The organism is Streptococcus sp. FSL W7-1342 (assembly GCF_037966635.1).
In the GTDB taxonomy this organism is placed as follows: Bacteria; Bacillota; Bacilli; order Lactobacillales; family Streptococcaceae; genus Streptococcus; species Streptococcus salivarius_D.
Map to the genome: position 1 here is coordinate 460321 of NZ_CP150200.1, position 57671 is coordinate 517991.

Here is a 57671-nt window from a genome sequence, read left to right on the forward strand (position 1 = left end):
ATGATAACTCGTATAAAGTTATCATGTTTTTTATGTTTCCCTCTACTTTTCCTAACAAAATTACGAATAAATAAGTATGGCTTGCTTCGGCTTTCGATTATGACAAAAATCGGACAGTTTATGATTTAAGTGGGAACAAGCCAAATAAATTTGGTATACTAATGGGTAAGTGAGAAATATTTAGTAATATTCTGTAAAGTACTTGTAATATTTGTCACCGAGTGTTACAATCAACCTGTAACATCAATTCGATAGAGAGAATAATTGATATGAAACGAGAAAAATTTTTACACGAACAACAACGTTTTTCCATTCGTAAATATTCATTTGGGGCAGCATCAGTTCTTTTAGGAGCTAGTTTGGTCTTTGCGGGGCAAGCTTTGGCTGATGAGCATCATGAGGTTTCAACACCTTCAGATGCTTCTTTGCGTGCTATCTCAGATAGTGATGCTGTGACAGCAGCTGATATTTTCAGTGGTGTAGCAACAGATGGGGCAGCGTCAAGTGAGAAAGCTAGCCAAGTCTCAACAACTAGTCAAACCGCCAGTGAAACTGCCACTAGCGAGGCTACGAGTGAAGTGAGTGCTAGTACCTCACAAGTAGCAGATAAAACTTCTGAATCAACAGTTGCCAGCTCAGAAGCCACAAGCGGTACAAATACTTCGTCTGAAACAGCTACTAACTTTGATGTATCTGCCTTAACGAGAGCAGCTGTCAATACTAGTTTGGTGAGCCAACCGGCTACAACTACAGCAAGCGACCTCCCAAGCCAAGGAACTTATGTCTACAAGGAACGTACAGAGGTTAAGAATCAACCTAAGGTTTCTGCCAAGGCTGAATTTTATGTAAATCCAGGGGATAGCGTCTTTTACGATCAAGTCGTGACAGCTGATGGTTACCAATGGATTAGCTACAAATCATACTCTGGTGTGCGTCGTTATGCTCCAGTGAAACCAGTGGCAGCTGGTAGTGGTAACGGTAATAGTGGTAATGGGGATGGCAAACCTTCTAATGGCGCTCAAGCCACAACAGGTGCTTTGAATATCCCAGCGACAGGAACTTACTACTTTACACGTGACACAAATATTAAGAAGGAACCAAAAGCAGATCTCAAACCTACTTTTGTTTTCGGCAAGGGTGACCATGTCATCTATGATAAAGTTTTGACAGCTGATAATCACCAATGGATTTCTTACCTTGGTTATGACTATGTTCGCTATTATGCCGATATTGCGACTTTGACACCAGCCAAAGCTGAAATACCAACTGTTAAACCAACAGAAACTAATCAAGCAAAACCAGAAACTACTGGTGCTGAAAAGCTTCCAGCAAGTGGTACTTATAATGTGACACGTAGCTTGAATGTTAAAAACGAACCTAAGGCTTCTGCAGATACACTTTACACCTTGGAAAAAGGCTACAAAGTGAACTATGACAAGGTATTGACTGCGGATAACCACCAATGGATTTCTTACATTAGTTACAGTGGTACACGTCGTTATGTGGATATTGCGGCTTTGAAAACGACTGAGTCTAAACCGGTGGCTCCTAAAGATGGGGTTAAACCTGCTCCAAAACCTGAACTTACGCCAGAGAAAACTACTGATAATTCAGAAGTGACAGAAGTACTTGAAATCCCAGACAAAGGGACTTATCACTTTAAGAAAACTGCTAATGTGAAATCTGAACCTAAAGTTTCCTCTAAGACTGAATTTACTTTCGAAGATGGTGATTCCTTGTCATATGATAAGGTTATGTTGGCAGATGGTCACCAATGGATTTCTTACAAGAGTTTTAGTGGTGCTCGTCGCTATGTTGATATTGCTAAAGTAGAGGTTAGTCAAGACAAAGCTGGTACTACAACAAGCGAGTCAGATCTTAAACCAAACCAACCGGTTGCTTCAGAGAATGTTAAACCAGTAGATAATAAGCCTATGGAAACCAAACCAGTCGATAAACCGGCTGAAAAACCAGCAGTGACAGGAGCTGATAAACTTCCTTCAAGTGGGCGTTACAACTTTACTAAGACTGTAGATGTTAAGGACGAACCAAAGGTGTCAGCCAAGACTGAGTTTGTTTTTATGAATGGCGATTCTGTCTTTTATGATAAGGTTTTGACAGCGGACAATCATCAATGGATTTCTTATGTCAGCTACAGTGGTAAACGTCGTTATGTTGATGTTGCGACTGTGAAAGTAACAACAAACAAGCCAGTTGAGTCTAAACCGACTGAAAATAAACTTACCGGTAAGCTTAACATTGAAAATATGACTGAAAATGGCTTTGATGTGGTTATTACTGAGGTTTCAGGTGCTGGTAAGGCTATCCAGGAAGTACTTGTTCCTGTCTGGTCTGACAAAGACGGTCAAGACGACCTCAAATGGCCATCTGCAAGTAAACAAGCAGATGGTAGCTACAAGACACATGTATCTATCAGCGATCACAAGAATAATCGTGGTGATTACACTGTCCACCTCTACTATAAGATTGATGGTAAACTTCAAGGTGTTGGTGGCACTCATACCAGTGTTCCAGTTCTTCAAGATCTTAGCCACCAATTGACCAATAACGGTTCTTACTACAGTGTTCGTGGTAAATACGATGATATTATCATTGTCAATAAAAAACATGGTCTTTCTAAGGACTATAACCCAGGTGAGAATCCTACAGCTAAGGCGGCTTTTGTTCGTCTTCGTGACGATATGATTAACCAAGGTTTGAATGTTGGACGTTCATACAGTGGTTTCCGTTCTTATGACTATCAAAAGACTCTTTACGATAACTATGTTAGCCGTGATGGTCAGGCAGCTGCGGACCGTTACTCAGCTCGTCCTGGATATAGTGAACATCAAACTGGTTTGGTCTTTGATTTGACCGATAAATCTGGTAATTTGCTTGAAGATTCACGTGCTAGCCAATGGCTTAAAGACAATGCACATAACTATGGCTTTATCGTGCGTTTCCAAGCAGGTAAGGAAGCTTCAACTGGCTACATGCCAGAAGCATGGCACATCCGCTATGTGGGTAAAGAAGCTAAAGACATCCACGATTCAGGTTTGAGTTTGGAAGAATACTTCGGTATCGAAGGTGGCGATTATGCTGCTAGCAGCAAACCTGCTGAAAGTAAATCAGCCACTACAGGTGCTATCAACCTTCCAGCGACAGGAACTTATACCTTTACAGGTCGTGCGTCAATCAAGGCGGAAGCTAAGGTTTCAAGCCCAGAGTTGGCCTACTATGACAAAGGTATGAGTGTAAACTATGATAAGGTTGTCACAGCTGATGGTCGTCAATGGCTTTCATATGTAACAGCAAGTGGTAACCGTCGTTATGTTGATATTGCAGCGGCCAAGGCAGAAGCTAAGCCAGAAACAAAACCAGTTGCGAAACCAGCGAATAACCCAAGTCTCCCAGAATCAGGCACTTATACTTTCACAGGTCGTGCGTCAATTAAGGCAGAAGCTAAGGTTTCAAGTCCAGAGTTGGCCTACTATGACAAAGGTATGAGTGTTAACTACGATAAGGTTCTCACAGCCGATGGCCGTCAATGGCTTTCATACGTGACAGCAAGTGGTAACCGTCGTTATGTTGATATTGCAGTAGCTAAGACAGAAGTAAGTCAACCAGCCGCAAAACCAAGTCTCCCAGAATCAGGTCGTTATACCTTCACAGGTCGTGCGTCAATCAAGGCAGAAGCTAAGGTTTCAAGTCCAGAGTTAGCCTACTATGACAAGGGCATGAGTGTTAACTATGACAAAGTTTTGACAGCCGATGGCCACACATGGCTTTCATATGTGGCAGCGAGTGGCAACCGTCGTTATGTTGATATTGCTTAATGAAGTAATGAATCAGGTTGGACAATGTGTCCAGCCTTTTTTGATAGCCTTTCTTTATCATGAGATTGAATTTTTCAATTTTTGTGACGTCTTTTGGAGTGCTATAATGGTTAATATAGAATCGAGGTTACTATGAAAATTGCATTGGTACAGATGGATGTTGCTCACGGAAAGCCTGTGGAAAATAAAAAGCACGTGAAAGAGATGTTGGAGAGGGCACTTAGCGAAAAGCCTGACGTCATTGTGCTACCTGAAATGTGGAATACTGGCTATGCTTTAGATGAACTGGATGGGCTTGCAGATAAGGAAGGTTTGGACTCTCAAGAAATCTTGTCTCATTTTGCTAGGAAACATGCTGTGGCTATTATCGGAGGGTCCGTTGCTATTGAGAAGGACGGCAAATTCTACAACACGACCTACGTCTACAATAAGTCTGGGGACCTAATCAATACCTATAGCAAGGTCCATCTCTTTGGCCTCATGGCAGAGGACCAGTATATGTCTGCAGGGTCTTCGGAGTCTGTATTTGAGCTTGATGGTGTGACAGCTACTAGTGTCATTTGTTATGATATTCGTTTTCCTGAATGGGTGCGAACACAGATGGCACAAGGAGCCAAGGTACTTTTTGTGGTAGCGCAGTGGCCAGAACCTCGTGTGCAACAATGGGAGATTTTGTTAAAGGCGCGTGCGGTTGAAAATCAAGCTTTTGTAGTTGCGGTTAATCGTGTCGGAACAGGACCAGACGATGTCTTTTCAGGGCATTCTATGGTTATCGATCCACTTGGAAATGTGGTCTTGCAATCCAAGGAGCATGAGGAGGGCATTTTTACGGCCGATATTAATCTTGAAGAGGTAGATAAGGTTCGAGGTCAGATTCCTGTTTTTGAGGATCGTCGCACGGACTTGTATCATTAAGGAGCGTTTATGTTATTTGAAGAATCGGACTTATTGAAGGCATTGCCAGAACAGTTTTTTGCAGGTTTGGTTGCTAAGGTTAATGCCAAGGTGGCGGAAGGAGCAGATGTGATCAATCTTGGTCAGGGCAATCCCGACCAACCGACTTATGACCATATTGTTGAGGCGCTGTGCCTTTCAGCGAAAAATCCTGCTAGCCATAAGTATTCACAGTTTCGAGGCAATCGTCCTTTTAAGGAAGCAGCTACTAGTTTTTACAAGAAACATTATGGGGTTGATTTGGATTCGGAGCGTGAGATTTGTGTCATGGGTGGAGCTAAAATTGGACTAGTGGAATTGCCCCTAGCTTTGATGAATCCTGGAGACCTCCTGCTCTTGCCTGACCCAGGATATCCTGATTATTTATCAGGAGTGAGTCTAGGACGTGTAGCCTATGAGACCTTTCCTTTGACGGCTGAAAATGATTTCTTGCCAGATTTGGATGCCATTCCTGAAGAGACAGCTCGTCGTGCTAAGTTTATCTATATCAATTATCCGAATAATCCTACGGGGGCTGTGGCGACTAAGGCCTTTTATGAAAAGTTGGTTGCTTGGGCTAAGACCTACGAAGTAGGAGTGGTGAGTGATTTGGCTTACGGAGCTTTGGGGTATCAGGGTTATGAGAATCCTAGCTTTTTATCAACGCCTGGTGCTAAAGATGTGGGGATTGAGTTCTATACTTTCTCGAAAACCTTCAATATGGCTGGTTGGCGTCTGGCCTTTGCGGCTGGGAATGACCAGATGATTGAAGCCTTGAATCTGATTCAAGATCATCTTTTTGTGGGAATCTTTCCTGCCTTGCAGGAGGCTGGGATTGCAGCTCTCTTAGACCCTAAATCTGAGGAGGTTGTTGCTCAACTGAATGCGACTTATGATAGCCGTCGAGATGCTTTTGTCCAGGCAGCTGCTAAGATTGGCTGGCAGGCCTTTCCATCCAGAGGTTCTTTCTATGCTTGGATGCCTGTGCCAGAGGGGTACACCAGTGAGAGTTTTGCGGATCTTTTACTTGAGAAGGTCCATGTTGCTGTGGCACCAGGTAAAGGATTTGGTCCTGCGGGTGATGCTTATGTTCGTATTGGGCTTTTGGTAGAGCCAGAGCGTCTGGTCGAAGCGGTCGATCGTATTGCCAACTTGCATTTATTTAATAACTAGATAGCATTCGTGAAAACAAGTAGTTGAAAAAGACTGCTTGTTTTTTTCATATTAATTTCAGTTTTTCCTTGACAAATGAATAAAAATACAATAAACTGGTTACATATTTATTCAAAAAGGAGTGCATAAATGAAAGTTTCAATCGTTGGTATCACTGGTTATAGTGGTTTAGAGTTAGTTAAAATTTTGAATAATCATAAAAAAGTGGAACTTGTTTCTATTCACGCAACCAAGGAAGTGGGCCGACGATTGTCTGATGTGTATCCCTATCTGACAGATGTTTGTGACTTAGATATTGAAGCTTATGATGCGGAAAAGATTATGAAAAAGGCGGATTTGGTTTTCTTTGCCACACCTTCAGGAGTTGCTAGTTCGCTTGCAGAGGAATTTGTTCAAGCTGATTTTCCTGTTATTGATTTATCTGGGGATCATCGCTTGCCGGCAGATGTTTATCAAGAATGGTATAAAAAATCACCTGCCAAGCAGAGTATTTTGAATAAATTTACATACGTATTATCAGAATATACAGATGTGAAGGATAAGAAATTTATCGCCAATCCTGGATGCTATGCAACAGCGACGGAGCTGGCCCTGATTCCTTTGGTTGCTTCTGGTCTGATTGAGACGGATAGTGTCATTGTGGATGCTAAGTCTGGTTTAACTGGTGCGGGTAAGGCTTTGAGTGAGTCTAGTCATTTTGTCAATGTTCATGATAATTATGTGACTTATAAACTCAATCATCATCAGCATATTCCTGAGATTGTTCAAACCTTGCAGACCTTTAATCCAGAAATGCCTGAGATTCAGTTTTCAACGTCGCTTTTACCAGTTAATCGCGGAATCATGGCTACGGTTTATTGTAAGTTGAAGAAGGACGTGACTGTAGCTGATGTGGCTTCAGCATTTAAAAAGGGTTATAGCGATAAACCCTTTGTACGTGTGCAAGACAGCTTGCCAGAATTACACAACGTTATCGGATCGAATTTTACAGATATTGGATTTGCCTATAATGAAAAAACCAATGTTCTGACAGTTATTTCAGTCATTGATAATCTGCTTAAAGGAGCAGCTGGACAGGCAGTGCAAAATCTCAACCTCATGCAGGGGTGGGATGAGACGGAAGGTTTGCTTATGATACCGTCATACTTATAGATGTAAGCATAGAGTTAGGAGAAAAAAATATGAAAGTCATCGATGGAACAATTGCTAGTCCGCTGGGATTCTCAGCAGATGGGCTACATGCGGGATTTAAAAAGAGAAAAATGGATTTTGGTTGGATTGTCTCTGAAAAACCAGCCAGTGTTGCAGGTGTTTACACGACCAATAAGGTTATTGCAGCTCCTCTAATTGTGACCAAGACCTCAGTTAAAAAGGCTGGAAAAATGAAAGCTATCGTTGTTAACTCAGGTGTAGCCAATTCTTGTACAGGGACTCAAGGTTTGGAGGATGCTTACACTATGCAGGAGTGGACCGCTGAAAAGCTAGGTGTTGAACCAGATTTGATTGGTGTAGCTTCTACAGGGATTATCGGTGAGTTGCTACCAATGGATACCTTGAAAAATGGTCTTTCCAAGTTGGTGGTTAATGGGAATGCTGATGATTTTGCCAAGGCGATTTTGACGACTGATACAGCGACTAAGACCATTGCTGTGACGGAGACCTTTGGACGTGATGTGGTCACTATGGCTGGTGTCGCTAAGGGCTCAGGGATGATTCACCCTAATATGGCGACCATGCTTGGATTTGTTACTTGTGATGCTAATATTTCTAGTGACACCCTGCAATTGGCCTTGAGCCAAAATGTGGAAAAGACCTTTAATCAGATTACAGTTGACGGAGATACTTCAACCAATGATATGGTTCTTGTTATGTCAAATGGTTGCACGCTCAATGAAGAGATTCTGCCAGATACACCAGAATTCGATAAATTTTCGAAGATGCTGAATTTTGTGATGCAAGAGTTGGCTAAGAAAATTGCCAAGGACGGTGAAGGTGCTAATAAACTCATCCAAGTTGATGTGGTTAATGCCCCTAATGCCCTTGATGCACGTATGATGGCAAAATCAGTTGTCGGTTCAAGCCTAGTTAAAACGGCTATCTTTGGTGAAGATCCTAACTGGGGACGTATTTTAGCCGCTGTTGGCTACGCTGGTGTGGATGTTCCTGTGGATAATGTTGATATTATGCTTGGCGGTCTGCCAGTTATGTTGGCCTCTAGTCCTGTTTCCTTTGATGATGAAGAAATGAAAGACATCATGCATGATGATGAAGTTACTATAACGGTAGATCTTCATGCTGGTCATGAAAAAGGAACTGCATGGGGGTGTGATCTTTCCTACGGTTACGTTAAGATTAATGCCCTCTACCATACTTAAGTTATCTATGATAAAGGAGTTAACTGATGACTACTGAATATATTGTAATCAAGATTGGTGGAGTAGCCAGTAAGCAGCTAACTCCTGAGATATTGACTAAACTGTCAGAATGGCAGCAGGCTGGTCAAAAAATTGTTATCGTTCATGGGGGCGGTTTTGCTATTAATCAGCTGATGGAGGAGAATCATATTCCAATTCACAAGGTCAATGGTCTTCGTGTGACGGGTCAGTCAGATATGGCTTTGATCAAAGAAGCTTTGGTTGACATGGTTGGGAAAAACTTAGCAGGTGAGTTGACTACTGCAGGTTTGCCAGCCTATCAGCTTGTAGATGAATTGTCAGACCTTGTTCATGCTGATTTCTTAGATCAAGAGACCTATGGTTTTGTGGGTGAGGTCAAAAACATCACTAATCAAACCCTAGTGAGCCTCCTATCTCAAGGCAAACTTCCCTTGATTCCGAGTCTAGGCTATAGTGAGCAGGGGGATTTGCTCAATATTAATGCCGATTACCTTGCCAGAGCAGTGGCGATTAGTCTAGGTGCTAAAAAACTTATCCTTCTGACAGATGTCAAGGGCGTTTTAGAAAATGGTCAGGTTTTGGAGCAGCTGAATTTTGTGGACGTTCAGAAAAAAATAGATTCAGGTGTGGTTACTGGAGGCATGATTCCTAAAATTCAAAGTGCTGTTCAGACAGTTCAGGCTGGTGTCGAGCAGGTCATTATTGGTGATAACCTGACAGACGGTACCATAATCAAGGAGTAAGAGATGACAAAATTATTTTCAAACTATAAGCGGGCAGCGATTGATTTTGCTTCGGCTCAGGGCAATTATTTGACGGATACAGATGGCAAGACCTACTTGGATTTTTCATCAGGTATTGGGGTAACCAATCTGGGTTACCATCCCCATGTCAATCAGGCTTTGACAGATCAGGTGGGCAAGATTTTGCACCAGCCTAATCTTTATCACAATCAGTTGCAAGAAGATGTTGCTAACCTTTTAATTGGTGACAAGGACTATCTGGCCTTTTTCTGTAACAGTGGTGCAGAGGCCAATGAGGCAGCCATCAAAATTGCCCGTAAGGCTTCGGGTAAACAAGAAATCATTACCTTCCAAAATTCCTTCCATGGTCGAACGTTTGGATCTATGTCTGCCACTGGTCAGGATAAAATCAAACAAGGTTTTGGTGAAGGTGTGCCCCACTTTAGCTATGCTATTTTCAATGACATAGACAGTGTCAAGTCCCTAGCCAATGAAGCAACTGCGGCTATTATGCTGGAGTTGGTTCAAGGGGAATCAGGTGTGCAACCTGCGGATCAGGACTTTGTTAAGGCTTTGTCTGATTTTTGTAAGGAGACAGGTATTTACCTCATTGTAGATGAGGTTCAGACAGGAATTGGTCGTACTGGTAAGCTTTATGCTTATGAGCACTACGATATTGAACCAGATATCTTTACTTTAGCCAAAGGTTTGGCCAATGGGGTGCCAGTTGGTGCCATGCTTGCCAAGTCCTCCCTTGGGGCAGCTTTTTCTTACGGAAGTCATGGCTCTACCTTTGGAGGAAATAAACTGGCCATGGCGGCGGCCAAGGCTACGCTTGAAGTTATGTTGGCTCCAGGTTTTCTGGATACTGCTCTTGAAAATGGGAACAAACTACAAGAACAATTGCAGGCGGCTTTATCTGATAAAGAGACAGTTACAACTGTGCGTGGTTTAGGTTATATGATTGGAATTGAGACCACTGGCAATCTGGGAGAACTAGTTCAGGCAGCTAGAGATAAAGGGTTGATTGTCTTAACTGCAGGGACAAATGTGATTCGTCTTTTGCCACCAATCACCCTAAGTGATACTGAAATCGAAAAGGGTGTGGCTATCCTATCAGAAATATTTGACTAGAACATAAAAATCACTTGATTCTTGAATCAAGTGATTTCTTTTACTCATTGTCAGTAGCAATCTCGCTGAGAAGTCCTTTAGCTGTTGTTGTTGGCAGAATACGGACACGATTAAGTGAGAGGAGACCATCCTTGGCACTAGCGAGTCCTTCGTTGGTTGTTAGTCCTAACTTGTATGTTTTCTTAGCTAGGTCCAGTGTCGTTTGATTGTAGCGACCTGATGGGTAGGCAATGGTATTGACCTTGGTATTGAGTTTGTTTTCAAGGAAGTCAATAGAATCCGTTAATTCAACCTTTTGTGTTGCCTTGTCAGTGGCTGACAAATCAGGGTGGTTAACCGTATGAGACTGGAAGCTCATGCCGTGCGCCATCATTTCTTTCATCTGCTTGACGGTAAGATTTCCAGCATTTCCCTTCTTAACAAAGCCAGTGATTACATTGTTGGTCGCCTTAGCCTTGTATTTTTTGAGAATCGGATAGGCAATCGTATAGAAATCTTCGTTACCATCATCAAAGGTCAACCAGACAACCTTCTTAGCAGGCAAGGCATTTTCGGTGAAGGCCTTATAGGCTTCTTCAGGCGTTAGGAAATAGTAACCTGCATTAGCCAAGGCCTTGATTTGTGTCTCGAAGAGGTCTGGGTCAACGATAAGGTTGGCGTTGGAAGCTTCAGATGGATCCATGACGTGTACGGCATGATACATCAGGATAGGGATTTGGACAGGCTCGTCATAGGTTTTCCATTTTGCTGTACTCGTAGATTGGCTTGTCTGGGTTCCTTTTTGGCTATTTGCAGACTGCTTTGGTCGGTTTAACATAAAAACTGCCAGTAAGCCAAGGAGGACTAGATTTAGTAAAAGCAGAAGAAGGTTCAGTTTCTTTCTGTTAGCGTAAGTTGATTTTTTCTTTTGAGAAGTCATTGTATCCCCTTTCAAATAGGTCTAGCTATTATTCTAACAAAAATGGAGTGGAAATGCACAGAATTTTCAGTAAAAAAGAATACTTAGCTCCTTAAATGGCAACAATATTCTGTCAATTCCGATAGAAATATGTTACAATTAAAAAAATGTATGTTTTTAAGGAGAAATCGTAAATGTCTATTAAAATTGGATTGCTTGGCTTTGGTACAGTAGCTAGCGGTATTCCTTTCCTTTTGAAGGAAAATGGCGAAAAGGTTCTTGCAGCCTCACGTGACCAACTTGAAATTGCAAAAGTTTTGGTTAAAGATGACGAGGAAAAAAATCGTCTTATCGCTGCAGGCAATGACTACAATTTTGTCACAAATGTTGACGAAATCCTTAACGATGACGAGATTCAAATCGTTGTTGAATTGATGGGTCGTATCGAGCCAGCTCGTACTTTTATCACAAAAGCACTTGAAGCAGGTAAAAACGTTGTTTCTGCTAACAAAGACTTGATTGCTACTCACGGCAAAGAGTTGATTTCTCTTGCCCAAGATAAGGGTGTGGCTTTCTACTATGAAGCTGCTGTTGCTGGTGGTATTCCAATTTTGCGTACTTTGGCTAATTCTTTGACATCTGACAAGGTGACACGTATCCTTGGTGTGCTTAACGGAACATCTAACTTTATGATGACTAAGATGGTTGACGAAGGTTGGTCATATGAGGATGCTCTTAAGACTGCCCAAGAACTTGGTTATGCTGAAAGTGATCCAACCAACGACGTTGAAGGTATTGACGCTGCTTATAAAGCTGTTATCCTTAGCCAATTTGGTTTTGGTGCCACAATTGATTTCGACGATGTGACTCACAAGGGGATTACAAACATCTCTACTGATGATGTAGCTGTCGCTCAAGAATTGGGCTATGTCATCAAATTGGTTGGTGATGTGCGTGAAGTAGAATCAGGTATCTCAGCAGAAGTATCACCAACATTCTTGCCAAAAAATCACCCACTTGCTAGCGTTAACGATGTTATGAATGCGGTCTTTGTTGAATCTATCGGTATTGGCGAATCAATGTACTACGGACCAGGTGCTGGTCAAAAACCAACAGCAACATCTGTTTTGGCAGACATTATCCGTATTGCTCGTCGTCTTTCAGATGGTAATGTTGGTAAACCATTTAACGAGTTCCGTCGCGACTTGCCATTGGCTAATCCAGCAGACGTTAAGAGCAACTACTACTTTGCCCTTGATACGCCAGACGAAAAAGGTAAAATCCTTCACTTGTCTGAAATCTTCAACTCAGAAGATATTTCATTTGAACAAGTCTTGCAACAAAAAGCAAATGGCACAACAGCTCGTATCGTTGTGATTACACATGCTATGTCTAAGACACAACTTAAAGCTGTTACTGAAAAACTTGAAGCAGCAGAAGATTTCACAGTTGTCAACACATTGAAAGTTTTGTCTAACTAATTGATAAGCCCATACTGGTGCGTATAAGAAAGGTATTCAAGGAGAAAAGTCGCTGATGGCTTTCCTCCTTTTGGTGTATTATTATGAAAATTACTGTTCCAGCAACATCTGCCAATATTGGTCCAGGTTTTGACTCTGTAGGTGTTGCCGTTTCTAAATATTTGACAATCGAGGTGCTTGAACCAGCAGATGCATGGCATATTGAACATGATTTGGGAGATATTCCCTCAGATGAAAATAACCTCCTCATTTCAACAGCCTTGCAAGTGAAGTCTGATTTGCAGCCTCATAAATTGGTGATGACATCAGATATTCCCTTGGCGCGTGGGCTAGGTTCTTCAAGTTCTGTTATTGTCGCAGGAATCGAGTTGGCCAATCAATTGGCAGACTTGAAGCTCTCAGACGATGATAAACTTGATATTGCGACCAAGATTGAAGGTCACCCGGACAATGTTGCTCCAGCTATTTTTGGGAATCTTGTTGTGGCCTCTTATGTGGACGAGCATGTTAATAGCATCGTTACAGATTTTCCAGAGTGTGCCTTTGTAGCCTTCATTCCGAGCTATGAACTCAAGACGTCTGATTCACGTGGGGTGCTTCCAAGTGACTTGTCTTACAAAGAAGCTGTGGCTGCATCATCTATTGCCAACGTTGCCATTGCTGCCCTCTTTGCAGGTGATTTGGTTAAGGCGGGACGTGCTATCCAAGGAGACATGTTCCACGAACGCTACCGTCAAAAACTGGTTAAAGAATTTGCGACTATTAAAGAATTGTCAGGCCAATACAGTGCTTATGCGACCTATCTCTCAGGCGCTGGCCCAACAGTTATGACCTTGACGCCAAATGATCAGGCTGAGGCTCTTAAAACGGCAATAGATGGTCTTGGTTTAGATGGTGAAACCTTCATCCTATCTGTGGATAAAGCAGGTGTTGTCGTTGAGTAGAAAAAATCAAGGGCTACTCTTTGGTCTAGCGACTTATATTCAATGGGGATTTTTATCCCTTTTTTGGAAGCTCCTAGCAGGTGTTTCGGCTTATAACACCTTCTCATGGCGAATTGTTTTTACTGTAGTGACTATGTTGGTCTATGCCCTAGTTGCTAAGCAAAATGCACGTTTCAAAGGTGAGCTAGTCGAACTTTGGCAGGATAAGAAAGTCTTACTTCGCATGCTACTTGCCAGCTTTCTCATAGCAGCTAACTGGTTGATTTATATCTATGCTGTGGGTCATGGTCAAGCGACGCAGGCTAGCTTGGGCTATTACATTATGCCTATTGTTTCTATCCTATTTGCCCTCATTTTTCTTCGTGAATCATTGAGTAGGACCATGTGGGCAGCAGTGGTATTGGCCTTTATAGGAGTACTGGTTCTTGTTGTCAATACAGGAAAACTTCCCATGGTTTCTTTGGGATTGGCCCTGACCTTTGGTTTCTATGGTTTAATCAAAAAAGGGGTTAAGCTCTCCAGTGACGTAGCCATGCTAGTAGAAAGTGGCTTGCTACTACCTTTTGTAGCTATCTATCTCATATTCTTTTCTCCAGAATCATTTTCTTCCTATTCGAGCTTGGAGATGTTTCTTCTAGTCATCTCAGGTGTAGTGACGGCTGTTCCTTTGCTTTGCTTCTCAGAAGCAGTCAAAAGGGCACCGCTTAACCTTATCGGTTTCATCCAGTATCTTAATCCTACCATTCAACTTCTTGTAGCCATTCTCATTTTTGGTGAGACGGTCAGCTTTGGAGAATTGAAAGGCTTCCTCTTTATCTGGATGGCCATCCTAGTCTTTGTAACTGGCCAAATAGTAACATTTCATAGAAGTTCCTGATAGCTATCGGGAACTTTTTATAATGCCGTTCTAAAAATTAATCAAGCTTATCTGACAATTTTAGAATTTTAAGATATAATAGTGATATTAGATTAAAATAATGGAGTATTTTATGCGAAAAATGAAAAAGCTAGCGAGCTATCTGATTCTGCTTGCTATTCCAGTTGCTATTGCTGTAGCCCTGTTTGTTTTTAACGGTTCGGGTTATCGCTTGTCAGAACAAGATGTGGCAGACATCGCCTACAAAAATGCTGGTGTCCAAACTTCTGAGATTTCTCAATCAGCAATCTCAAAATTACGTATTGGATTACATGGAAGCTATAGTGTTAGTTTTACAACACCCGACAATCATTTTGAATACACTATTGATGGTCAGTCAGGATCTATTTTGAAACATAAGAGTGACCATCCAACATCTAAGGATGAGGATGATACTAAAAAAGGTGAAGAGACTAAAGATGAGAGTCAGTCTAGCGAAAGCAAGGATGAGCCACCAGTATCTAAAGAAGCTGCTCAAACAACAGCACTCAATCATGCGGGATTGGCTGAAGGTTCTGTAACGAACTTGACGGTAGATTTGAAGACTGAAGGAAGCGGGAAAGTCTACAATATTAGCTTTGATTATGCAGTGAGTCATTTGCGTTATAAATACGCAGTAAATGCTGATTCGGGAGCTATCGTAGCCTATACAACTGAGTATCTCACAGGGGTTGCGACTCCTGCTCAGTAGGTCACAGATAGAGTGAAAGCTCTCCTTATCATTGAGGAAAATCCTTGCAATTTCTCTGAAATGGTGTAAACTTAAAGTGAAAACGGTAACAGTGGCTGTAAAGGTTGCCGTAGAATCAAGGAGGCTTTGACCATGAAAGAATTCCAAGCATTTAAAGACACGCTTAGCAATAAGGCTCTCAAAGCCATTTACGAAGAAAGTAAATTGGAAGTCCAAGACGAAACAACTGAAGGTACAGAAGCTTTCTCACTAGCCTTGGCAACCCAAATGGCTATCAATCTACTTGAAAGCTATGAAAAATGGCTAAAAGAAGAAAGAGCTAAGGAAGAAAAATAAGATACAATCCTTGTCGGAAGACAGGGATTTTTCTTATGAGAATAAGAAGTGATGCATTGTATTTATGTTTCAAGGTGGAATCTGTAGTCTGGCTTATTGTGATAACATCTTCCCCATAATTTCGTTTGTCTTGAGATTAAAAATGTGATAGAATAAGACCAATCAGAGGTGCTTTGAAGCCCATTTGTCACAGGAAGCGGTGGTACTGAGAAATCCGCACAAATGTCAAAGCTGGTTGCTGATGGTCAAATTGAATCAAGAAAGCTGTGAGTGGTTGCCACTCAAAACTGGGTGGTACCGCGGATACACATTCGTCCCTGTCATATTATGGCAGGGATTTTCTATATCTTTTAAAGAACGAAGACCGAAGGTCGCAGGTGAATTTAGAGATATTGATGCAGACGGAGCGAAAGCGAGGTCTACGTTCCTACCAAAGGAGGGTGACATGAAGCAATCTTTTGAGACCAGTAAATTGTATTATGGTTTTCCCATTTTTATCTTGGGTTACCAGGACCAGACACATGGCTATAATGTGACGACTTGTAGTTCTTCCTATAGTCTAGGAGATTGGCTAGTCATCGGGGTTGGTAGCGAGGAAAATGCGGCAGACCAGATTAAACATTATCAGAAATTTACAGTGAATATTCCTGATGAAAACCTCATGCTAGAGATGGAACAGGCTGGTTTTATTAGCCATCGTGAAAAGATTGCTAAACTTGGCTTGGATTTCCGACCTTCTGAACTGACACAAGCACCTATTTTGGATGCTTGTCCAGTCGTTTTGGATTGTAAGGTAGACAGAATTATTGATGAAGATGGTATCTGTCATATCTTTGCTAAGATTCTAGACCGTCTGGCTGAATCTGATTTGTTGGATGATAGGGAACATTTTAAAAATGACCGTTTTGCACCGGCTTACTTTATGGGAGATGGACATAAGCGTGTCTATCGCTATCTAGATGACCGAATCGACCCCATGGGAAGCTTCATCAAGAAAGCGAGGAAGAAGAATGACAAGAGCTGAATTACCAGAACAAATCGAAACAGAACGTCTTCTTTTACGAGTCCGAACAGTAGCGGATGCCGAAGATATCTTTGATTTTGCCAGTCGTCCAGAAGTCTCTTACCCAGCAGGCTTTCCACCCGTTAAGACCTTGGAAGATGAGATCTATTACCTAGAGCATATCCTTCCCGATCGCAATGAAAAGGACAATCTTCCAGCTGGTTATGGCATTGTGGTCAAGGGGACTGATAAAGTGATCGGTTCTGTTGATTTCAACCATCGCCACGAAGATGATGTGCTGGAAATTGGCTATACCTTGCACCCAGATTATTGGGGCCGAAGCTATGTGCCAGAAGCGGCGCGTGCTTTGATTGACCTAGGATTTAAGGATTTGGGCCTTCACAAGATTGAGCTGACATGTTTTGGCTACAATGTCCAAAGTCAACGCGTCGCTGAGAAGCTTGGTTTTACCCTCGAAGCTTGTGTAAGGGACCGCAAAGATGCCCAAGGAAATCGCTGTGACAGTTTGATGTATGGCTTGTTGAAGAGTGAGTGGGAAGTAATGATAGATGGCTAAAAAGAAAAATCGACAAAAAGAATTTAAGCGTAAGCAAAAATTGATGATAAAAGTTGTTTCTGAAGAAGAAATTGCATTGACAGAATCACTTGGGTATCAACCTGTCTTTGTAGAACGTCGGAAAATTCAAAATTTTGATGAACAAAACATAGCAATGATGCAATATTTTTATGAATATGGGGTTTATCCGGATGTTCAGGAAATCAATTCCAAATTGGGAACCGGGACTTTTGATTGGAATCAAGATCATGCTTTATTCAGAGAAGCTATGTATACTCCAAATAAACAAAAGAGAAATAAACTGTTAAAACAAGTTTTAAAGCTTAACCCAGATTATTTTGCTGCCGAGTATCATCTTTTTCTTTCGACTGTTCAAGACATTGACTTACCAACTTTTAAAAGAGTATTGGAATTTGAAACTCTGGTTTTAGAAAAATGGAAAATCAATGGGTATAACAATTGGAACTCCTTTGAAGCACGCCCGATCCTAACTGCTCTTATGTTTCTGATTGAATATTATATGGCGGAAAGATTTTATTATAAGGCTTTGGAAATGGTTAACTTATACTTAAGTAAACAACCAGAGCGATTCCCTCCTAACTTTGTTTTCTGTATGCTCTCTCTATATCATATCACTGGCCAAGAATCTAAAGTTGAACGGTTCTATCAGGAAGAACTGAATCAAGGAATACGTAGTGATACTGTGTTGATACATGCTATTATTTCTGCTTTCTCTAGAGGAAAGGTTGAAGAGGCAAGTAAATTATTTGCAAAACTTGTGGAAATCAACGATGATGCTGTTGACTATTTTATAGATGAAGATTGGCCCTTTAAGATTCCTGAAATAGAAGAACTGGAATGTTATTACCCAAATTCAGTCGAATCGCTACAAGCTAGCCTGTATCCTATGTCTGATTATTTACAGGAAAATATTATTTTGACAGACTTTTTGACAAATGAAGCAGAGAAATTTTGCTCTATATCAGGAATTACTAGCCCTCCTGATTTAGCGGAAAAGTTATATACGGTAACTAACTGGTTCTCGTTTATGCGAGAAGAGAAAATGAAGGGAATTCGGATGGATATTGTCCGCATTTTTGTTGAAAATGGAATTCAAACGTCTGCTGACTTTAAAAATTGGACAGAAAAAGAAATCCTCGCTTTGAAGGGAATTGGTCCTGTTACCGTTCAGAAGCTAAAGGGAAATGGGATAAGGTTTAAAAAAGATAATTAATTATTTATTAATAAAAATTTAAATAAACATAGAAATAACTAGAAAGGACACACACATGTCTAAAGAACTTTCACCAAAATACAATCCAGCCGAGGTTGAGGCTGGTCGTTACCAAAAATGGCTTGATGAAGATGTTTTCAAGCCTTCAGGCGATAAAAAAGCTAAGCCTTATTCAATCGTTATTCCACCACCAAACGTAACTGGAAAACTTCACCTTGGTCACGCTTGGGATACAACCTTGCAAGATATCATCATCCGTCAAAAACGTATGCAAGGTTTCGATACGCTTTGGCTTCCAGGTATGGACCACGCAGGGATTGCCACTCAAGCTAAAGTAGAAGCGCGTTTGGCTGAAGACGGCATCTCTCGTTATGACCTTGGCCGTGAAAAATTCCTTGATAAAGTCTGGGAATGGAAAGGTGAGTATGCATCAACTATCAAGCAACAATGGGGTAAGATGGGTCTCTCTGTAGACTACTCTCGTGAGCGTTTCACTCTTGACGAAGGTCTTTCAAAAGCGGTTCGTAAAGTCTTTGTAGAGCTTTACAAAAAAGGCTGGATCTACCGTGGTGAATTTATCATCAACTGGGATCCGAAAGCCCGTACAGCCCTTTCTGATATCGAGGTTATTCACAAGGATGTCGAAGGTGCCTTCTACCACATGAACTACATGTTGGAAGACGGTTCACGTGCCCTTGAAGTAGCAACAACACGTCCTGAGACTATGTTTGGGGATACTGCCGTAGCGGTTAACCCAAATGATGACCGTTATAAAGACTTGATTGGTAAAAATGTTATCTTGCCAATCTTGAATAAACCAATCCCAATCGTTGGGGACGAACACGCAGACCCTGAGTTTGGTACTGGTGTGGTTAAAATCACACCTGCCCATGACCCTAATGACTTCTTGGTTGGTCAACGTCATAACTTGCCACAAGTCAACGTTATGAATGATGATGGTACCATGAATGAATTGGCTGGCGAATTCAACGGTATGGACCGCTTTGAAGCACGTAAGGCAGTTGTTAAGAAATTGGAAGAAATCGGTGCTCTTGTTGAAATCGAGAAAATGACTCACTCAGTTGGTCACTCAGAACGTACAGGTGTGCCTGTTGAGCCACGTTTGTCTACACAATGGTTCGTTAAGATGGATCAATTGGCGAAAAATGCCATCGCAAACCAAGACACAGACGACAAGGTTGATTTCTACCCACCTCGTTTCAACGACACCTTCCTTCAATGGATGGAAAATGTTCACGACTGGGTAATCTCTCGTCAGCTCTGGTGGGGTCACCAAATCCCTGCTTGGTACAATGCTGAGGGTGAAATGTACGTTGGCGAAGAAGCACCAGAAGGTGACGGATGGAAACAAGACGAAGATGTCTTGGATACTTGGTTCAGTTCTGCCCTCTGGCCATTCTCAACTATGGGTTGGCCTGATGTGGAAGCAGAAGACTTCAAACGTTACTTCCCAACTTCAACTTTGGTAACAGGTTACGACATCATCTTCTTCTGGGTGTCTCGTATGATTTTCCAATCATTAGAATTTACAGGACGCCAACCATTTAAGAACGTCTTGATCCACGGTCTTATCCGTGACGAGCAAGGACGTAAGATGTCTAAGTCACTTGGTAACGGGATTGACCCAATGGATGTTATCGAGAAATACGGTGCCGATGCTCTTCGTTGGTTCCTTTCAAACGGTTCTGCACCAGGTCAAGACGTGCGTTTCTCTTATGAGAAAATGGATGCGTCTTGGAACTTCATTAACAAGATTTGGAACATCTCTCGCTATATCCTCATGAACAATGAAGGGTTGACCTTGGATGCGGCACGTGAAAATGTAGCTAAAGTGGCTGCTGGCCAAGCAGGTAACGTGACAGACCGTTGGATTCTCCACAACCTCAACGAAACTATCGGAAAAGTCACTGAAAACTTTGATAAGTTTGAATTTGGTGTAGCTGGTCACATCATCTACAACTTCATTTGGGATGAGTTTGCGGATTGGTATGTTGAGTTGACTAAGGAAGTGCTTTATAGCGATAACGAGGACGAAAAAGTCATCACACGTTCTGTTCTTCTTTACACCTTGGATCAAATCTTGCGTCTCCTTCACCCAATCATGCCATTCGTAACTGAAGAAATCTATGGCCAAATCTCTGAAGGAACGATTGTGACTGCGGAATACCCAGTGGTTCGTCCAGAGTTTGAAAACGAAGAAGCAGCAGCGGGCGTTGAAGCTCTTAAAGACGTGATTCGTTCAGTACGTAACTCTCGTGCAGAAGTGAACGTAGCTCCAAGCAAACCAATCACTATCTTGATTAAGACAAGCGACAGCAAGCTCGATGCCTTCTTCAATGACAATGTCAACTACATCAAACGCTTCACAAACCCAGAACACTTGGGAATTGCAGCAGATGTCGAAGTACCTGACTTGGTTATGTCAAGCATCATCACAGGTGCAGAAATCTACTTGCCACTCGCTGACCTTCTAAATGTCGAAGAAGAATTGGCTCGTCTTGAAAAAGAATTGGCCAAATGGCAAAAAGAACTCGACATGGTTGGTAAGAAACTTAGCAATGAACGCTTCGTAGCTAATGCCAAACCAGAAGTTGTCCAAAAAGAACGCGACAAACAAGAAGATTACCAAGCTAAATACGATGCGACAGTAGTACGTATTGAAGAAATGAAGAAATTGGTGAAATAAGCACAGAAGCACGGCAGAATGCTGTGTTTTTTGGTATAATTAGAAGTAGTTTTAACACAAAAAGGAGAAAGTAATGCCTACTAAAGTAGAAACAATTTATTCGAAATTAAAAGGTCTTGTAGAAGATATTAAAGATCAGCAGAATCATGTGAGTAATTCAATAGCTTTTATTCAATTATTTTTGCAAATGCAATTTGGGGTAGATGATTCAGAAGCAATAGATTCTATCACAGATGGTGGTAAGGATAATGGTATTGATGCTATTTTTATAGATGAATCGAAAGAACAAAAAGTTGTTCATTTCTTTCAATTTAAATTTCCTGAATCAGTGGCTACTATTCCAAACGGTTTTACTAGCGAAGAAAGTCTGAAATTAATTTCAGGAACTAAAGCCTTTTTAACAAAAAGTGAACTCGATACTGATGCATGGAATCTAAGGTTGATCGATAAACATAAGGACGTGAGAGAATTAGAGGATTATAAGGTTAAGTTATGGAGCGTAAGGTATACTATACAAACTAATGACCATGAGCAATGTTTTAAGGATGCAAAAGAAGAAATACAAAGCGTTACATTTAACGAAACGGATTATGAAATCTGTGGAGCTAAATATATAAGTAAACTATATGAAGATTGTTACGAAAAAAATTATCCTACTATAAACTTAAAAGTAAATTCTGTAGTACAAAACTTTGAGTCTGATAATTTTAAATCATTTTCTTTTGTATCATCGATTGGACAACTATATGAGGCTGTTTCCTCAATAAGAAATACTGTATTTGATGGAAATGTTAGATATTATAATAGTAAAACAAATGTAACATCTGCTATACGAGAGACATTGAATGTAGAACCTGAAAATTTTATACTTTATAATAATGGTATAACCATTATCTCTCCTAAAGCTAAATTTAATTCTATGAATCAACAATTTACTATAGAATCTGGTAGTATAATTAACGGTGCACAGACGGTAGGGGCCATACTTGATGTATTAGATAAAGTTAAGAGTATACCAGAAAAGATAGAAACTTATAATTCATCTCCTATCTTAGTTCGAATTATCGAGATAGAAGGACGTCAGGATAAATTAAATAAAATAGTCTATACTTTAAACACACAAACTAAAATGTTTACCTCTTATTCAGTTAGTAATGATACACGTTTAAAAGAATTACAAAAGCAAATTTCTGAACAAACAGAATATTTTTTAGAAATTAAATATAATGAGTTTTCACATTTAAAAGAATTAGGAAAAATCGATAAATTACAAAAAAATAAAATAGATACCGAAAAGTTATTCCAGTATTATGTAGGATATTACAATATTTTAGATAAAGCTCATTTAGCTAAAGCATCAAAAGCAGAATTGCTTAATGATGATGAAATAGTAAAAAATGTTCTAGATAGAATTACAGTTGAAAGTTTTATGAAAGCTTTTGAAGTATATAAGTCTATTGTGGATATAAGGAAAAAATTTCAAAAATATAATAATGATGAAGAAAATGTCGAGATTCTTCATATTCTCAATATTACTTCTTCAGATATCGATAAATATCAATTCATTCTTACAGGTGATTTTTTAATTCTATTCGCAACTCGAATTATCATAGAAAAAGAAAGAGTTTCTGACGATGTTGCGATTGTAAAAGCTATAAAATTTATAGAACCTATAGTAAATCATGAAGAAAGTGTAAGTAAAAAATCTTATTCTAACTTAACGAAGTCCAAAGCTATGTTTGATAAAGTTAAAGATGAGCTATATAGATCATATTCTAGAAAATAACAGACGAGTATTGTTTTAAAAATAAATAAATTTTCGGAAATCAAATTTCTTTGGTACGTAAGATTTTAATTCTCCACAACATTATCATTATCGACGTGTAATGAGTCTAGCTCTATATGCATAAACACTTCGTTAAATTCTAAATATTACCCACTTCTTTAGTATCTATTATTTTTTGGTTAGAAACAATGTGTCATTTCTGTTTTCAATTAACTTTTCATGTTATACTAGAAAAGTCAATATTTTAGAAAGCAGGTTACTACATGACAAATTCTGTAAGTTCGAACCGACCTGAGAAGTACAACATTGCAGCTTTCTTCTCAGGTGTTGGGGGAATTGAGTTGGGATTTGAACAAACCAACGAGTTCAGAGTGGTGTATGCCAATGAGTTTGATAAGTATGCGCGTCAGACTTATCGTTTAAATTATCCAAATACGCATTTGGATAGTCGTGATATTCATGCGGTGCAGCCGGAAGACATTCCGGCTGAGCGCGTGGATGTGATTATGGGAGGATTCCCTTGTCAGGCTTTTAGTATTGCGGGTTATCGCAAGGGCTTTGATGATGATCGTGGAGATCTTTTCTTTGAGTTGCTTCGCATGATTGAGGGGCGTAAACCTCGTGCTATTTTCATCGAAAATGTAAAGAACATGGTTGGTCATGACCATGGGAATACTTTTAAGGTCATTCGTGAAGCTTTGACTGAGAACAACTACTTCATCAAGTGGAAGGTTCTCAATGGGAAAGACTATGGGAATATCCCACAAAACCGTGAGCGTATCTATATTGTTGGTTTCGATACTAAAGAAGCCTACGATGTTTTTGAATTTCCTGAAGAAGTCAATTTGACAACTTCTTTGAGTGATGTGATTGATTTTGGTGCGACACCTGGCGAAGCATTCTATTACAGAGAAGGTAAGCAAAGATTTTATGATGAATTAAAAGAGTGTGTGACTAGTCAGGATACGGTATACCAATGGCGTCGCCAATACGTTCGTGAAAATAAGAATGGTGTAGTCCCTACTCTGACAGCAAATATGGGAACAGGCGGACATAACGTTCCATTGATCTTGACAGACAGTGGTGAGATTCGTAAGTTGACTCCGAAAGAAACCTTTAATGTTCAAGGGTATCCAAAATCCTTTAGACTCCCAGGGGGGGTTTCTAACGGTCAGCTGTATAAACAAGCAGGAAACAGTGTCGTTGTTCCTGTAATTAAACGCATTGCGGAGAATGTTGCTAAGGCTTTAAACAAGGGTATAGGTAAAACTCAACATGATCGCTCAGGAAATATCGCAATTATCTATATCAAGATGAATGGACAATTTGAAGGCGAGTCGTATGTTAAAGATTTTGTAAATAATGAAGCCGATGCATACAAAAAAATTTATGAAGAATATGATGGCAATCTTGAAGTTATTACTGATAAACAGTATGAATCGTTGATTCGTAATAAAAAAAGTAAAGAGTTCTATATGCTGTCCATAAATAGATAATGAATCTATACGTTTTGTTTTTTCCAGCTAAAATTATGTTAGGTTATCCGAAAATCGTAGCAATTTAGCGTTTTACATCATTATTTAACGAATTATATAAGTAAGAGGACTAGTGAAAATCTAGTCTTCTTTTGATATACTTAAGCAAGAAGTGAGGATTGATTGATGTGGGAACACCTAAAACAAGAACAAAAAGAAAAATACAAGACTCTCATTACCAATTTTGCTAGTCTGAGTGAGGCCTTTTCACAAAAAGCAGAAGTAGATGAAAAGAATAGCGCAGAGGATTTTGTAGCTCCAATTGTTAATTCAAAATTTCAAGAAACAGTTTTTCAAAGAGCTTTTCAAGCAGTTGGAGAGGATATTGCAAATACCTCCTATGATGCTTCGGTTGTCGTTGATGAGAACCACAAATATCTTGTTGGTATCAAATCATTTGGTCTTAATTCAGGCGACCAAAAGATTGCTCAGTTTAAGAAAGACTCACAGTCTTGGAATGAATTACTAAGTGAAATTACTTTTTATGCTGAGATTTCTCCTGATAAAGAAAGTGCAGATAGGGAAAATTATGGGCGATATGAAAAATTAGCTCGAAAAATTGCAACTTTACGGAATCAACGAATTGAATCTTCCAAAGCATTGATTAAGGGTTTTAAGTCAGATTCAACCCATGTGGAGGCTGTGTATCATGTATTAATGCCGACACCAAAAGGTAGAGTCCCTCAAATTCATGTGGGCGAGACATCTTATTTACCAGTTGATTTGGACAATTTACAAATTAAAGGGTCGACCAATCTAAAAAATCCAACGAATTTTAGGTTTACCGATGGTCATCATGATTACAAATACACTGCTGCAGATAGTCAGCTACATATGACTTTTAATAATAAGGAGATTATTGTCGATACTTGGGATGTACAGTATGTCGAAGACCCCTTTTATCTTTTTGAGAATCTTCATTTATTGACAGCAGATAAGAAAGATTCTGATATTTTAGAAACTGTCTCTTGGGTAATCACAGATAAAAATGGAAATGTAGAAGAAAATTCTGGTTTTAATGGATTTAATGGCGGATCCAAGTTAGCTAAGAAAGACCGTCTACCACGTATAATAAAATTTCAGAATCGCTTTAAAAACGAGTTATCCTCAGAGGAGATGGCTTTTGCGGTATATTCATTAGAGGAGATTCTATTAAATAGTTGGAAGACTAAGGAAGAAAAAAATCAAATGAAGATTATTCGTGAGAAGTTAGTAGATTTTGCTTATTCAACGAAAAATCAGGATTTAATCAAGAGTATTGAAAAGTTGGTTTACCGACCTGTAAGTGAGGTTTACATCCCAATACCAGAATCAAATCATTTTCATGCCGAACGACCAGATTTTTTTGGAAAAAATATTGGTACGTTTAAACCCGGAACAAAGAAACTTGCTCTTTCTAAAGAAAATCGAACGTTTAAATTGAGATTCTTACCATCTGGAGATATTATTGACGCCTATATTAACCAAGATTCTGGGAAAGCAATCCAGTCTACAGATAAACAGGATATTCTTGGGAATTGGATTTTGAGAGGAGTTTTCCAACTTGCTGAACGAGAAATTCTAACGGCCCAACGTTTAGACGAATTAGAAATCAATGGTATTCGTCTCAGTAAATTCAAGAATGGTGAAATTGGTATAGAATTTATCTGGATTGATATTGATAATCCCCCATCAGATGCTATTGGGTGGGTGGCAAAGAACAAATAATTATTTTCAAATTCCTAAAATAATTTTCCCCTTCAGCTTTCTTTTTATGATATGACGAAATCAGTAACGATAATTTTATATTCGTAAGATACCTATAAGAGATGAGTAGTAGAAAAGTCGGAATAAAACATAATACACAATGGTTAAACCAAGCTATAGTAAGTTTGATATTTTTATTTATAACTACTTAACTAGATTGAATACTTCGTAAAACTAGAGATACTCAAGAAGTGAAAAAATCATAGAAATTCTTAGATTAATTGCACCAAAAACTTTCATAGATATGGAAATATATTTGTTTCTTGCAGACTTTCGAATTATTAAAGAGGACTTGGACATGGTGGGGAAGAGACAAACAAAGAATACTTAAGCGGAGATTATTCAGAATAAGTGTGGCGAATAAGTTTGCTCTCAATACAATTACTACCTAAAATATTTTGTAAGTTCTAACCGACCTGAGAAGTACAACATTGTAGTTTCTTTCTCAGATGTTGAAAAATAGAGTTATAGTTTGAACAAACCAATGAATATGATAGGTATGGTTGTCAGTCTGATTGTTTAAATGATTCAAATTTATATTTTGCTAATCGTGGAACCTTATCCGCCTCTATGTATGTGGTGACATAAGAATTTTTTATGACAACTTCTCTGAATAGTCTCTTATTTTGAAAAAATAGAATTTTTTGGGCTGTAAAATGAAATTGTGATTAAGATAAATATTTGACTATTTTTTACAAGCCCAACTTTCAGTGTTGAGCTTGTTTTTTCATATTCAAAAAGGTTAGTATAGGGCTCTTAATTTTTCAAAAGAATTTACTGAAAACTCTTGAAATTCAAGAAAAAAGGAGTAGACTAATAGGTGATTAAACCTAGGAGGCAAGTCGTGAAATACTACGTTCAATTCATGTTGATTTGTTTGTTTGCCGTTATTGGTGAAGCTATTTCAACATTCTTCAAATTACCTATTCCTGGAAGCATTATTGGCCTATTCTTGCTTCTTATTGCTCTTCAGCTTAAGTGGATTCGTCTACGTCATATTCATGCAGTAGCAGAGTTTTTAATTGCCAATATGACTATTCTATTTTTGCCAGCAGGTGTCGGTATTATGGAACGATGGAATGCTATTTCAGCGAATATTGTCCCTATTATTTTGATTATTATGGGAGCCTTGGTTCTTAATATTGTAGTGATTGCAGTAGTTGTCGGTTTCATCAAAAAACATTTTGAAGGTGATTACGAGGAGGTTAAACGTGGCTAATTTTTTTAATACACCCTTGTTTGGGCTAACACTTTCTGTACTAGCTTACACAATAGGGCTTTTGATTTATCGCCGTTTTCCTAATCCCTTGACAACGCCTCTCCTTGTATCGACTGCCTTGATTATCGTCATTTTGCATTATACAGGTATTTCCTACAAGGATTACTATGTAGGTGGCTCTTATCTTAATAGTTTGATTATTCCTTCAACGGTCGCTCTAGCAGTTCCTTTTTACAAGAATCTGCACCTCATGCGTCACCACTATAAGAGTATTCTAATTGGATCAACGGTTGCCTGTGTTTTAAATACGAGTTATACTGCCTTGATTGCTAAGCTTTTTGGGATGGATTATTTCTTAGCCATCTCTCTCTTTCCTAAGTCTGTAACAACTGCCATGGCTGTAGGGATTTCGGAAAAAATGCAGGGGATTACGACAGTAACCTTGGTCGTCGTTGTTATTACGGGAATTTTAACCTCAGTCTTGGGTCCAGTCTTTTTAAAAATGATTGGTATTAAAGACCCAGTTGCTATCGGACTTTCACTAGGAGGGACCGGACACGCTGTAGGTACAGGAACTGCCTTCAGATATGGTCAGGTTGCAGGTGCCATGGGTGGTCTTTCAATCGCTGTAACAGGTATTCTATATGTCTTTATTAGTCCTATTGTGGCAAGTTTGATTCTGAAATAAAAAATTAAGGTTTGGATAGGTTTTCCAAGCCTTTTTAGCTGTGAAAAACAAGCAAAATCTGACCTTTTATGTTATAATTAAGGTTATGAATTATGGAGATTATATCTGGGATTTGGGTGGTACCTTGTTGGATAATTACCAGGTATCAACTCAAGCCTTTCTAGCAACTTTAGAACAATTTGAGCGCACAGCAGAACCTCAAGCAGTCTATGATGCCCTTAAGGTATCAACGAGCACTGCCATTGCCATGTTTGCGCCTGATATAGCTGATTTTCGAACCTTATATAAGCAGGAAGAAGCCAAGCATTTACAGGAACCTGTTCTTTTTGAAGGTGCTAAGGCTGTCCTAGCTAAGATTGTGGCTGAGGGTGGGCGTAATTTTTTGGTTAGCCACCGTAATCACTTGGTGCTAGAAATCCTTGACAAAGCAGAAATTGCCTCTTATTTTACAGAGGTTGTAACTTCTGAAAATGGCTTTGCTAGAAAGCCGAGTCCAGATAGTTTCCTTTATTTAATTAAAAAATACGATATTAAACACGGCTTGGTCATTGGTGACCGCCAGATAGATATAGAGGCAGGAAAAGTAGCGGGTCTGGATACCTTGCTTGTTGATGGCCATAAATCATTATTGGAGATTGTGACATAAATGACTGATGAATTAAAAAATCTTGAAGAAAAAGCGCAAGAATATGATGCTAGCCAGATTCAAGTCCTAGAGGGTCTTGAAGCGGTACGTATGCGTCCAGGTATGTATATTGGATCAACCTCAAAAGAAGGGTTGCATCATTTGGTATGGGAGATTGTCGATAACTCAATCGATGAGGCCTTGGCTGGTTTCGCCACTCATATTCAGGTCTTTATTGAGCCGGACAATTCTATCACCGTTGTCGATGATGGTCGTGGTATTCCAGTCGATATCCAAGAAAAAACTGGCCGTCCTGCAGTTGAAACTGTCTTTACAGTACTTCACGCTGGTGGTAAATTCGGCGGAGGCGGTTATAAGGTCTCTGGTGGATTGCATGGGGTTGGTTCTTCGGTCGTTAATGCCCTCTCAACACAACTTGATGTTAAGGTTTATAAAAATGGCCATATCCACTTCCAAGAGTATAAACGTGGGGTCGTGGTAGCAGATTTAGCAGTAATTGGTGAAACAGAGAAACATGGTACGACTGTTCACTTCACGCCAGATCCAGAGATTTTCCAAGAAACAACCGAGTTTGACTTTGGAAAATTGGCTAAACGTATCCAAGAGCTAGCCTTTTTGAACAAGGGGCTCCGTATCTCTATCACAGATAAGCGTGAGGGTCTCGAACAAGAGAAACATTATCACTACGAAGGTGGTATCACGTCTTATGTGAAATACATCAATGAAAACAAGGATGTTATCTTTGATGAACCTATCTACACTGATGGTGAGATGGATGGTATTTCGGTTGAAGTTGCTATGCAATACACGACTGGCTATCATGAAACGGTGATGAGTTTTGCTAACAACATTCACACCCATGAAGGTGGTACCCACGAACAAGGTTTCCGTACAGCCTTAACGCGTGTCATTAATGACTATGCGCGTCAGAATAAGATTCTCAAAGAAAAAGATGATAATTTGACTGGGGATGATGTTCGTGAAGGGTTGACTGCTATCATCTCTGTCAAGCACCCAAACCCACAGTTTGAAGGTCAAACCAAGACCAAGCTTGGAAACTCTGAAGTGGTAAAGATTACCAATCGTCTCTTTAGTGAGGCTCTAAGTCGCTTCCTCTTGGAAAATCCTGCCATTGCTAAGAAGATTGTTGAAAAAGGGATTTTGGCTTCTAAGGCCCGTATCGCCGCTAAGCGTGCCCGTGAAGTGACACGTAAGAAGTCAGGTCTTGAAATTTCTAACCTTCCAGGGAAGTTGGCAGACTGTTCATCGAATAATGCCGAAATGAACGAACTTTTCATTGTCGAAGGGGACTCAGCCGGTGGTTCTGCTAAATCAGGTCGTAACCGTGAATTCCAAGCTATTCTGCCAATTCGAGGTAAGATTTTGAACGTTGAAAAGGCTAGCATGGATAAGATTCTAGCCAATGAAGAAATTCGTTCTCTCTTCACAGCTATGGGAACAGGTTTTGGAGCTGAATTCGATGTCAGCAAGGCACGTTACCACAAGTTGGTAATCATGACCGATGCCGATGTCGATGGGGCTCACATCCGTACCCTGCTTCTGACTTTGATTTACCGCTTTATGCGTCCAGTCTTGGAATCAGGTTATGTCTACATTGCACAACCACCAATTTATGGGGTTAAGGTTGGTTCTGAGATTAAAGAATATATCCAACCTGGTGCAGATCAAGAAGACAAATTGCGTGCTGCACTTGAAAAGTATAGTGTGGGACGTTCAAAACCTACGGTACAACGTTATAAAGGTTTGGGTGAAATGGATGACCACCAACTTTGGGAAACTACCATGGACCCTGAAAATCGTTTGATGGCACGTGTTTCTGTGGACGATGCTGCGGAGGCAGATAAGATTTTCGATATGCTGATGGGAGACAAGGTTGAACCTCGCCGCGAATTTATCGAAGAAAATGCCGTTTACAGTACTCTAGATATCTAATATTCTTTTAAAAAAGGATGCAATGCTAGGATAACTATGATATAATCGTAATGTTATTCTACATTTATGAACATAATAGACGATTAAGGAGAAACTATGTCTAGCGGAATTGTTTTACTGATTGTAGTGGTAGTTATACTCGTAATTATCGCTTACTTAATCGGTATTCTTATTAGAAAACGAAATGATTCGCGGATTGCAGAGCTTGAAGAGCGCAAGCAAAGCTTGTTTGACTTGCCAGTTAATGAAGAAATTGAAGAAGTCAAAAAGCTTCACTTGATTGGACAAAGTCAAACAACCTTCCGTGAATGGAATCAGAAATGGGTAGATATCTCAACAAACTCATTTACAGATATTGAGAATCATATTTTCGAAGCTGAAAATATGAATGATACTTTCCATTTCTTCAAGGCTAGTGGTGAAATCAATAACATTGAGAGTCAGTTGGATCTTGTGGAAGAAGACATCAAGTCTATTCGCGAAGCGCTCTCAACCTTGAAAGAACAAGAAGAAAAGAACAGTGCTCGCGTTAAGCATGCATTAGACTTGTACGAAGAGTTGCAAAACTCAATCGAGGAAAACTCTGATAATTTCGGTTCTACCATGACCGAAATCAATAAACAGCTTAAAAACATTGAAGCTGAGTTTGCAGAATTCGTGACGCTTAACTCATCAGGTGACCCTATTGAGGCATCAAGTATTTTGGATCGTGCAGAAGAACACACTATTGCATTGGGTCAAATTTCAGAGAAGATTCCTGCGATTGTAGCTAAGTTGGAGGATGATTTCCCAGATCAGTTAGATGATTTGGAATCTGGCTATCGCAAGTTGATTGAGCAAAATTATCACTTCCCTGAAAAAAATATCGAACGTCGCTTCCAAGAAATTCGTGAAGCTATCCGTTCTAACTCAAGTGAATTGGTTTCTCTTGATTTGGACCGTGCGGAAGAAGAAAACGTTGAGATTCAAGATAAAATCAACAACTTGTATAGTATTTTCGAACGTGAAATTGCCTCATACAAGGTTGTTATGCGTCATAAGAAAATCTTGCCAGACTATCTTAAACACGCTAAAGAAAACAACAAAAAACTTCAAGAAGAGCTTGAGCGTCTCATGTTGACTTATATCTTCGATGAAACTTATGCGGCAGATGTTCGTAGCTTTGCATCTGATATCTCAGGTGTGGAGACAGCTGTGCTTCCAACCCTTGAAAACTTTGAAGCTCAGGTGAAGCCTTTCTCAGAACTTGAAAAGATCTTTGAAAAGAGTCTCAATACCTTGTCTGCTGTTGAAAATGGTCAGGTTGAGGTCTTTGAAAATCTTCAGGCTATTGAGAAAAACGAAGCTAAGGCACGTGAAGAGCTTGATATTTATGTTAATAAATTGCATGTTATCAAGCGTTACATGGAAAAACGTAACCTGCCAGGTATTCCTCAATCCTTCTTGAGTGTCTTCTTCTCAACAAGTGCTCAAATTGAGGCCCTTATGGATGAACTCAGCCGTGGACGTATCAATATCGATGCGGTCATGCGTTTGACAGAAACATCTAAAAATGCCATTGATCATTTGGAAGAAACTGCCTACTTGGTGGTTCAAAATGCAACCTTGACTGAGCAACTCTTGCAATACTCAAATCGCTACCGTTCGTTCGAACCTGCTGTTCAAAGTAGCTTTGAGCATGCACTTAAATTGTTTGAAGTTGATCATGATTATGATGCATCTTTGGAAGAAATCTCTTATGCCTTGGAAACAGTTGAACCAGGTGTGACAGATCGTTTTGTATCATCTTACGAGAAGACACGCGAACAAATTCGTATGTAAGAGAAAGATTCTGGACTAGGGTCCAGAATTTTTTGTAAGGTCCGTTTTTCATTTCATATTAAAATTAAATCTAGTGAAGGCTTAGATAGGCATCAAAGAATCGAGGTAATTATGTCAGAAGTTAAAGGTTTATTAGTTATGGACGTAGATTCAACGCTAGTCCAAGAAGAAGTTATCGATTTATTGGGTGAAGAAGCAGGCGTTGGTCAAGAAGTTGCTGAAATCACAGAGCGTGCCATGCGTGGAGAATTGGATTTTAGACAGGCCTTAAATGAGCGTGTAGCGACCCTCAAGGGATTGCCAGAGAGTATATTTGATAAGGTCTATGCTCGTATTCATTTCAACAAAGGAGCCAAGAAACTTGTGGATAAACTTCACGCCCGTGGCTTTAAGGTAGGCTTGGTTTCTGGAGGCTTCCATGAGACTGTGGATAGACTAGCAGCTGAAGCAGGAATTGATTATGTCAAGGCTAATCACCTAGAGGTGGTTGATGGTGTCTTAACTGGTAAGGTTTATGGTGAGATTGTTACCAAAGATGTCAAGGTAGCCAAACTCAAAGATTGGGCAGCAGAAAATGGTCTCGAACTCTCGCAAACCATTGCAATGGGTGACGGTGCCAATGATTTACCTATGATTAAGACAGCTGGTATCGGCATCGCCTTTTGTGCCAAACCAATTGTTCGTGAACAAGCTCCCTACCAAATCACAGAACCAGACTTGTATAAGGTAATCGAGATTTTGGATGAGGTTAAGAAATAGTAGATATATAAATAGTCCTTTGGAATCATCCAAAGGACTATTTGTATACCCAAAAAGCACCGATTCGGTGCCACTTTCTCAAGTTGAATACGGACTCAGCCTTATTTTAACTTTGCTGCCTTGTTTCGAATGGTTTCACCCTCTCTTTGTAACGATTTTTGGTTGACTTCTCCTCAAACTCATCCTATCATAGAGGAGTCTAGTATTGAAATGGGGGAAGAGACATGTTATACGAATATCCAGCGATTTTTCACACGATTGAGGAAGGTTATCAAATTAGTTTTCCTGACTTTGGTCGTAGCATTAGGGCAGATTCTTTGCCTCTTGCTATGACGAAAGCATCTGTGTTTTTATCACATATTATTAAAGGGTATGAAGATAAGCCTTTACCAGAGCCGACTGCGGTAAGCAGTATTCCTAATGAGGAAGAACTCGTTGTTTTGATTCAAACAGAGCTTGATTAAGACTAAAAAACTCTCGGAAGATTAATTCCCGAGAGTTTTAGGTTTTATTGGCTACATAGACGCCCAGGACGACTAAAATGCCTGCAAAAATTTGTAGTTGCGAGAAGGGTTCTCCTAAGACGACAACAGCAGCTAGAATTGAGATAATGGTCGAAATCCCAATAAAGGATGCTGTTCGGTTGACCCCGATATTTGCGATGGCAAAATTTGATAGCAGATAGCCCAGAACACTGCATCCCAAGCCTTGATAAAGGATAGTGATAGTGAATTTTGGATTGCTCACAGGGAGAAGCAAGAGCTCTTTCAAATCACCTGCTAGAAAGCCTTGGCTGAGTGCAAAGAGTCCAAATGTCAGGCAACCACTGGCAAGCATAAAGTAGGTAATCTCAAGGCTACTGAATTGACTGGCTCTTTCGACATCAACGCAATAGAGGGCGTAGGAGACGACTGCTAGACCTAGAATCAAGTAGCCCACCAAGGAGAAGTGGGTAGAGCCGCCAGCAGCAAAGACAGCTATGATGATACCGATGAGGGTTGTGATGACACCGACCACCTGCCAACGGCTGGGCCATTCTTTTAAAATAAGGCTAGACATGATAAGGGCAACGACTGGGATGCAGGCAAGAAAGGCTCCACTTTCAGAAGCCGTCGTCATACGAATGCCAATGGTTTCACAGATAAAATAGATTATCGGATTGAGGATGGCAATACGTGTCAGGGGTTTAAGATTTCTACCGTTAATTTTTAGCCGACGTCGGCTGAATAGGAAATAGAGGTTGATAAAAAGGAAGGCGGTGACAAAGCGCCAAGAGATTAAAGCCAGGTCACTGACCTGTGCTGTAATAGATTTGGTAAAGATAAAACTGAGCCCAAAGAGAATCTCACAGGTCGCTGCAGCTAAGCATCCTAAGATGATTTTATTTTTCATTGTCTCACCTCCTGAATTTGGATTTCCACGCCTATTATAGCACTTTCAGGAAGCGTTTACATCAATCTGAACCTAAAAAATAGACTAGCAGATTAGCTAGCCTATCTTATCTTATTAGTTACCAATTGAGACAGTTCCGTCTGAACCAACTTTGACATTGGTACCGTCTTGGCTGTTAACTTCGACTGAACCATCTTGGCCAACTGTTGCACTGTTACCTTCGCTATCGTTGGCTTCGACAGTATTATTGCCGTTTGTTTTTGCTGAGTTACCGTTTCCATCGCTGACCTCAGTTGATCCGTCTTTGTTGACTTTTACTGAAGCACTTGAATCAGTTGAAGAAGATTCTTTGGTCACCTTGCTTGATGATGTTGTTGAAGATGACGAGTCAGTTTTGTCTTTAGAGTTGCCACATGCTGCTAAGGTCAACAAGGCAAGAACTGAGACAGAGGCTAAAGTTAATTTAGAAAATGTTTTCATAATAGTCTCCCTTTTTCCTTAGTAAATTCATTTTAAATGAAAAAATGAAATTTTAAAAGCGCTTCCAGTTATTTTTAATCAACTGTAATCCCTCGGTAATATCCGTGTTGTACAAGGCTAATCTATTGGAAAATAAGAGCTAAAAGCTCTTACGCTTTTTCTTCTTTTGCTAGATATTTCAAAGCGTTCAGCTCGGTCCTTAAGGCTCTCTTTGTTATAATAATAAAAAAAGATTGAGGTGGCATGATGTATCAAACAACAATTAAAGGTGACAAACGTTTCCATTCGCTTTCAGAAGGTTACGGAGCACCTGTGGAACTTTTTGGCTATACGGAAGATGGGGAAACACCGATGAGTTTGGTGAATATTGCCTTGGCTTCCTGTGTGACCATGTGTCTACAGAGTTATTTTGCCAAATATCAGGGAATCGAGGAGCTTGCTATTCAAATTGATTCCAACTATGAAGAAGACCATTTCACCCTTGCCATTCATTTACCTGAGGATTTGATTTTGGAAAATGAGCAAGAACTCTTGGCTTTTGTGGATAATTTTTGCCGAGTGAAGAAGCTTTTTCGTGAAGATATTCAGGTTGATATTAGCTTAGCCAAATAAGCTTACTATCCTTTATGAACTTCGTGTTATACTAGTAGATAAAGACGTGTCATTTCACTAGGTGTGGAATGAGCAACAATAGGAGGGCTTGCTATGCAAGACAAACTACATGAAATCCGTGTGTTTGAGAATTTTCAAGAAGAACTATTTGAGACGGGACATGTCATCGTGACAACTAAAGCAGTCGAGAAGTCCCTGAATTATTTTGGTAATGCTCACGGGGGCTATTTGTTTACGCTTTGTGATCAGGTCGCAGGGCTTGTAGCCATTTCAACAGGTGACTATGCGGTGACGCTTCAGTCTAATATCAATTATCTCAAGGCAGGGCATTTGTCTGACCAACTCAAGATTGAAGGCCTGTGTGTTCATAATGGTAAGACGACTAAGGTGGTGGAAGTTGTCATTACTAATCAGGAAGAGAAAATCCTTACAAGGGCTACATTTACCATGTATGTGACAGGGTCGGTCGAGAAATAGAAAAGGAGCGTTTATGTCAGATTTTCAAACCATGGATGACTTTGCGGTCTTTGTTAATGAATACCTGACACCAGACCAATTGAGCGTTCAAGCCTATTCTTATGCGTCAGACCAACAGGAGCTCTCTCTTCTTGTGACCGTTGATGATTATGAGATGATGTGTCGTTGGCATGCTGTCTGGACTTTTTCAGGGTTACACCAGGCCTTCTTTCAGTCTGTAATGGACTTGGATAACAGCTTTTCTATTGATAGTGATAGCTTGGCTATGAAAGTGCGTTTAAGGGATCAAGAGCTCTTGTTTCAAGCAAAGGGGCTTGAGATGGTGGTTGTCGATTTGCCTGAGCCCCTTTTTCGTTTAGCTGATGTGTCTTTTAACGAAGGAGGAAAGCACTTTACCTACCTTTGTGAAGATCAAAGTGTTGCAGCAGAAGATTGGATCTTGGTTCCTATAGGTTCTGGTAATGCTGAAAAAGAAGCATTTGTGGAAAAAATTTCCTATGTCTTAGCAGATGAGGTTCCAGTCGAGCTTACGAAACTGAAAAAGGTGATTCAAAAGTTGGATTTAGTAACCGTTCGTTATGATGTGAAGGTTGTTCGAAAGGGATTTTTGAGTTTTTCAGGGATGGCTTTTGAGGGCGAGGAACTAGGTAAGCCGACAGACTTTCTTTGGGTACCCTTTTTGGCAGAACAAGATGATTTGGCTGTTCCTACCTATGGTATTCGAATCAATGATGGCAGTCGCAAGACTTATGTAACGGCCTTGGCTGGTGAGGATGATAGTATGGAAATGATTGCTCTTGCACCAGCTACTTATGCGGTTTTTAAACTTAGAGGGCCTGCAACAGCAGCTGTTTGGGAGAGTTTTCATTATGCTAAGAAACATTTTGAAATGATTGATCAGCCAACTGTAGAGGTTTATCCACCAGGGAATCGTCAGGCTGAAGATTATGAAATGGAAGTTTGGATTCCAATAAAGGAGGAAGTATAGATGCGTCTGGATAAGTTTTGGGTTGATTGTGGTGTTGGTAGTCGCAGTCAAGTCAAGACCTTTCTCAAAAAGAAGCAAGTAACCGTAAATGGTCAGGTGGAGACGTCGCCCAAGACTCAGATTGATGAGAATCAAGACCAGATTGCTTTTCAAGGTCAAGCATTAACACACGAGACCTTTGTTTACTATCTGTTAAATAAGCCTCAGGGTGTTATTTCAGCGACGGAGGATGCCCGTCACAAGACAGTACTTGATTTACTGGATGATACAGCACGACATAAGCAGGTCTTTCCTGTTGGTCGTTTGGATATTGATACTCACGGTCTCCTGCTTTTGACAAATAATGGCGATTTAGCTCACGCTATGCTGTCTCCAAAGAAACATGTTGATAAGATTTATCAGGCTAAGGTGGATGGAATCATGGAGCAGGAGGATATTCTGGCTTTTGAAAAAGGGATTGAACTCAAAGATCACACTTGCCAACCAGCTAAACTAGAAATTGTATCCGTAGATAGGGCTGTTGGGACTAGCTTGGTTCAGATTACCATTGCTGAAGGGAAATTTCATCAGGTTAAGCGTATGGTAGCTGCTTGTGGTAAGGAAGTGACAGAGTTACAACGCCTAAGTATGGGGCCTTTAAGCCTGCCCAATGATTTAGAAGTCGGTGCTTGGCGACGTTTGACCGAGGAGGAGTTGGAAGCTTTAACGGTTTTTGGAATTCCTTTGGCTTAAGCTAGTCTAAGAGTTGCGAAATAGGCAGATTTTTGTTACTATTATTGTGAAATAATAGAAGAAAAAACGAGGTAAATTCAAGTGGCATTTGGAGATAACGGACCACGTAAGAAATCATTTTTTGAACGTCTAACAGTATTGGTCGTTTTGATTATGCTATTAGTAACAGTTGGGGCATTGATTTTCCAAGCAGTCGCAGCTGTCCTTTAAGACGCTATCAAGCGTTTTTTTGTGTATGTCGGAAATTCTTTCGTTTGTGATTGAATTTGTACATGGCATACAAATCAGAAAGAGAGAAATATAGATGAGTATGTTTTTAGATACAGCCAAGATTAGTGTCAAAGCTGGTCGTGGTGGTGACGGGATGGTTGCCTTCCGTCGTGAGAAATATGTACCCAATGGCGGTCCTTGGGGCGGTGACGGTGGTAAGGGTGGCTCAGTCATTTTCAAGGTTGACGAAGGCTTACGTACCCTTATGGATTTCCGTTATAATCGTAAATTCAAGGCTAAGAATGGCGAAAAAGGGATGACCAAGGGAATGCACGGTCGAGGTGCTGAAGACCTCATCGTTAGCATCCCGCCTGGTACGACAGTTCGTGATGCTGAGACAGGCAAGGTTATTACTGATATGGTTGAGGATGGCCAAGAGTTTGTCATTGCTCACGGTGGACGTGGTGGACGTGGAAATATCCGTTTTGCGACACCTCGTAACCCTGCTCCTGAAATCGCTGAAAATGGTGAGCCAGGAGAAGAACGTGAACTTCAATTGGAATTGAAGATTTTGGCGGATGTTGGTTTGGTTGGTTTCCCATCTGTTGGTAAATCAACAATCCTCAGTGTGGTAACCGCAGCAAAACCAAAGATTGGTGCCTATCACTTTACGACAATTGTTCCTAACTTGGGGATGGTTCGTACCAAGTCAGGTGAGAGCTTTGCCATGGCTGACCTTCCAGGATTGATTGAGGGGGCTAGCCAGGGTGTTGGTTTGGGAACACAGTTCCTTCGCCACATTGAGCGTACACGTGTTATCCTTCATGTGATTGATATGTCAGCAAGTGAAGGGCGTGATCCTTACGAGGATTATCTTCAAATTAACAAAGAGTTGGAAACTTACAATCTTCGCTTGATGGAACGTCCACAAATTATTGTGGCTAATAAGATGGACATGCCCGGGGCTGAGGAAAACTTGAAAGAGTTTAAGGAGAAGTTGGCTGCTAACTATGATGAATTTGATGAGTTGCCACAAATTTTCCCAATTTCAAGTTTGGCTCACCAAGGTTTGGAAAATCTCTTGGAAGCAACTGCAGAGTTGCTTGATGAGACTGATGAATTCTTGCTTTATAGCGAAGACGATATGGAACAAGAAGAAGTTTACTACGGCTTTAACGAGGATGAACGTCCATTTGAAATTAACCGTGACGACGATGCCTCATGGGTACTTTCTGGTGAGAAACTTGAAAAACTCTTTGTCATGACTAACATGGAACGTGACGAATCTATCATGAAATTTGCACGTCAATTACGTGGTATGGGAGTTGATGAAGCGCTTCGTGAACGTGGTGCTAAGGATGGCGACATCGTTCGTATCGGTAACTTCGAGTTTGAGTTTGTTGATTGACGTTGAAAGACTCTCTAAGTGCTGAAGCACAAGATAGTCTACGGCATCCGCTATGGCGGACTGCCTATCAACCTCACTAACTGCGTAAAGTCGGTAAAATCGACCGACTTTCCTTCGTGTCGTAACCGAGTAAGACTCTCTAAGTGTTGAAGCACAAGATAGTCTACGGCAGCCGCTATGGCGGACTGCCTATCAACCTCACTAACTACGTAAAGTCGGTATAATCGACCGACTTTGCTCCGTGTCGTAACCGAGCAAGACTCTCTAAGTGCTGAAGCAGAAGATGGTCTACGCCAATCGCTATGGCAGCCTGAAAAGCAACCTCACTAACTGTGTGAAGTTGGCGAAATATAAAAATATTGAAATAAGAGGTTTACAATGGGAGATAAACCGATATCCTTCAGGGATAAAGATGGAAATTTTGTTTCTGCGGCCGATGTTTGGAATCCAAAGAAACTTGAAGAACTCTTTACGCGCTTAAATCCTAACCGAAAACTCCGTCTTGAGCGTGAACGCTTGGCAAGGGAAGAAGCAGCAAAACACCCTGAACTAAATGAAGAAACAGAGCAAGTCTAGCACTTGCTCTGTTCAGAATGAAGACAAACATCGTTTTTGATGTTTGTCTTTTTTATATTCTTACCTAATTCTCCTATAATCCAATAATATTGAGATATTTGGGTAAAATTATAGGTCTTTCCTGTCATCATTTTTACCAATTTTTTGATATTTAGACACGCTAAAGTAAGCCCAACCTTAGCTTCCATTTTGGACTTTCCTTTTTCTCTGGTATAACGTAAGTTATGATATTCTTTAGCTGTTCCGAATAACCGTTCTATCGTTTCTTTCCGGTGTTGATACCGTTCTTTCATACCACTTTGATGGCGAATATCTTCACAGACTTCTAGGGCATCTTTCCAAATATGACGCACAACAACTTTTTGGTGCTGGCGACTTTCAGTACAAATCGCTAACAAGGGACAGGTCTTACAAATTTTAGGATTACTTTTATACTCTCGATAACCTTCACGTGTGGTTGTACGATAAGTTAATACATGGTTCTCTGGACAAAGATAACAATCAAAATGCTCGTCATAGACAAAGTCTTTTGGACGTAAAAAATCTTTCTTACCTCTTGGTCTAGTGTAAGGGAAAACTGGTGTAATCCCTTTTTCTAGAAGAAACTTGGCAATACTAGGTGTTTTATAGCCTGAATCCGCAATAATGAATTCAGGTGAGAATGGTTCTAGTTTGACAAAAAGAGCAGAGAAAGCCTGACTATCATGGATGTTTCCTGCTTCAACCGTATAAGCTAAGGCCCAGCCGTGTTTATCACAAGCTACTTGAGCATTGTAAGCGAAGACTTCCTTATGTTCCCCCTTATGAAACCAACCACTGTCTGGGTCTGTCGTTGATTGTTTCTTAGGTTTAGCCTCGCCTTTTTTGGCGGGCTTTAAGAACTTTTTTGCGTGTTTTTTCCTATCTAAATTAATCTCAATCTCCAGTTGTTCACTCATGAATTTAGCTTTTTGATCAATAACAACAGTTTTGTACTTATGATTATTAGCAGCTGCCTTGATATGGGTCCCATCAATGAAGATTTCTGAGGGATCAATGAGCCCTGCTTCCAAAACATGATGAAGCACATGACTAAAAATGTGTGCTAACACTTCCTTGTTTTCAAAGCGTCGGCTATAGTTCTTACCGTAAGTTGTAAAATGAGGCACCTTATCGTCCAGAGATAAGCCAAGAAACCAACGGTAAGCCGTATTCACCTCAATATCTTTAATGGTTTGGCGCATAGAACGAATGCCATAAAAACATTGAATCAACGGAATTTTAACTAATAAAACAGGGTCTAGACTAGGGCGACCATTATCCGAGGAATAACTATCTTCGACAAGATCATAAATAAAAGAGAAATCAATCGTTTCCTCGACTTTTCTTAGAAAATGGTCTTTAGGCACAAGTTCATCAAGCGTATAGAATCCTACTTGACGTCGATTGTATTCAGGATTTTCTTTGTGAAACATAGGAACACCTCATCAAATACCTTTTTCTTTTATTATACTCCTTCAAAGCAAGAAAAATCCCCAGAAGTATAACTTCTGAGGACTTTGTCTTCAATCTGAACAGAGCAAGTCTAGCACTTGCTCTGTTTTTCTTATTCAAAATAGCAATCAAAAACAGCTACTCTAGCAAGAGTAACTGTTTTGATAATTAGGCGTTTAGAACCTTGTCCAAGAATTCTTTCAAACGTGGGTGTTGTGGGTTATCAAAGATTTGATCTGGAGTACCATCTTCGAGGAACTCACCGTCCGCAGTAAAGATTACTCGGTTGGCAACTTGACGGGCAAATCCCATTTCGTGAGTAACGATAATCATGGTCATACCTTGCTCTGCCAATTCTTTCATAACGTTAAGAACGTCTCCGACCATCTCAGGGTCAAGGGCAGAAGTCGGTTCATCAAAGAGCATGATATCAGGATTCATTGCCAAACCACGGGCAATTGCCACACGTTGTTTTTGTCCACCTGATAGGCTATCTGGCATTGCATCTGCCTTGTCAGCAAGTCCCACACGATCAAGAAGATCCATAGCTAATTTATCAGCTTCTTCCTTGTTCATACGTCCGAGTTCAACAGGTGCAAATGTCACGTTTTCAAGGACTGTCATATGTGGGAAAAGGTTGAAATGTTGGAAGACCATTCCGATATTTTCACGGGCTTTGTCAAGATTTGTCTTAGAATCTGATAATTCATAGCCATCAACGACTACTTTACCAGATGTCACTGTTTCAAGTAGGTTAAGCGTACGAAGGAAGGTTGATTTACCTGAACCTGAAGGACCGATGATACATACAACGTCACCTTCGTAGAATTTGGCGTCAATACCTTTAAGGACTTCATTGTCGCCGTATGATTTGTGCAAGTCCTGCACATCGATTTTCAATTCAGCCATTATTTAAGTCTCTTTTCTAGTCGTTTAGCCAATTTCGTCAAGCATGTGATGATGACCAAGTAAAGGATGGCCAAGATTGCATACATACGGAATGATTGGTAGTTACGAGCAATGATGATTTTACCAGTTTGGAAGAGTTCAACCAAACCGATAGCTGATACGATAGTCGTATCTTTCAATGAGATAACAAATTGGTTGATGAAGTTTGGCAACATCAAGCGAACCGCCTGTGGCAAGATAACCTTACGCATTGTTGTATTGTAAGGGACACCCAAGCTTCGACTGGCTTCCATCTGACCAATAGGAACAGCTTCGATACCACCACGTACAATTTCGGCAATGTAAGCACCACCGTTAAGTGAGAGGGCAATTGTCGCTGCCACAAAGTCATTGATTGGTGATTGGTGACCAGTGATATTTTCAATCAAGTTAGGAATACCCCAGTAGATGAAGGCTGCAACAATCATCAATGGGATACCACGAACCACGTCAACAAAGACTTGAGAAATCACGCGGAGTGTCTTGTTTGGTGCAACTGCCATCATACCGAAGATAACACCGATAATCATGGCAATAGCAAATGAAAGAAGGGTCAATCCAAGGGTAATTCCAAGACCTTGGAGAAGTTGTTTGTAGTTGTTTTTAATCAAGCCTACGATGGTTGTTTCATCGGTAGCTTTTTTTGAGCTTCCTTCTTTTGATTTGTTGCTATCAAGGTATTTATTGATAATCTTATCGTAAGTACCATCTTTAACGATAGCAGCCAAACCATTGTTGAACATCTCAATCAACTCAGGGTTAGTGCCTTTTTTAACAGCAAATCCGACTTCACCAGTAGCAATACCTTCAATTGGTGTTGTAAAGTTACGTCCTTGTTGGATAGCGTATAGAAGAACGGCTTCATCATCCATAAGAGCATCGATTGAACCAGAGTTCAAGCTGTCATACATAGTAGAAGCTTCATCGTAAGCACGAACAGTAAAGCCATATTCACCAGCGTGGTCTTCCAACCATGAGTAAGATGACGTACCGTTTTTAGCTCCTACAGTCTTACCTTTAAGATCCTTGTAAGATTTAACCTTACTTCCTTTAGCTACAGCCAAACGAATGTTTGATGTGTAGTAAGGATCAGAAAAGTCAAAGATTTGTTTACGAGCATCAGTGATGGTCATACCAGCCAATACGGCATCAGCTTGGCTAGATTGTACAGCATTAAGTGATGCATCGAAACCAGGGTTTGTCAATTTGACATTGAAGCCTTGGTTTTTAGCAATAGCATTGATGATATCAACATCGATACCTACATATTTACCTGAACCATTTTGGTATTCGAATGGAGCAAAAGATGAGTCCATTGAGATAGTGTAGGTTTCCTTAGCAGGAGTGGCTTTTGCATTAGCATCACCAGTCAATTTAAGATCTGCTGAAGGTTTTGATGAAGAAGATTTTTCTGAGTCACCCAACCATTTGTTCATGATTTTGTCGTAGGTGCCGTCTTTCTTCATTTCCTTAAGAGCTTCGTTGAAGTCTTTGATAAGATTTTCGTGTTTTCCGCCTTTTTTAACAGCGAAAGCGAAGCTACCGATAGATTCAGGCTTAATGTTGATAGCATAGTCTTTTCCTTGACCAATAGCGTATTTAACAACTGGTGTGTCGTCCATAGCTGCGTCAACAGAACCAGAATCCAAGCTATTGTTCATCAAGTCGCTAGTGTCAAAAGTTTTAACTGTAAAACCATATTTGCTAGCGTTTTTATCAAGCCAAGTTTGAGCAGCGGTACCGTTTTTAACACCGACTGTTTTACCCTTCAATTGTTTGTAGTCGCTGACTTTGTCGCTGCTACGTGTATAGATAACAATTGAAGTGTCGTAATAAGTGTCTGAGAAAGTGAAGACCTTCTTACGTGCATCGGTAACAGTAGTACCGGCCATTAGGGCGTCTGCTTGGCCTGATTGAACAGCGTTAACAGCTGCATCGAAACCAGGGAAGGTTTGGTTAACATCCCAATTTTTACGTTTGGCAACTTCGTTGATGATATCAACGTCGATACCTTTGTAGGTCTGATCAGAATCTTTGAATTCAAATGGGGCATAGGCTGTGTCTGAAACGACTGAAATTGTTTCAGCAGATACCTTAACTCCGAAAACAAAGAAAACTGACATGGCACTCAAGAAGAGTGTCAGAAGTTTTTTCTTCATTATAAAAAGTCTCCTTTATAAAATACCTTCCTATTCTATCAAAAAAAGGTCTTGTTATCAAACTTCTTGGAGTTTGATGTTAGGAAATGTAACAAGGTTCGTTAGCTATGAGAGCTATCTGAGAAGAAGTTGACAAGCTTGTGTCAATTAGTTACACTGTAATCGAATACATGTAAGATTTGTTACAGGAGCTGAAAAATGAAGAAACGTATGCTTGAGAAATATACTAGCCGATATGATAAAGTTCCAAGTTGGCTGATGATTATGCTGTCCTGTTTTATTGCCTTGGGTTATTTCCTTATAAGTGGATTTCTATCAGGGATTGTTGTGGGAATTCCAATGGCTATTGTTCTTTCGTTCTTAGTATTAAATGGCAACATTCAGTTCCAGGATATACATTCGATTTACTATAAAATATTTTCAACCTTGTATTTTCAGTTGGGAGCCTTTGCCTTTACTGCCTTAGCTATCTTTTTCTGGGTTAAAGTTGTTGAAAAACGTCCCATTCGTACACTGGGATTCTTCAAGGGTCATATTTGGTTGAACCTGCTTAAGGGCTGGGGATTGGGAACCCTGCTCTTGTTAGTTAGTTTCCTTGGGACTTATTTACTTGGAGGGTTAGAATTTGTAAAAGTAGACTTTTCTCAGAGAACCCTCTTATACATACTATCCCTAATCCCTTTCTGGTTTATCCAAGGTGGAACCGAGGAACTGGTGACACGTGGATGGTTACTTCAGACGGTGACTAATAAATTGAACCTTTCCTGGGGAATTGCTATTTCAAGTTCTTTCTTTTCAATATTACACCTAGGAAACCAGGGTGTTACCGCCTTGTCTCTAATCAGTATTGTTCTAGTAGGAGTTCTTTTGGCTCTTTACATGCTCAAGACAGATAATATCTGGGGTGTCGCTGCCCTTCACGGTGCTTGGAACTTTGCGCAAGGGAATATAGTTGGCGTGGCAGTTAGTGGGCAGAATGCAGGCGGTAGCTTATTGCACTTTCAGGCCAGGTCAGGCTTGCCTGATTGGTTATCAGGTGGAGCCTTTGGTCTAGAAGGGAATATCGTTACCTGTCTCGTTCTCTTGGTAGGGATTATTATCCTTCGTCTACAATTGAAAAAAGAAAACTTTTAAGGCTGAGTTCAAAGACTCGGTCTTTTTACTTCTGTGTTAAAATAGAAGAAAGTTTGGAAAAGGGGAAGAGATGAGAGTTAGACTTGAGCGAGGTATGATTTGTGTCCAAATTGTCTATGGACTTATATTTCTTGTCGCTTCCACCGGTCTATTCTGCTGGTTTCTTTTAGATGATTATCGTTTTGGGAACTTTGTAGATAACTGTGTTGCCTTCTTCATTTTGCTAATATTTCTTCATGCTCTGACTAATTTAGTTGACGGTATTGTGAGACTTAAAGGTCATAAAAAAATTTTGGAAATTAACAATGATACCTTTATTTATTATGGAAGGTTATGTGGACGAGTAACCTTTGAGATTCCGCTGTCTGAAATTGACTTGGTTATGAAGGATTGGTCAACGCCAATGGATGATGCCAAACACTCGTCGACTATATACTATATTCTAAAACGTATCGATGATTTCGGAAATATAAGGTCTTGGGAAAGAAAGAGATATAGAGTTTTATACATTTTTTTCAATGATAGTAAAAGGGCCTTGAAATATGATAAAAAACTTGGTTTTCAGACACGAAAAAAGCGAAAATACGTTGCTGAGACAAAAATGATTCACATTCCTATCGCAGAAGGAGAATTTTTCTCCGACCAAGAGATGAATGATTACATAAATGAAAGGAAAAAGAATGATAGATAGAAAAGAAGATAATCAATTCCATTTGGTTTCTAAATATGAACCTTCTGGGGATCAACCTCAGGCCATCGAAGCCTTGGTGGATAATATTGAAGGTGGTGAGAAGGCTCAAATTCTAAAGGGGGCGACAGGGACAGGTAAGACCTATACCATGAGTCAGGTCATCCAGCGCGTCAATAAACCAACCTTGGTTATCGCCCACAATAAAACTTTGGCAGGTCAGCTTTATGGAGAGTTCAAGGAGTTCTTCCCAGACAATGCTGTGGAATACTTCGTTTCCTACTATGATTTCTATCAGCCAGAGGCCTATGTACCATCATCAGATACCTATATCGAAAAAGATAGCTCTGTAAACGATGAAATTGATAAACTCCGTCACTCAGCGACATCGGCCCTCCTTGAGCGTAATGATGTTATCGTTGTGGCTTCCGTTTCTTGTATTTACGGTTTGGGTTCGCCAAAAGAATATGCCGATTCAGCGGTTAGCCTTCGTCCAGGTCAAGAGATTTCTCGAGATAAGTTGCTAAATGATCTGGTTGATATCCAGTTTGAGCGAAATGACATTGATTTCCAACGTGGGAAATTCCGTGTACGTGGTGATGTAGTCGAAATTTTCCCGGCTAGCCGTGATGAACATGCCTTTCGTGTCGAATTTTTCGGTGATGAGATTGACCGCATCTGTGAGATTGAAAGTTTGACAGGACGCAATCTCGGCGAGGTTGAGCACCTTGTTCTTTTCCCGGCGACTCACTTTATGACCAATGAAGAGCATATGGAAGAAGCCATCAAGAATATTATGGAAGAAATGGAAGCTCAGGTTAAGCAATTTGAAGCTGAGGGTAAGCTCATCGAGGCTCAACGTATCCGCCAAAGGACAGAATACGATGTTGAAATGCTTCGTGAGATGGGCTACACCAATGGTGTCGAAAACTACTCACGCCATATGGATGGTCGTAAAGAAGGCGAGCCACCTTTCACCTTGCTTGATTTCTTCCCAGAAGATTTCCTCATCATGATTGATGAAAGCCACATGACAATGGGGCAGATTAAGGGAATGTATAACGGAGACCAGGCTCGTAAGAAGATGTTGGTTGATTACGGTTTCCGTTTACCATCGGCTCTTGATAACCGTCCACTTCGACGTGAAGAATTTGAGAGTCATGTTCATCAGATTGTCTATGTGTCTGCCACTCCAGGGGACTATGAGATGGAGCAAACTGAGACTGTCGTTGAGCAAATCATCCGTCCGACAGGGCTCCTTGATCCAGAAGTCGAAGTGCGTCCAACTATGGGACAAATGGATGACCTCCTTGGTGAAATCAATGCCCGAACTGAAAAAGGCGAGCGTGTCTTCGTAACCACTTTGACTAAGAAGATGGCTGAAGACTTGACTGACTATCTCAAGGAAATGGGTGTCAAGGTCAAATACATGCACTCTGACATTAAGACTTTGGAACGTACTGAGATTATCCGTGACCTACGTTTGGGTGTCTTTGATGTTCTTATCGGTATTAATCTGCTCCGTGAAGGGATTGACGTTCCTGAAGTTAGTCTGGTTGCTATTTTGGATGCTGATAAGGAAGGTTTCCTTCGTAACGAACGTGGACTTATCCAAACGATTGGACGTGCTGCCCGAAACAGCGAAGGGCACGTTATCATGTATGCGGATAAAATTACGGAGTCTATGCAAAAAGCCATGGATGAAACAGCTCGACGTCGTGAAATCCAGATGGCCTATAATAAGGAGCATGGCATTGTTCCACAAACGATTAAGAAAGAAATTCGTGACCTTATTTCGATTACCAAGGCTAATGAAGCAGAAGTAGCAGAGGATACTGTGGACTACAGTGCCATGAACAAGAAAGAACGCCAAGAAGCCATCAAGAAACTTCAAAAACAAATGCACGAAGCAGCAGAACTTCTTGACTTTGAATTGGCGGCTCAAATCCGTGATATGGTGCTAGAACTGAAGAGTATGGATTAGAAGCATTGAGCCTTGGGTTAACACTTTAACAAGATGGGCCAGAGAAAAATTGCGGCTTTTATTTGTTTAAATTTGAACCTCTATGTGTTTCTAATTCATGCTATAGAAGGTATAAAAATTGAAAAAGAGGGAGAGTGGGAGAATTATACGCAAATTATTTTTGAGCCCATGTGGACTATAAAAAGAGAACTTGTTTGGATACCAATGTTTGGTTATATATTGTTTATGGCTTTCTATGCTTCTATTTATCTGCATTTGCGACATCGTGAGTCGATTAAAAACTAATTGTTAAGATTTTATTTGACTACTTACTAGAAAGGACTATCTATGTCACGTTCACAAGCTACTATTCTGACCAACATGTGTCTTATCGAAGATGACCATGGAAATATTGTCATGCAAATTCGCGATCCCAAGCGTTATTCTTGGTCGGGTGCTGCCCTACCTGGTGGTCATATTGAAGCACACGAGGGGCTAGTGGAGTCAGTTATTCGTGAGGTCAAGGAAGAAACTGGATTGACCATTAAAAATCCTAAATTGGTTGGTATGAAGCATTGGTACACGACAGAAGACGAGCGTTATCTCGTTTTCCTCTATAGAACTTCAGACTTTGAAGGAGACATTCATTCGACAGAAGAGGGAGAAGTCCGTTGGGTTGCCAGGGAGGACGTACCTAAGATGGAGCTGGCCTATGACATGCTCAACCTCCTGCACGTGTTTGAAGAGGATCAACTCTCTGAACTTTTCTATCGTGAGCGTCTTGAAAATGACTTTATCCGAGAATTTTGGTAATAATATGAACTATTTATTCAGATGAATGAATAGTTTTTTTGTCGTAAAAATCAGATATAAGAGCTTTAAATAAGTATTTTTTAGATTTTGCAATGACGATAAAATTAATAAAAATGAAAATTATAATCGATAAAAGTTCATTTTTCCATTGACAAATGCATAATAATACATTATTATACTTACATAAGTTAATAAATATAGAAAAGAGATTGATTATGAAAACATGGAAAAAACTTTTGTTGGGGTTTGCAGGGATCTTTGCTTTGACGACTTTAGCAGCTTGTTCTTCGTCGAAGGACACTTTGGAAAAGGTGAAAGATAAAGGAACTTTGACAGTTGCTCTTAATCCTCACTTTGCTCCTTTTGAATTCAAGACAATCCAAAATGGTAAGGATACGATTGTTGGAGCTGATGTCGAAATTGCTAAGGCTATTGCAGATGAGCTTGGTGTAAAAGTCAAATTCTCTGAAATGTCTTTTGATAATGTCTTGGCCAATGTTCAATCTGGTAAGGCAGACATTGCCATTTCAGGAATCTCAGCTACTGAAGAACGTCAAAAAATCTTTGATTTCTCAGATACCTACTATGAGTCTGAAACAGTTCTTGTTGTTAAAAAAGATGCGACAGGAACTTACAAACAAACCGGTGATTTTGCTAAAAAATCTGTAGCCGTTCAAAAAGGTTCTATTCAAGAAAACATCGCCAAAGCCAACTTGTCAGATGCTAATGTGGTATCCTTGGCACAACCTGGTGAAGCTATCAATGAATTGAAATCTGGTCAAGTTGAAGGAGTGGTTCTTGAAAAAGCCATTGCACAAGGTTATGTAGATCAAAACAGTGATTTAGCTGTGTCAGACATTGCGCTCAAGTCTGATTCAAAAGATGCCTATGCTGTCGCAATGCCTAAAGGAAGCGATAAGCTAAAAGCAAAGGTTAATAAGGTTATCGCTAAACTCAAAAAAGAAGGTAAGATTGACAGATATGTTCAAGATGCCTATGCTCTTTCACTTAAGAGTTCTACTAAATAAGGGGTTATTATATGAAGAAATTTTGGTTTATCCTTACAGCTCTAGTCGCCACGTGCTTTCTAGTTGCTTGTAGTGGAAGTCAGGGAGTAAGTCCCAAAACGATTAAGGAAAAGAAAAAAATTGTCGTGGCAACAGAATCTGAATTTGCGCCTTTTGAGTTCAAATCGTTGGTTAACGGCAAAGATACGCTGGTTGGAGCAGATATCGAGTTGGCCAAAGCTATCGGTGAAAAACTCGGTGTAAAGGTTGAATTTTCCGTGATGTCTTTTGATAATGTTCTTGCTAACGTGCAAAGTGGTAAAGCTGATATCGCCATTGCTGGTATTTCGGTGACAGACGAACGTAAGAAGGTTTATGATTTTTCAGACAGCTACTATACGTCAGAAAATGTAGTGATTGTCAAAAAAGACAAGGTAAATGACTACACAAGCACTGATAGTCTCGCTAAACAAACGGTCGGTACGCAAAAAGGGTCTGTCCAAGAAACCGTTGCTAAGAAACAAATCCCTAAGGCAAGTGTCGTATCACTAGCTTCAAATGGTGAAATGATTAACGAACTTAAATCAGGTCAGCTTCAAGCAGTTGTACTTGAGAAGGCCATTGCAGAAGGTTATATCGCTCAAAATGATGATTTAACCCTTGCCAACTTTAATCTCAAGTCAGATGGTACAGATGCTTATGCCGTCGCAACACGTAAGGGTTCAGATGACTTGCTTAAAGAAATCAATGCCGTCATCAAAGAGACTAAGGACTCTGGAAAATTTGACCAATGGTTGAAAGAAGCATCAACCTACAAACAAAGTAAGTAAATTTAAAACTCCCGAGCACCTGAAACGAGCATGTTTCAGGTGCTTTCATCAACAGTGAAAAGTCTCGTTTGGTCCTCGCTTTACTCACTTAGGGGGAGTCTCCAAAAATTCTTAAATCTAAAATGGGGCAATACCCCATTTCAGATTGAAGACAAAGTCCTCAGAAGTTATACTTCTGGGGATTTTTCTTGCTTTGAAGGAGTATAATAAAAGAAAAAGGTATTTGATGAGGTGTTCCTATGTTTCACAAAGAAAATCCTGAATACAATCGACGTCAAGTAGGATTCTATACGCTTGATGAACTTGTGCCTAAAGACCATTTTCTAAGAAAAGTCGAGGAAACGATTGATTTCTCTTTTATTTATGATCTTGTCGAAGATAGTTATTCCTCGGATAATGGTCGCCCTAGTCTAGACCCTGTTTTATTAGTTAAAATTCCGTTGATTCAATGTTTTTATGGCATTCGTTCTATGCGCCAAACCATTAAAGATATTGAGGTGAATACGGCTTACCGTTGGTTTCTTGGCTTATCTCTGGACGATAAGGTGCCTCATTTTACAACTTACGGTAAGAACTATAGCCGACGCTTTGAAAACAAGGAAGTGTTAGCACACATTTTTAGTCATGTGCTTCATCATGTTTTGGAAGCAGGGCTCATTGATCCCTCAGAAATCTTCATTGATGGGACCCATATCAAGGCAGCTGCTAATAATCATAAGTACAAAACTGTTGTTATTGATCAAAAAGCTAAATTCATGAGTGAACAACTGGAGATTGAGATTAATTTAGATAGGAAAAAACACGCAAAAAAGTTCTTAAAGCCCGCCAAAAAAGGCGAGGCTAAACCTAAGAAACAATCAACGACAGACCCAGACAGTGGTTGGTTTCATAAGGGGGAACATAAGGAAGTCTTCGCTTACAATGCTCAAGTAGCTTGTGATAAACACGGCTGGGCCTTAGCTTATACGGTTGAAGCAGGAAACATCCATGATAGTCAGGCTTTCTCTGCTCTTTTTGTCAAACTAGAACCATTCTCACCTGAATTCATTATTGCGGATTCAGGCTATAAAACACCTAGTATTGCCAAGTTTCTTCTAGAAAAAGGGATTACACCAGTTTTCCCTTACACTAGACCAAGAGGTAAGAAAGATTTTTTACGTCCAAAAGACTTTGTCTATGACGAGCATTTTGATTGTTATCTTTGTCCAGAGAACCATGTATTAACTTATCGTACAACCACACGTGAAGGTTATCGAGAGTATAAAAGTAATCCTAAAATTTGTAAGACCTGTCCCTTGTTAGCGATTTGTACTGAAAGTCGCCAGCACCAAAAAGTTGTTGTGCGTCATATTTGGAAAGATGCCCTAGAAGTCTGTGAAGATATTCGCCATCAAAGTGGTATGAAAGAACGGTATCAACACCGGAAAGAAACGATAGAACGGTTATTCGGAACAGCTAAAGAATATCATAACTTACGTTATACCAGAGAAAAAGGAAAGTCCAAAATGGAAGCTAAGGTTGGGCTTACTTTAGCGTGTCTAAATATCAAAAAATTGGTAAAAATGATGACAGGAAAGACCTATAATTTTACCCAAATATCTCAATATTATTGGATTATAGGAGAATTAGGTAAGAATATAAAAAAGACAAACATCAAAAACGATGTTTGTCTTCATTCTGAGATGGGGCAATACCCCATTTTTTATTGAATTCTCTGCTAAAAACGGTTATTATCAAAGTAGGTAAGTCTGTTCAATAGACAAATGACATCGTATAGAGTGCTTAAGAAAAGCAAGGAGAAACTATGAAGCTACCACGTTTTGGTGTTGAAGAATGGCTTAATGTCCATGAAAAATCTGCCATATATGATATCGCAGGAGTTTCAATTAAGGCCCTCACAATGGAAGAATTATTTGACCTGTCAGGCCTTGATAAGGACGCCTTTTTTGCCCAACTGCTAAAGAAAAAGATGGATTACGGCTGGATTGAGGGGGCACCAGAGTTCAAAACTCAGGTGGCTAGTTTATACAAGAACATGCCGGTTGATAATATCCTCCAAACCAACGGGGCAACGGGAGCGACGATGCTAGCCCTTTACGCTCTTATTGAGCCTGAAGACCATGTCATCTCCATGTATCCAACTTATCAGCAGCTCTATGACATTCCTAAGTCACTAGGAGCAGATGTGGATCTCTGGGCGGTTGAAGAGGACAAGGGGTGGTTGCCTGATTTGGACCAACTCCGTCGTCTGATTCGTCCTAATACAAAGATGATCTGTATTAACAATGCCAACAATCCTACCGGTGCCCTTATGGACGCTGCTTACCTCGAGGAGCTAGTGGCTATCGCTAAAGAAGTAGACGCCTATATCTTCTCAGATGAGGTCTATCGCAGTTTTGACCAGCCTGCACCTTCTATTGTGGATTTGTATGAAAAGGGCATTGCCGTCAATAGTCTGTCAAAGACCTATTCCATTCCTGGTATTCGTGTGGGTTGGGTTGCTTCTAACACAGAGGTGGCGGATATTCTGCGTGACTACCGCGACTACACGATGATTTGTGCTGGTGTCTTTGATGATATGGTGGCTACCCTTGTCTTGGAAAATAAAGAAGCCATCCTAGAACGTAATCGTCAGATTGTAGAGGAAAATCTAGCTCTTATGGATGCGTGGATTGCCAAGGAACCTAAGGCGTCATGGATTAGACCTGCTAGTGTTTCCACCTCTTTCGTCAAATTAGATGTGAATCGTCCTATCGAAGATTTTGCTTTAGAGCTTCTTCAGGACTATGGTGTTCTTGTGGTTCCGGGTAACCGTTTTGACAAGGAGTCCCATGTTCGCATCGGTTATTGCTGTGACAAGGAAGTCCTTCAAAAGGGCTTAGAAAAATTGTCGCAATTTCTTAATAAATGTTGACAATACCACTAATTTTAAGTAAAATAAACGAGCAAAAATTATATTTATACAGGAGTTTCTTATGAAAAAACTTTTCCTTGGAGCCATGGCTCTCCTTGCTGCCGTTACCTTGGTAGCATGTGGGTCAAAAAAAGACGCTTACGAATCTATTAAAGAAAATAAAAAACTTGTCGTGGCTGTCAGTCCAGACTATGCACCATTTGAGTTCAAAACTTTGGTCGACGGTAAAGACCAAGTTGTCGGTTCAGACATCAAGTTGGCACAAGCTATCGCTGATGAACTTGGGGTTAAACTTGAAGTGACAACTATGAGCTTTGACAATGTCCTTTCTAGCCTTCAAGCTGGTAAGGCTGATATTGCCATATCTGGTATCTCAGTGACAGATGAACGTAAGAAAACCTTCGATTTCTCAGATCCTTACTACGAAACACAAAATGCAATCATCGTTCGTAAAGATCAAGAATCTACCTACTCAAGCCTAGATGCTTTCAAGGGTAAAAAAGTTGCCGTTCAAAAAGGTACTATCGAAGAAGGACTTGCTAAGAAACAGTTGAAAGACTCAACAGTCGTATCACTTACAGCAATGGGTGAAGCTATTAACGAAGTTAAGTCTGGCCAAGTTGATGCTGTTGACCTTGAAAAACCAGTAGCAGAAGGTTACGTGGCACAAAATCCAGATTTGGCTTTGGCAAGTGTTGCCCTCAAAGTTGACGATGGTGATGCTAAAGCAGTCGCTATGGCTAAAGGCAATGACAAATTGAAAGAAGCAGTAAACAAGGTTATCAAGAAATTGAAAGACAATGGTACTTACGACGAGTACATCAAGGATGCTTCTAAATACACAGCAGTTGAATAAAAGAGAGCTAGAGGATGATTCCTCTAGTTTTTGTATGGTAAAGCCCCTGATAATCTCCAATAAGACTTAGAAAATAGTGTTGACATCAAAATTACTCAAACTTAAAAGATATTTCTTGACAGAAAAAGATCAGTCTTGTATACTTGAATAGAACGTGTAAAATGTTACATTATCTTGAGGAGGTGAATTCAATGTCAAAAACAGTAGTACGTAAAAACGAATCACTTGACGACGCTCTTCGTCGTTTCAAACGTTCTGTGACTAAAGCTGGTACTCTTCAAGAGGCTCGTAAACGTGAACATTACGAAAAACCTTCTGTAAAACGTAAACGTAAATCAGAGGCAGCTCGCAAACGTAAAAAATTCTAATTAAGAATGAAATTAACAGAAAAAAGCTTGAGATTACTCAAGTTTTTTCTTTTTCCTCGAATAAATAAGTCTCTTGGTATAAAAAAATAAGACGTCTGATAGTTCAGGCGTCTTAAGTTTCATATGCTTTTAGGTGAACAAATAAAGATTATTTGTTTGCAAGAAGATCGCGGATTTCAGCAAGCAATTCTTCTTGTGATGGAGCTGCTGCTTCTTCAGTAGCTTCTTCTTCTTTTTTACCAAGAGCTACAGCGTGGTTAGCAGCTTTAACAACGAAGAAGAGGGTAGTACCAACGATGATGAAGTTGATAATTGCACTCAAGAAGTTACCGTAAGCGATACCGTTCCATGATAATTTAGAGAGGTTTTCAACGTTAGCAGCCTTAACAACTGGGTTAAGGATAACTGGAGTGATAATATCACTTACAAGTGAAGTGATGATAGCGTTGAAGGCAGCTCCCATAACAACGGCTACAGCAAGATCAAGGACATTCCCCCTGAATAAAAAATCTTTAAGTTCTTTAATCATTTTGATAATGATTCCCTTCTTTTATTTATTTTTAATAGTTTATCCAATTTTGTAATTCTTGACAAGGGATTTGCTCATGAAAAATCAATTTTATTTTACTTTCATTTTTCATCGTGTTATAATTAGAAGTAATGCAATTATGGTAAGATAGGGGGCAGTTAGATGGTAATTGATAAAGTTTTAATAGAAGATATTAAGAGCAGTACCAATATCGTCGACGTGATTGGTGAAGTTGTCAGTCTTAATCGCGCAGGTCGAAATTACCTCGGTCTCTGCCCTTTCCATAAGGAGAAAACCCCCTCATTTAATGTTATCGAGGATAGGCAGTTTTATCATTGTTTTGGTTGTGGAAAGTCTGGGGATGTCTTTAAATTTTTAGAGGAATACCGTCAGATTTCTTTCCAAGAAAGTGTCAAGGTTCTGGCAGACCGCTTAGGTATTGCGGTTACGATAGATGCACCAAGACAGGCTCAGCAGCAGAATTCTCCTAATCAAGCCTTCTATGATCTTCATGAGGATGCGCTTAAGTTTTATCACGCAGTTCTGATGACGACTAAGATAGGAGAAGCAGCGCGTGCCTACCTCTATGAGCGTGGTATGACTGACGATTTACTTAAGACCTTCCAGATTGGTCTAGCCCCTGACGAACCAGATTATCTCTATCAGTCTGTATCAAAAAAATATGACGAAGAGGTACTGACAGAATCAGGTCTTTTTAATCTTTCTGAAAGTAATCGTCTTTTCGATACTTTTAAAAATCGAATCATGTTTCCGCTTAAGAATGAGTTTGGAAAGACTATCGGTTTTTCAGGACGTGTTTGGACCAAGGACGATATTGAAAAAGGACAAGCCAAGTACAAAAATACGAGGGCTACCCGCATTTTCAATAAGTCTTACGAACTCTACCACCTCGATCAGGCTAAGCCGGTGATTCAGAAGACCCATGAGGTCTATCTGATGGAGGGATTCATGGATGTCATTGCCGCTTATAGGGCTGGGCATGTTAATGCTGTGGCTTCTATGGGGACGGCGTTGACTCCTGAACATGTCAATCGTCTGCGTAAACTCACCAAGAAAATTGTTCTGACCTATGATGGTGATAAGGCTGGGCAAAATGCGATTGCCAAGTCTCTTGAGCTTTTATCGGATTTTCAAGTTGATATTGTTAAAATTCCAGACAATATGGACCCTGATGAATATCTACAGAAAACATCCGAAGAGGCTTTGGGGAAACTTTTGGTCGAGTCCCGCATTTCAGATGTGGAATTTTGGATAGGACAGCTCAAGCCCGCTAATGTAGACAATCTTCAAGCAGAGATTGCCTATGTTGAGCAGATTGCTAAGATTATTGCCAAGTCACCTTCTGTGACAGCACAAAATTCCTACATTTCTAAGGTAGCTGACCTTTTGCCAGACTTTGATTTTTTCCAAGTCGAGCAAGCGGTCAATAACGAACGGTTGACCATGAGGAATCAGCAGACGGCTCAATTATCGGCTGCTAGTAATAGTGCTTATGAGTCTTCAGCGTCAGGACTCAGAGGAACGGTCAAACTACCTTCTACACCTAAGATTACAGGTCTTCGTCGGGCGGAAAATCAACTCTTCCATCGTATGCTTAATCATCCTATGATTTTGAATGACTATCGCATGAGAGAGGAGTTTTTCTTCCAAACACCTGAGTTAGAGGAGCTTTATCATATTCTGAAACAAGATGGTCAGATTGATACCGTAGCTTTGTCTCTACTTTCTCAAGAGATGCAAACAGCCTATTATCAGGTTTTAGAGGAGATTTTACCACCTGAAACTAGTCTTGAAGAAGTTCAGGCTATCGAAGAGCGTAGAAATCATTTTTTGAGGGAACAGGACTTTCGTAAGCAAAGTAAACAAATAAGAGAATCAAGTAACCACGGTGATGTGGATGCAGCGGTGGAAGCCCTGCAGATGCTCATCGCCCAAAAA

The 57671-nt window shown here is 40.1% G+C and carries 52 protein-coding genes (1 of these 52 running past the window's edge); 45 read left to right on the forward strand and 7 right to left on the reverse strand.

Features of this window, described 5'->3' with window-relative positions:
* Positions 1 to 269 precede the first annotated feature (269 nt).
* The 7 genes from ldcB (at position 270) to NSQ79_RS02415 (ending at position 10215) form a co-directional block, all read left to right on the forward strand.
* Complete coding sequence (gene ldcB / locus NSQ79_RS02385; RefSeq protein ID WP_138261821.1) at positions 270 to 3836, forward strand: LD-carboxypeptidase LdcB/DacB; 3567 nt, start codon at positions 270 to 272, stop codon at positions 3834 to 3836.
* A 132-nt stretch (positions 3837 to 3968) separates the two neighbouring features.
* Positions 3969 to 4751 (forward strand): carbon-nitrogen family hydrolase, encoded by a 783-nt coding sequence (locus NSQ79_RS02390; RefSeq protein ID WP_002886767.1) that lies wholly within the window; start codon positions 3969 to 3971, stop codon positions 4749 to 4751.
* A 9-nt stretch (positions 4752 to 4760) separates the two neighbouring features.
* Positions 4761 to 5942 carry a pyridoxal phosphate-dependent aminotransferase gene (locus tag NSQ79_RS02395; protein ID WP_014633506.1) on the forward strand — a complete coding sequence of 394 codons (1182 nt, stop codon included), beginning with the start codon at positions 4761 to 4763 and terminating at the stop codon, positions 5940 to 5942.
* Positions 5943 to 6071: 129 nt separating this feature from the next.
* Positions 6072 to 7094, forward strand: a complete 1023-nt coding sequence (gene argC / locus NSQ79_RS02400) for an N-acetyl-gamma-glutamyl-phosphate reductase (RefSeq protein ID WP_061652485.1) — start codon at positions 6072 to 6074, stop codon at positions 7092 to 7094.
* A gap of 29 nt (positions 7095 to 7123) precedes the next feature.
* Positions 7124 to 8317, forward strand: a complete 1194-nt coding sequence (gene argJ, locus NSQ79_RS02405) for a bifunctional glutamate N-acetyltransferase/amino-acid acetyltransferase ArgJ (protein WP_164332317.1) — start codon at positions 7124 to 7126, stop codon at positions 8315 to 8317.
* A 26-nt stretch (positions 8318 to 8343) separates the two neighbouring features.
* The gene (gene argB / locus NSQ79_RS02410) at positions 8344 to 9081 is read left to right on the forward strand and encodes an acetylglutamate kinase (protein ID WP_002886771.1); all 738 of its coding nucleotides are present in this window, start codon (positions 8344 to 8346) and stop codon (positions 9079 to 9081) included.
* 3 nt (positions 9082 to 9084) lie between these two features.
* On the forward strand, positions 9085 to 10215 hold the full coding sequence (locus tag NSQ79_RS02415) for an acetylornithine transaminase (protein WP_002886773.1): 1131 nt from the start codon (positions 9085 to 9087) through the stop codon (positions 10213 to 10215).
* Positions 10216 to 10255: 40 nt separating this feature from the next.
* Here NSQ79_RS02415 and NSQ79_RS02420 read toward each other — a convergent pair whose 3' ends face one another.
* Positions 10256 to 11134, reverse strand: a complete 879-nt coding sequence (locus NSQ79_RS02420) for a polysaccharide deacetylase family protein (RefSeq protein WP_164332318.1) — start codon at positions 11132 to 11134, stop codon at positions 10256 to 10258.
* Between the two features lie 173 nt (positions 11135 to 11307).
* Here NSQ79_RS02420 and NSQ79_RS02425 point away from each other — a divergent pair, with 173 nt between their 5' ends.
* The 19 genes from NSQ79_RS02425 (at position 11308) to NSQ79_RS02515 (ending at position 33619) form a co-directional block, all read left to right on the forward strand.
* Positions 11308 to 12594 carry a homoserine dehydrogenase gene (locus tag NSQ79_RS02425; RefSeq protein WP_002885943.1) on the forward strand — a complete coding sequence of 429 codons (1287 nt, stop codon included), beginning with the start codon at positions 11308 to 11310 and terminating at the stop codon, positions 12592 to 12594.
* A gap of 83 nt (positions 12595 to 12677) precedes the next feature.
* Positions 12678 to 13538 (forward strand): homoserine kinase, encoded by an 861-nt coding sequence (gene thrB / locus NSQ79_RS02430; protein WP_049528291.1) that lies wholly within the window; start codon positions 12678 to 12680, stop codon positions 13536 to 13538.
* Positions 13531 to 14415 carry an EamA family transporter RarD gene (rarD, locus tag NSQ79_RS02435; RefSeq protein WP_049528288.1) on the forward strand — a complete coding sequence of 295 codons (885 nt, stop codon included), beginning with the start codon at positions 13531 to 13533 and terminating at the stop codon, positions 14413 to 14415. Before thrB ends, rarD begins: the two co-directional genes overlap by 8 nt.
* A 112-nt stretch (positions 14416 to 14527) precedes the next feature.
* Entirely contained in the window at positions 14528 to 15145 is a 618-nt protein-coding gene (locus NSQ79_RS02440) for a PepSY domain-containing protein (protein ID WP_049528285.1), read from the forward strand.
* Between the two features lie 132 nt (positions 15146 to 15277).
* Entirely contained in the window at positions 15278 to 15481 is a 204-nt protein-coding gene (locus tag NSQ79_RS02445; RefSeq protein WP_002886082.1) for a hypothetical protein, read from the forward strand.
* Between the two features lie 445 nt (positions 15482 to 15926).
* The gene (locus NSQ79_RS02450) at positions 15927 to 16505 is read left to right on the forward strand and encodes a flavin reductase family protein (protein WP_049528282.1); all 579 of its coding nucleotides are present in this window, start codon (positions 15927 to 15929) and stop codon (positions 16503 to 16505) included.
* A complete protein-coding gene (locus NSQ79_RS02455) occupies positions 16492 to 17061 on the forward strand; it encodes a GNAT family protein (protein ID WP_049528280.1) in 570 nt (189 codons plus the stop codon). Before NSQ79_RS02450 ends, NSQ79_RS02455 begins: the two co-directional genes overlap by 14 nt.
* The gene (locus NSQ79_RS02460; protein WP_013990181.1) at positions 17054 to 18295 is read left to right on the forward strand and encodes a hypothetical protein; all 1242 of its coding nucleotides are present in this window, start codon (positions 17054 to 17056) and stop codon (positions 18293 to 18295) included. Before NSQ79_RS02455 ends, NSQ79_RS02460 begins: the two co-directional genes overlap by 8 nt.
* Positions 18296 to 18350: 55 nt before the next feature.
* On the forward strand, positions 18351 to 21002 hold the full coding sequence (locus tag NSQ79_RS02465) for a valine--tRNA ligase (RefSeq protein WP_049528277.1): 2652 nt from the start codon (positions 18351 to 18353) through the stop codon (positions 21000 to 21002).
* 73 nt (positions 21003 to 21075) lie between these two features.
* Positions 21076 to 22788, forward strand: a complete 1713-nt coding sequence (locus NSQ79_RS02470; protein ID WP_164332319.1) for an AIPR family protein — start codon at positions 21076 to 21078, stop codon at positions 22786 to 22788.
* Between the two features lie 263 nt (positions 22789 to 23051).
* The gene (locus NSQ79_RS02475) at positions 23052 to 24284 is read left to right on the forward strand and encodes a DNA cytosine methyltransferase (RefSeq protein WP_049528272.1); all 1233 of its coding nucleotides are present in this window, start codon (positions 23052 to 23054) and stop codon (positions 24282 to 24284) included.
* A 165-nt stretch (positions 24285 to 24449) separates the two neighbouring features.
* On the forward strand, positions 24450 to 26030 hold the full coding sequence (locus NSQ79_RS02480) for a hypothetical protein (protein WP_049528269.1): 1581 nt from the start codon (positions 24450 to 24452) through the stop codon (positions 26028 to 26030).
* 883 nt (positions 26031 to 26913) lie between these two features.
* Positions 26914 to 27288, forward strand: a complete 375-nt coding sequence (locus NSQ79_RS02485) for a CidA/LrgA family protein (protein WP_002884266.1) — start codon at positions 26914 to 26916, stop codon at positions 27286 to 27288.
* On the forward strand, positions 27281 to 27976 hold the full coding sequence (locus tag NSQ79_RS02490; protein ID WP_002884772.1) for an LrgB family protein: 696 nt from the start codon (positions 27281 to 27283) through the stop codon (positions 27974 to 27976). The genes NSQ79_RS02485 and NSQ79_RS02490 overlap by 8 nt, the downstream gene beginning before the upstream one ends.
* An 85-nt stretch (positions 27977 to 28061) precedes the next feature.
* Positions 28062 to 28622 carry an HAD-IA family hydrolase gene (locus NSQ79_RS02495; protein WP_164332320.1) on the forward strand — a complete coding sequence of 187 codons (561 nt, stop codon included), beginning with the start codon at positions 28062 to 28064 and terminating at the stop codon, positions 28620 to 28622.
* Positions 28623 to 30575 (forward strand): DNA topoisomerase (ATP-hydrolyzing) subunit B, encoded by a 1953-nt coding sequence (gyrB, locus tag NSQ79_RS02500; protein ID WP_002886787.1) that lies wholly within the window; start codon positions 28623 to 28625, stop codon positions 30573 to 30575.
* 96 nt (positions 30576 to 30671) lie between these two features.
* On the forward strand, positions 30672 to 32396 hold the full coding sequence (gene ezrA / locus NSQ79_RS02505; protein ID WP_002886788.1) for a septation ring formation regulator EzrA: 1725 nt from the start codon (positions 30672 to 30674) through the stop codon (positions 32394 to 32396).
* Between the two features lie 111 nt (positions 32397 to 32507).
* On the forward strand, positions 32508 to 33155 hold the full coding sequence (gene serB, locus NSQ79_RS02510; protein ID WP_049528266.1) for a phosphoserine phosphatase SerB: 648 nt from the start codon (positions 32508 to 32510) through the stop codon (positions 33153 to 33155).
* Between the two features lie 224 nt (positions 33156 to 33379).
* Positions 33380 to 33619 (forward strand): hypothetical protein, encoded by a 240-nt coding sequence (locus NSQ79_RS02515; RefSeq protein ID WP_013990186.1) that lies wholly within the window; start codon positions 33380 to 33382, stop codon positions 33617 to 33619.
* 37 nt (positions 33620 to 33656) lie between these two features.
* On the opposite strand, the gene NSQ79_RS02520 is transcribed toward NSQ79_RS02515, so the two are convergent.
* Positions 33657 to 34547, reverse strand: coding sequence for a DMT family transporter (locus NSQ79_RS02520; RefSeq protein ID WP_045772204.1), 891 nt, complete (start codon positions 34545 to 34547; stop codon positions 33657 to 33659).
* 114 nt (positions 34548 to 34661) lie between these two features.
* On the reverse strand, positions 34662 to 35027 hold the full coding sequence (locus NSQ79_RS02525) for a hypothetical protein (RefSeq protein ID WP_013990188.1): 366 nt from the start codon (positions 35025 to 35027) through the stop codon (positions 34662 to 34664).
* A gap of 246 nt (positions 35028 to 35273) precedes the next feature.
* Between NSQ79_RS02525 and NSQ79_RS02530 the strand changes: the two genes are divergently transcribed.
* The 7 genes from NSQ79_RS02530 (at position 35274) to NSQ79_RS02560 (ending at position 40030) form a co-directional block, all read left to right on the forward strand.
* Positions 35274 to 35639: an OsmC family protein gene (locus NSQ79_RS02530; protein ID WP_049528259.1), complete on the forward strand. Its 366-nt coding sequence runs from the start codon at positions 35274 to 35276 to the stop codon at positions 35637 to 35639.
* Between the two features lie 93 nt (positions 35640 to 35732).
* Positions 35733 to 36116: a PaaI family thioesterase gene (locus NSQ79_RS02535; RefSeq protein WP_164332321.1), complete on the forward strand. Its 384-nt coding sequence runs from the start codon at positions 35733 to 35735 to the stop codon at positions 36114 to 36116.
* A 13-nt stretch (positions 36117 to 36129) separates the two neighbouring features.
* On the forward strand, positions 36130 to 37104 hold the full coding sequence (locus tag NSQ79_RS02540; protein WP_061652483.1) for an effector binding domain-containing protein: 975 nt from the start codon (positions 36130 to 36132) through the stop codon (positions 37102 to 37104).
* A complete protein-coding gene (locus NSQ79_RS02545; protein WP_164332322.1) occupies positions 37105 to 37836 on the forward strand; it encodes a pseudouridine synthase in 732 nt (243 codons plus the stop codon).
* 81 nt (positions 37837 to 37917) lie between these two features.
* The gene (locus tag NSQ79_RS02550) at positions 37918 to 38046 is read left to right on the forward strand and encodes a DUF4044 domain-containing protein (RefSeq protein WP_002884629.1); all 129 of its coding nucleotides are present in this window, start codon (positions 37918 to 37920) and stop codon (positions 38044 to 38046) included.
* A gap of 94 nt (positions 38047 to 38140) precedes the next feature.
* Positions 38141 to 39454: a GTPase ObgE gene (gene obgE / locus NSQ79_RS02555; protein WP_049528249.1), complete on the forward strand. Its 1314-nt coding sequence runs from the start codon at positions 38141 to 38143 to the stop codon at positions 39452 to 39454.
* 378 nt (positions 39455 to 39832) lie between these two features.
* On the forward strand, positions 39833 to 40030 hold the full coding sequence (locus NSQ79_RS02560; RefSeq protein ID WP_002884415.1) for a hypothetical protein: 198 nt from the start codon (positions 39833 to 39835) through the stop codon (positions 40028 to 40030).
* Here NSQ79_RS02560 and NSQ79_RS02565 read toward each other — a convergent pair.
* The 3 genes from NSQ79_RS02565 to NSQ79_RS02575 form a co-directional block, all read right to left on the reverse strand.
* Positions 40027 to 41484, reverse strand: a complete 1458-nt coding sequence (locus NSQ79_RS02565) for an IS1182 family transposase (protein WP_339313799.1) — start codon at positions 41482 to 41484, stop codon at positions 40027 to 40029. The genes NSQ79_RS02560 and NSQ79_RS02565 overlap by 4 nt on opposite strands.
* Before the next feature lie 187 nt (positions 41485 to 41671).
* On the reverse strand, positions 41672 to 42412 hold the full coding sequence (locus NSQ79_RS02570; RefSeq protein ID WP_002886797.1) for an amino acid ABC transporter ATP-binding protein: 741 nt from the start codon (positions 42410 to 42412) through the stop codon (positions 41672 to 41674).
* Positions 42412 to 44610 (reverse strand): ABC transporter substrate-binding protein/permease, encoded by a 2199-nt coding sequence (locus NSQ79_RS02575; RefSeq protein ID WP_002886798.1) that lies wholly within the window; start codon positions 44608 to 44610, stop codon positions 42412 to 42414. The genes NSQ79_RS02570 and NSQ79_RS02575 overlap by 1 nt, the downstream gene beginning before the upstream one ends.
* A 198-nt stretch (positions 44611 to 44808) precedes the next feature.
* Here NSQ79_RS02575 and NSQ79_RS02580 point away from each other — a divergent pair, with 198 nt between their 5' ends.
* From NSQ79_RS02580 to rpsU, 11 genes are all read left to right on the forward strand, one after another.
* Positions 44809 to 45744, forward strand: a complete 936-nt coding sequence (locus tag NSQ79_RS02580) for a type II CAAX endopeptidase family protein (protein ID WP_002886799.1) — start codon at positions 44809 to 44811, stop codon at positions 45742 to 45744.
* A 70-nt stretch (positions 45745 to 45814) separates the two neighbouring features.
* Positions 45815 to 46435 carry a hypothetical protein gene (locus NSQ79_RS02585; RefSeq protein ID WP_118172129.1) on the forward strand — a complete coding sequence of 207 codons (621 nt, stop codon included), beginning with the start codon at positions 45815 to 45817 and terminating at the stop codon, positions 46433 to 46435.
* Positions 46425 to 48416 (forward strand): excinuclease ABC subunit UvrB, encoded by a 1992-nt coding sequence (gene uvrB / locus NSQ79_RS02590; RefSeq protein WP_021143783.1) that lies wholly within the window; start codon positions 46425 to 46427, stop codon positions 48414 to 48416. The genes NSQ79_RS02585 and uvrB overlap by 11 nt, the downstream gene beginning before the upstream one ends.
* 33 nt (positions 48417 to 48449) lie before the next feature.
* Positions 48450 to 48701 carry a hypothetical protein gene (locus tag NSQ79_RS02595; RefSeq protein ID WP_084871183.1) on the forward strand — a complete coding sequence of 84 codons (252 nt, stop codon included), beginning with the start codon at positions 48450 to 48452 and terminating at the stop codon, positions 48699 to 48701.
* Positions 48702 to 48743: 42 nt separating this feature from the next.
* Complete coding sequence (locus tag NSQ79_RS02600; RefSeq protein ID WP_084871184.1) at positions 48744 to 49208, forward strand: 8-oxo-dGTP diphosphatase; 465 nt, start codon at positions 48744 to 48746, stop codon at positions 49206 to 49208.
* Between the two features lie 215 nt (positions 49209 to 49423).
* A complete protein-coding gene (locus NSQ79_RS02605; RefSeq protein ID WP_084871185.1) occupies positions 49424 to 50236 on the forward strand; it encodes a transporter substrate-binding domain-containing protein in 813 nt (270 codons plus the stop codon).
* Positions 50237 to 50247: 11 nt separating this feature from the next.
* Positions 50248 to 51045: a transporter substrate-binding domain-containing protein gene (locus NSQ79_RS02610; protein WP_002884336.1), complete on the forward strand. Its 798-nt coding sequence runs from the start codon at positions 50248 to 50250 to the stop codon at positions 51043 to 51045.
* Between the two features lie 239 nt (positions 51046 to 51284).
* The gene (locus NSQ79_RS02615) at positions 51285 to 52754 is read left to right on the forward strand and encodes an IS1182 family transposase (RefSeq protein WP_339313801.1); all 1470 of its coding nucleotides are present in this window, start codon (positions 51285 to 51287) and stop codon (positions 52752 to 52754) included.
* Between the two features lie 95 nt (positions 52755 to 52849).
* Positions 52850 to 53959, forward strand: coding sequence for an aminotransferase (locus tag NSQ79_RS02620; RefSeq protein WP_049554122.1), 1110 nt, complete (start codon positions 52850 to 52852; stop codon positions 53957 to 53959).
* 61 nt (positions 53960 to 54020) lie between these two features.
* Positions 54021 to 54815 carry an ABC transporter substrate-binding protein gene (locus tag NSQ79_RS02625; protein WP_002886806.1) on the forward strand — a complete coding sequence of 265 codons (795 nt, stop codon included), beginning with the start codon at positions 54021 to 54023 and terminating at the stop codon, positions 54813 to 54815.
* A 191-nt stretch (positions 54816 to 55006) separates the two neighbouring features.
* Positions 55007 to 55183: a 30S ribosomal protein S21 gene (gene rpsU / locus NSQ79_RS02630; protein ID WP_002884573.1), complete on the forward strand. Its 177-nt coding sequence runs from the start codon at positions 55007 to 55009 to the stop codon at positions 55181 to 55183.
* A gap of 148 nt (positions 55184 to 55331) precedes the next feature.
* Here the strand turns inward: rpsU and mscL are convergent, their stop codons facing one another.
* The gene (mscL, locus tag NSQ79_RS02635) at positions 55332 to 55712 is read right to left on the reverse strand and encodes a large conductance mechanosensitive channel protein MscL (RefSeq protein ID WP_084871186.1); all 381 of its coding nucleotides are present in this window, start codon (positions 55710 to 55712) and stop codon (positions 55332 to 55334) included.
* Between the two features lie 162 nt (positions 55713 to 55874).
* Between mscL and dnaG the strand changes: the two genes are divergently transcribed.
* Positions 55875 to 57671 carry the 5' portion of a DNA primase gene (gene dnaG, locus NSQ79_RS02640; RefSeq protein ID WP_138261847.1) on the forward strand. Its footprint extends 15 nt past the window's final position, so only the first 1797 of its 1812 coding nucleotides appear in the window; its start codon is at positions 55875 to 55877; its stop codon lies beyond the right edge, outside the window.

What these genes read in the sequence shown, in the direction of transcription:
- NSQ79_RS02610 (WP_002884336.1), top strand. Translation starts at nt 50,248, where the DNA reads ATGAAGAAATTTTGGTTTATCCTTACAGCTCTAGTCGCCACGTGCTTT.
- NSQ79_RS02570 (WP_002886797.1), bottom strand. Translation starts at nt 42,412, where the DNA reads ATGGCTGAATTGAAAATCGATGTGCAGGACTTGCACAAATCATACGGC.
- NSQ79_RS02520 (WP_045772204.1), bottom strand. Translation starts at nt 34,547, where the DNA reads ATGAAAAATAAAATCATCTTAGGATGCTTAGCTGCAGCGACCTGTGAG.
- mscL (WP_084871186.1), bottom strand. Translation starts at nt 55,712, where the DNA reads ATGATTAAAGAACTTAAAGATTTTTTATTCAGGGGGAATGTCCTTGAT.
- NSQ79_RS02470 (WP_164332319.1), top strand. Translation starts at nt 21,076, where the DNA reads ATGCCTACTAAAGTAGAAACAATTTATTCGAAATTAAAAGGTCTTGTA.
- uvrB (WP_021143783.1), top strand. Translation starts at nt 46,425, where the DNA reads ATGATAGATAGAAAAGAAGATAATCAATTCCATTTGGTTTCTAAATAT.
- NSQ79_RS02440 (WP_049528285.1), top strand. Translation starts at nt 14,528, where the DNA reads ATGCGAAAAATGAAAAAGCTAGCGAGCTATCTGATTCTGCTTGCTATT.
- NSQ79_RS02515 (WP_013990186.1), top strand. Translation starts at nt 33,380, where the DNA reads ATGTTATACGAATATCCAGCGATTTTTCACACGATTGAGGAAGGTTAT.
- NSQ79_RS02565 (WP_339313799.1), bottom strand. Translation starts at nt 41,484, where the DNA reads ATGTTTCACAAAGAAAATCCTGAATACAATCGACGTCAAGTAGGATTC.
- NSQ79_RS02475 (WP_049528272.1), top strand. Translation starts at nt 23,052, where the DNA reads ATGACAAATTCTGTAAGTTCGAACCGACCTGAGAAGTACAACATTGCA.
- NSQ79_RS02530 (WP_049528259.1), top strand. Translation starts at nt 35,274, where the DNA reads ATGTATCAAACAACAATTAAAGGTGACAAACGTTTCCATTCGCTTTCA.
- gyrB (WP_002886787.1), top strand. Translation starts at nt 28,623, where the DNA reads ATGACTGATGAATTAAAAAATCTTGAAGAAAAAGCGCAAGAATATGAT.
- NSQ79_RS02560 (WP_002884415.1), top strand. Translation starts at nt 39,833, where the DNA reads ATGGGAGATAAACCGATATCCTTCAGGGATAAAGATGGAAATTTTGTT.
- NSQ79_RS02620 (WP_049554122.1), top strand. Translation starts at nt 52,850, where the DNA reads ATGAAGCTACCACGTTTTGGTGTTGAAGAATGGCTTAATGTCCATGAA.
- NSQ79_RS02605 (WP_084871185.1), top strand. Translation starts at nt 49,424, where the DNA reads ATGAAAACATGGAAAAAACTTTTGTTGGGGTTTGCAGGGATCTTTGCT.
- NSQ79_RS02395 (WP_014633506.1), top strand. Translation starts at nt 4,761, where the DNA reads ATGTTATTTGAAGAATCGGACTTATTGAAGGCATTGCCAGAACAGTTT.
- argB (WP_002886771.1), top strand. Translation starts at nt 8,344, where the DNA reads ATGACTACTGAATATATTGTAATCAAGATTGGTGGAGTAGCCAGTAAG.
- NSQ79_RS02495 (WP_164332320.1), top strand. Translation starts at nt 28,062, where the DNA reads ATGAATTATGGAGATTATATCTGGGATTTGGGTGGTACCTTGTTGGAT.
- NSQ79_RS02595 (WP_084871183.1), top strand. Translation starts at nt 48,450, where the DNA reads ATGGGCCAGAGAAAAATTGCGGCTTTTATTTGTTTAAATTTGAACCTC.
- NSQ79_RS02445 (WP_002886082.1), top strand. Translation starts at nt 15,278, where the DNA reads ATGAAAGAATTCCAAGCATTTAAAGACACGCTTAGCAATAAGGCTCTC.
- NSQ79_RS02540 (WP_061652483.1), top strand. Translation starts at nt 36,130, where the DNA reads ATGTCAGATTTTCAAACCATGGATGACTTTGCGGTCTTTGTTAATGAA.
- NSQ79_RS02535 (WP_164332321.1), top strand. Translation starts at nt 35,733, where the DNA reads ATGCAAGACAAACTACATGAAATCCGTGTGTTTGAGAATTTTCAAGAA.
- NSQ79_RS02465 (WP_049528277.1), top strand. Translation starts at nt 18,351, where the DNA reads ATGTCTAAAGAACTTTCACCAAAATACAATCCAGCCGAGGTTGAGGCT.
- NSQ79_RS02525 (WP_013990188.1), bottom strand. Translation starts at nt 35,027, where the DNA reads ATGAAAACATTTTCTAAATTAACTTTAGCCTCTGTCTCAGTTCTTGCC.
- NSQ79_RS02480 (WP_049528269.1), top strand. Translation starts at nt 24,450, where the DNA reads ATGTGGGAACACCTAAAACAAGAACAAAAAGAAAAATACAAGACTCTC.
- NSQ79_RS02390 (WP_002886767.1), top strand. Translation starts at nt 3,969, where the DNA reads ATGAAAATTGCATTGGTACAGATGGATGTTGCTCACGGAAAGCCTGTG.
- NSQ79_RS02600 (WP_084871184.1), top strand. Translation starts at nt 48,744, where the DNA reads ATGTCACGTTCACAAGCTACTATTCTGACCAACATGTGTCTTATCGAA.
- serB (WP_049528266.1), top strand. Translation starts at nt 32,508, where the DNA reads ATGTCAGAAGTTAAAGGTTTATTAGTTATGGACGTAGATTCAACGCTA.
- NSQ79_RS02625 (WP_002886806.1), top strand. Translation starts at nt 54,021, where the DNA reads ATGAAAAAACTTTTCCTTGGAGCCATGGCTCTCCTTGCTGCCGTTACC.
- ldcB (WP_138261821.1), top strand. Translation starts at nt 270, where the DNA reads ATGAAACGAGAAAAATTTTTACACGAACAACAACGTTTTTCCATTCGT.
- thrB (WP_049528291.1), top strand. Translation starts at nt 12,678, where the DNA reads ATGAAAATTACTGTTCCAGCAACATCTGCCAATATTGGTCCAGGTTTT.
- argC (WP_061652485.1), top strand. Translation starts at nt 6,072, where the DNA reads ATGAAAGTTTCAATCGTTGGTATCACTGGTTATAGTGGTTTAGAGTTA.
- argJ (WP_164332317.1), top strand. Translation starts at nt 7,124, where the DNA reads ATGAAAGTCATCGATGGAACAATTGCTAGTCCGCTGGGATTCTCAGCA.
- NSQ79_RS02615 (WP_339313801.1), top strand. Translation starts at nt 51,285, where the DNA reads ATGTTTCACAAAGAAAATCCTGAATACAATCGACGTCAAGTAGGATTC.
- NSQ79_RS02450 (WP_049528282.1), top strand. Translation starts at nt 15,927, where the DNA reads ATGAAGCAATCTTTTGAGACCAGTAAATTGTATTATGGTTTTCCCATT.
- NSQ79_RS02575 (WP_002886798.1), bottom strand. Translation starts at nt 44,610, where the DNA reads ATGAAGAAAAAACTTCTGACACTCTTCTTGAGTGCCATGTCAGTTTTC.
- NSQ79_RS02545 (WP_164332322.1), top strand. Translation starts at nt 37,105, where the DNA reads ATGCGTCTGGATAAGTTTTGGGTTGATTGTGGTGTTGGTAGTCGCAGT.
- NSQ79_RS02425 (WP_002885943.1), top strand. Translation starts at nt 11,308, where the DNA reads ATGTCTATTAAAATTGGATTGCTTGGCTTTGGTACAGTAGCTAGCGGT.
- NSQ79_RS02580 (WP_002886799.1), top strand. Translation starts at nt 44,809, where the DNA reads ATGAAGAAACGTATGCTTGAGAAATATACTAGCCGATATGATAAAGTT.
- NSQ79_RS02420 (WP_164332318.1), bottom strand. Translation starts at nt 11,134, where the DNA reads ATGACTTCTCAAAAGAAAAAATCAACTTACGCTAACAGAAAGAAACTG.
- rpsU (WP_002884573.1), top strand. Translation starts at nt 55,007, where the DNA reads ATGTCAAAAACAGTAGTACGTAAAAACGAATCACTTGACGACGCTCTT.
- NSQ79_RS02455 (WP_049528280.1), top strand. Translation starts at nt 16,492, where the DNA reads ATGACAAGAGCTGAATTACCAGAACAAATCGAAACAGAACGTCTTCTT.
- NSQ79_RS02585 (WP_118172129.1), top strand. Translation starts at nt 45,815, where the DNA reads ATGAGAGTTAGACTTGAGCGAGGTATGATTTGTGTCCAAATTGTCTAT.
- obgE (WP_049528249.1), top strand. Translation starts at nt 38,141, where the DNA reads ATGAGTATGTTTTTAGATACAGCCAAGATTAGTGTCAAAGCTGGTCGT.
- NSQ79_RS02415 (WP_002886773.1), top strand. Translation starts at nt 9,085, where the DNA reads ATGACAAAATTATTTTCAAACTATAAGCGGGCAGCGATTGATTTTGCT.
- NSQ79_RS02460 (WP_013990181.1), top strand. Translation starts at nt 17,054, where the DNA reads ATGGCTAAAAAGAAAAATCGACAAAAAGAATTTAAGCGTAAGCAAAAA.
- ezrA (WP_002886788.1), top strand. Translation starts at nt 30,672, where the DNA reads ATGTCTAGCGGAATTGTTTTACTGATTGTAGTGGTAGTTATACTCGTA.